This window comes from Pseudomonas sp. B33.4 (genome assembly GCF_034555375.1).
Taxonomy (GTDB): domain Bacteria; phylum Pseudomonadota; class Gammaproteobacteria; order Pseudomonadales; family Pseudomonadaceae; genus Aquipseudomonas.
Genome location: NZ_CP140706.1, coordinates 5669018 through 5725382, shown reverse-complemented (window position 1 = coordinate 5725382; position 56365 = coordinate 5669018). Strand labels below are relative to the sequence as shown.

General features: G+C 59.7%; 55 protein-coding genes (1 of these 55 only partly in view). 28 read left to right on the top strand and 27 right to left on the bottom strand.

Going from position 1 to position 56365, the window contains the following annotated elements:
- On the top strand, window positions 1-256 hold the end of the coding sequence (locus tag U6037_RS25320) for a pseudouridine synthase (protein ID WP_322844911.1). The gene continues 380 nt to the left of window position 1, outside the view; 256 of the gene's 636 nt are visible here — the last part of the coding sequence; its start codon lies beyond the left edge, outside the window; the stop codon is at window positions 254-256.
- Here the strand turns inward: U6037_RS25320 and U6037_RS25315 are convergent.
- Both U6037_RS25315 and U6037_RS25310 read right to left on the bottom strand, forming a co-directional pair.
- Entirely contained in the window at window positions 251-460 is a 210-nt protein-coding gene (locus tag U6037_RS25315) for a DUF2788 domain-containing protein (RefSeq protein ID WP_007909655.1), read from the bottom strand. The genes U6037_RS25320 and U6037_RS25315 overlap by 6 nt on opposite strands.
- 279 nt (window positions 461-739) lie before the next feature.
- The gene (locus U6037_RS25310; protein ID WP_008081091.1) at window positions 740-1219 is read right to left on the bottom strand and encodes an Lrp/AsnC family transcriptional regulator; all 480 of its coding nucleotides are present in this window, start codon (window positions 1217-1219) and stop codon (window positions 740-742) included.
- A 446-nt stretch (window positions 1220-1665) separates the two neighbouring features.
- Here U6037_RS25310 and U6037_RS25305 point away from each other — a divergent pair, with 446 nt between their 5' ends.
- Complete coding sequence (locus tag U6037_RS25305) at window positions 1666-2742, top strand: DUF6515 family protein (protein ID WP_322844910.1); 1077 nt, start codon at window positions 1666-1668, stop codon at window positions 2740-2742.
- Between the two features lie 27 nt (window positions 2743-2769).
- On the opposite strand, the gene U6037_RS25300 is transcribed toward U6037_RS25305, so the two are convergent.
- Entirely contained in the window at window positions 2770-3678 is a 909-nt protein-coding gene (locus U6037_RS25300) for a cation diffusion facilitator family transporter (protein WP_322844909.1), read from the bottom strand.
- A 12-nt stretch (window positions 3679-3690) separates the two neighbouring features.
- On the bottom strand, window positions 3691-4110 hold the full coding sequence (locus tag U6037_RS25295) for a hypothetical protein (RefSeq protein WP_034153788.1): 420 nt from the start codon (window positions 4108-4110) through the stop codon (window positions 3691-3693).
- A 362-nt stretch (window positions 4111-4472) separates the two neighbouring features.
- Between U6037_RS25295 and hrpB the strand changes: the two genes are divergently transcribed.
- Complete coding sequence (hrpB, locus tag U6037_RS25290) at window positions 4473-6992, top strand: ATP-dependent helicase HrpB (RefSeq protein WP_322844908.1); 2520 nt, start codon at window positions 4473-4475, stop codon at window positions 6990-6992.
- On the opposite strand, the gene U6037_RS25285 is transcribed toward hrpB, so the two are convergent.
- Window positions 6961-7863: an EamA family transporter gene (locus tag U6037_RS25285; protein ID WP_322844907.1), complete on the bottom strand. Its 903-nt coding sequence runs from the start codon at window positions 7861-7863 to the stop codon at window positions 6961-6963. The genes hrpB and U6037_RS25285 overlap by 32 nt on opposite strands.
- Before the next feature lie 94 nt (window positions 7864-7957).
- On the bottom strand, window positions 7958-9220 hold the full coding sequence (locus U6037_RS25280; RefSeq protein WP_322844906.1) for an MFS transporter: 1263 nt from the start codon (window positions 9218-9220) through the stop codon (window positions 7958-7960).
- A 149-nt stretch (window positions 9221-9369) separates the two neighbouring features.
- On the opposite strand from U6037_RS25280, the gene U6037_RS25275 reads away from it, so the two are divergent.
- Window positions 9370-9825, top strand: coding sequence for a winged helix-turn-helix transcriptional regulator (locus tag U6037_RS25275; RefSeq protein ID WP_194934886.1), 456 nt, complete (start codon window positions 9370-9372; stop codon window positions 9823-9825).
- 21 nt (window positions 9826-9846) lie between these two features.
- Here U6037_RS25275 and U6037_RS25270 read toward each other — a convergent pair whose 3' ends face one another.
- Window positions 9847-10761, bottom strand: a complete 915-nt coding sequence (locus tag U6037_RS25270) for a LysR family transcriptional regulator (protein WP_194934885.1) — start codon at window positions 10759-10761, stop codon at window positions 9847-9849.
- Between the two features lie 221 nt (window positions 10762-10982).
- On the opposite strand from U6037_RS25270, the gene U6037_RS25265 reads away from it, so the two are divergent.
- The 4 genes from U6037_RS25265 to U6037_RS25250 all read left to right on the top strand — a co-directional run bounded on the left by U6037_RS25265 (window position 10983) and on the right by U6037_RS25250 (window position 15600).
- Complete coding sequence (locus U6037_RS25265) at window positions 10983-12473, top strand: aldehyde dehydrogenase (protein WP_322844905.1); 1491 nt, start codon at window positions 10983-10985, stop codon at window positions 12471-12473.
- Between the two features lie 502 nt (window positions 12474-12975).
- Window positions 12976-13962, top strand: a complete 987-nt coding sequence (locus tag U6037_RS25260) for an ABC transporter substrate-binding protein (RefSeq protein ID WP_322844904.1) — start codon at window positions 12976-12978, stop codon at window positions 13960-13962.
- 10 nt (window positions 13963-13972) lie between these two features.
- Complete coding sequence (locus U6037_RS25255; protein WP_103303657.1) at window positions 13973-14776, top strand: ABC transporter permease; 804 nt, start codon at window positions 13973-13975, stop codon at window positions 14774-14776.
- Window positions 14764-15600 (top strand): ABC transporter ATP-binding protein, encoded by an 837-nt coding sequence (locus U6037_RS25250; RefSeq protein ID WP_034153794.1) that lies wholly within the window; start codon window positions 14764-14766, stop codon window positions 15598-15600. The genes U6037_RS25255 and U6037_RS25250 overlap by 13 nt, the downstream gene beginning before the upstream one ends.
- A gap of 148 nt (window positions 15601-15748) precedes the next feature.
- Here the strand turns inward: U6037_RS25250 and U6037_RS25245 are convergent, their stop codons facing one another.
- From U6037_RS25245 to U6037_RS25235, 3 genes are all read right to left on the bottom strand, one after another.
- A complete protein-coding gene (locus tag U6037_RS25245) occupies window positions 15749-16669 on the bottom strand; it encodes a hypothetical protein (protein WP_322844903.1) in 921 nt (306 codons plus the stop codon).
- Between the two features lie 51 nt (window positions 16670-16720).
- Window positions 16721-17800, bottom strand: a complete 1080-nt coding sequence (locus tag U6037_RS25240; RefSeq protein WP_322844902.1) for an endonuclease/exonuclease/phosphatase family protein — start codon at window positions 17798-17800, stop codon at window positions 16721-16723.
- 75 nt (window positions 17801-17875) lie between these two features.
- Window positions 17876-18550, bottom strand: coding sequence for a YciC family protein (locus U6037_RS25235; RefSeq protein WP_034153797.1), 675 nt, complete (start codon window positions 18548-18550; stop codon window positions 17876-17878).
- A gap of 178 nt (window positions 18551-18728) precedes the next feature.
- Here U6037_RS25235 and U6037_RS25230 point away from each other — a divergent pair, with 178 nt between their 5' ends.
- The 3 genes from U6037_RS25230 (at window position 18729) to U6037_RS25220 (ending at window position 20730) form a co-directional block, all read left to right on the top strand.
- The gene (locus tag U6037_RS25230; RefSeq protein WP_322847364.1) at window positions 18729-19484 is read left to right on the top strand and encodes a DUF2076 domain-containing protein; all 756 of its coding nucleotides are present in this window, start codon (window positions 18729-18731) and stop codon (window positions 19482-19484) included.
- A 138-nt stretch (window positions 19485-19622) separates the two neighbouring features.
- The gene (locus tag U6037_RS25225) at window positions 19623-20102 is read left to right on the top strand and encodes an NYN domain-containing protein (protein WP_007949802.1); all 480 of its coding nucleotides are present in this window, start codon (window positions 19623-19625) and stop codon (window positions 20100-20102) included.
- Window positions 20103-20124: 22 nt separating this feature from the next.
- A complete protein-coding gene (locus U6037_RS25220; protein WP_322844901.1) occupies window positions 20125-20730 on the top strand; it encodes a 3'-5' exonuclease in 606 nt (201 codons plus the stop codon).
- 135 nt (window positions 20731-20865) lie between these two features.
- Here the strand turns inward: U6037_RS25220 and U6037_RS25215 are convergent, their stop codons facing one another.
- Window positions 20866-21318 (bottom strand): Lrp/AsnC family transcriptional regulator, encoded by a 453-nt coding sequence (locus tag U6037_RS25215; RefSeq protein ID WP_038361832.1) that lies wholly within the window; start codon window positions 21316-21318, stop codon window positions 20866-20868.
- Between the two features lie 162 nt (window positions 21319-21480).
- Between U6037_RS25215 and yedA the strand changes: the two genes are divergently transcribed.
- Window positions 21481-22416, top strand: a complete 936-nt coding sequence (yedA, locus tag U6037_RS25210) for a drug/metabolite exporter YedA (protein ID WP_322844900.1) — start codon at window positions 21481-21483, stop codon at window positions 22414-22416.
- A 52-nt stretch (window positions 22417-22468) separates the two neighbouring features.
- A complete protein-coding gene (locus U6037_RS25205) occupies window positions 22469-23806 on the top strand; it encodes a DEAD/DEAH box helicase (protein WP_322844899.1) in 1338 nt (445 codons plus the stop codon).
- Between the two features lie 235 nt (window positions 23807-24041).
- Here U6037_RS25205 and U6037_RS25200 read toward each other — a convergent pair whose 3' ends face one another.
- Together U6037_RS25200 and U6037_RS25195 are read right to left on the bottom strand one after the other, a co-directional pair.
- The gene (locus U6037_RS25200) at window positions 24042-25289 is read right to left on the bottom strand and encodes a TIGR03862 family flavoprotein (protein WP_322844898.1); all 1248 of its coding nucleotides are present in this window, start codon (window positions 25287-25289) and stop codon (window positions 24042-24044) included.
- Window positions 25290-25569: 280 nt separating this feature from the next.
- Window positions 25570-26490 (bottom strand): histone deacetylase, encoded by a 921-nt coding sequence (locus U6037_RS25195; protein ID WP_322844897.1) that lies wholly within the window; start codon window positions 26488-26490, stop codon window positions 25570-25572.
- Between the two features lie 82 nt (window positions 26491-26572).
- Between U6037_RS25195 and U6037_RS25190 the strand changes: the two genes are divergently transcribed.
- From U6037_RS25190 to U6037_RS25180, 3 genes are all read left to right on the top strand, one after another.
- Window positions 26573-27142, top strand: coding sequence for a GNAT family N-acetyltransferase (locus tag U6037_RS25190; protein ID WP_322844896.1), 570 nt, complete (start codon window positions 26573-26575; stop codon window positions 27140-27142).
- Between the two features lie 111 nt (window positions 27143-27253).
- Window positions 27254-28123: an acyl-CoA thioesterase II gene (gene tesB, locus U6037_RS25185; protein ID WP_003228466.1), complete on the top strand. Its 870-nt coding sequence runs from the start codon at window positions 27254-27256 to the stop codon at window positions 28121-28123.
- The gene (locus U6037_RS25180) at window positions 28120-28713 is read left to right on the top strand and encodes an HAD family hydrolase (protein WP_322844895.1); all 594 of its coding nucleotides are present in this window, start codon (window positions 28120-28122) and stop codon (window positions 28711-28713) included. Before tesB ends, U6037_RS25180 begins: the two co-directional genes overlap by 4 nt.
- An 81-nt stretch (window positions 28714-28794) precedes the next feature.
- On the opposite strand, the gene U6037_RS25175 is transcribed toward U6037_RS25180, so the two are convergent.
- The 5 genes from U6037_RS25175 to U6037_RS25155 form a co-directional block, all read right to left on the bottom strand.
- Window positions 28795-29745, bottom strand: a complete 951-nt coding sequence (locus U6037_RS25175) for an alpha/beta hydrolase (RefSeq protein ID WP_322844894.1) — start codon at window positions 29743-29745, stop codon at window positions 28795-28797.
- Complete coding sequence (locus U6037_RS25170; protein WP_322844893.1) at window positions 29746-30633, bottom strand: neutral zinc metallopeptidase; 888 nt, start codon at window positions 30631-30633, stop codon at window positions 29746-29748. It abuts the gene before it with no gap.
- A 148-nt stretch (window positions 30634-30781) separates the two neighbouring features.
- On the bottom strand, window positions 30782-31654 hold the full coding sequence (locus U6037_RS25165; RefSeq protein WP_322844892.1) for a neutral zinc metallopeptidase: 873 nt from the start codon (window positions 31652-31654) through the stop codon (window positions 30782-30784).
- 139 nt (window positions 31655-31793) lie between these two features.
- Entirely contained in the window at window positions 31794-32627 is an 834-nt protein-coding gene (locus U6037_RS25160; protein ID WP_322844891.1) for an aldo/keto reductase, read from the bottom strand.
- Window positions 32611-34350, bottom strand: a complete 1740-nt coding sequence (locus U6037_RS25155; protein ID WP_322844890.1) for an FAD-dependent oxidoreductase — start codon at window positions 34348-34350, stop codon at window positions 32611-32613. Before U6037_RS25155 ends, U6037_RS25160 begins: the two co-directional genes overlap by 17 nt.
- 176 nt (window positions 34351-34526) lie before the next feature.
- Between U6037_RS25155 and U6037_RS25150 the strand changes: the two genes are divergently transcribed.
- From U6037_RS25150 to U6037_RS25135, 4 genes are all read left to right on the top strand, one after another.
- Complete coding sequence (locus tag U6037_RS25150) at window positions 34527-35303, top strand: IclR family transcriptional regulator (RefSeq protein WP_322844889.1); 777 nt, start codon at window positions 34527-34529, stop codon at window positions 35301-35303.
- 241 nt (window positions 35304-35544) lie between these two features.
- A complete protein-coding gene (locus U6037_RS25145) occupies window positions 35545-36606 on the top strand; it encodes a Gfo/Idh/MocA family oxidoreductase (RefSeq protein WP_322844888.1) in 1062 nt (353 codons plus the stop codon).
- Between the two features lie 2 nt (window positions 36607-36608).
- The gene (locus U6037_RS25140; protein WP_322844887.1) at window positions 36609-37424 is read left to right on the top strand and encodes a sugar phosphate isomerase/epimerase; all 816 of its coding nucleotides are present in this window, start codon (window positions 36609-36611) and stop codon (window positions 37422-37424) included.
- Between the two features lie 67 nt (window positions 37425-37491).
- Complete coding sequence (locus tag U6037_RS25135) at window positions 37492-38370, top strand: DMT family transporter (protein WP_007909717.1); 879 nt, start codon at window positions 37492-37494, stop codon at window positions 38368-38370.
- A 116-nt stretch (window positions 38371-38486) separates the two neighbouring features.
- Here U6037_RS25135 and U6037_RS25130 read toward each other — a convergent pair whose 3' ends face one another.
- Entirely contained in the window at window positions 38487-39824 is a 1338-nt protein-coding gene (locus tag U6037_RS25130) for an MFS transporter (RefSeq protein WP_064118770.1), read from the bottom strand.
- A gap of 360 nt (window positions 39825-40184) precedes the next feature.
- Between U6037_RS25130 and quiC the strand changes: the two genes are divergently transcribed.
- Window positions 40185-42086 carry a 3-dehydroshikimate dehydratase QuiC gene (gene quiC, locus U6037_RS25125; protein ID WP_322844886.1) on the top strand — a complete coding sequence of 634 codons (1902 nt, stop codon included), beginning with the start codon at window positions 40185-40187 and terminating at the stop codon, window positions 42084-42086.
- A gap of 101 nt (window positions 42087-42187) precedes the next feature.
- Complete coding sequence (locus tag U6037_RS25120) at window positions 42188-42865, top strand: TetR family transcriptional regulator (protein ID WP_322844885.1); 678 nt, start codon at window positions 42188-42190, stop codon at window positions 42863-42865.
- A 104-nt stretch (window positions 42866-42969) separates the two neighbouring features.
- Here U6037_RS25120 and U6037_RS25115 read toward each other — a convergent pair whose 3' ends face one another.
- The 4 genes from U6037_RS25115 to U6037_RS25100 all read right to left on the bottom strand — a co-directional run bounded on the left by U6037_RS25115 (window position 42970) and on the right by U6037_RS25100 (window position 46837).
- A complete protein-coding gene (locus tag U6037_RS25115; RefSeq protein ID WP_322844884.1) occupies window positions 42970-43824 on the bottom strand; it encodes a shikimate dehydrogenase in 855 nt (284 codons plus the stop codon).
- Window positions 43825-43829: 5 nt separating this feature from the next.
- Window positions 43830-44270, bottom strand: coding sequence for a type II 3-dehydroquinate dehydratase (gene aroQ, locus U6037_RS25110; RefSeq protein ID WP_102899935.1), 441 nt, complete (start codon window positions 44268-44270; stop codon window positions 43830-43832).
- Between the two features lie 195 nt (window positions 44271-44465).
- On the bottom strand, window positions 44466-45545 hold the full coding sequence (gene trmA, locus U6037_RS25105; RefSeq protein WP_322844883.1) for a tRNA (uridine(54)-C5)-methyltransferase TrmA: 1080 nt from the start codon (window positions 45543-45545) through the stop codon (window positions 44466-44468).
- Entirely contained in the window at window positions 45542-46837 is a 1296-nt protein-coding gene (locus tag U6037_RS25100; RefSeq protein WP_316917144.1) for an NCS2 family permease, read from the bottom strand. The genes trmA and U6037_RS25100 overlap by 4 nt, the downstream gene beginning before the upstream one ends.
- Before the next feature lie 222 nt (window positions 46838-47059).
- Between U6037_RS25100 and U6037_RS25095 the strand changes: the two genes are divergently transcribed.
- Window positions 47060-47509: a DUF4879 domain-containing protein gene (locus U6037_RS25095; RefSeq protein WP_322844882.1), complete on the top strand. Its 450-nt coding sequence runs from the start codon at window positions 47060-47062 to the stop codon at window positions 47507-47509.
- Window positions 47510-47575: 66 nt separating this feature from the next.
- On the top strand, window positions 47576-48121 hold the full coding sequence (locus U6037_RS25090) for a DJ-1 family glyoxalase III (RefSeq protein ID WP_322844881.1): 546 nt from the start codon (window positions 47576-47578) through the stop codon (window positions 48119-48121).
- Window positions 48122-48133: 12 nt separating this feature from the next.
- On the opposite strand, the gene U6037_RS25085 is transcribed toward U6037_RS25090, so the two are convergent.
- Window positions 48134-49372: an MFS transporter gene (locus tag U6037_RS25085; protein WP_150775713.1), complete on the bottom strand. Its 1239-nt coding sequence runs from the start codon at window positions 49370-49372 to the stop codon at window positions 48134-48136.
- 459 nt (window positions 49373-49831) lie between these two features.
- Between U6037_RS25085 and U6037_RS25080 the strand changes: the two genes are divergently transcribed.
- The 3 genes from U6037_RS25080 to U6037_RS25070 all read left to right on the top strand — a co-directional run bounded on the left by U6037_RS25080 (window position 49832) and on the right by U6037_RS25070 (window position 52526).
- Window positions 49832-51277 (top strand): cytochrome ubiquinol oxidase subunit I, encoded by a 1446-nt coding sequence (locus U6037_RS25080; RefSeq protein ID WP_322844880.1) that lies wholly within the window; start codon window positions 49832-49834, stop codon window positions 51275-51277.
- Window positions 51278-51280: 3 nt separating this feature from the next.
- Window positions 51281-52288, top strand: coding sequence for a cytochrome d ubiquinol oxidase subunit II (gene cydB, locus U6037_RS25075; protein WP_093434736.1), 1008 nt, complete (start codon window positions 51281-51283; stop codon window positions 52286-52288).
- Between the two features lie 70 nt (window positions 52289-52358).
- The gene (locus U6037_RS25070) at window positions 52359-52526 is read left to right on the top strand and encodes a DUF2474 domain-containing protein (protein ID WP_016773090.1); all 168 of its coding nucleotides are present in this window, start codon (window positions 52359-52361) and stop codon (window positions 52524-52526) included.
- Window positions 52527-52597: 71 nt separating this feature from the next.
- Here U6037_RS25070 and U6037_RS25065 read toward each other — a convergent pair whose 3' ends face one another.
- Together U6037_RS25065 and U6037_RS25060 are read right to left on the bottom strand one after the other, a co-directional pair.
- Entirely contained in the window at window positions 52598-53722 is a 1125-nt protein-coding gene (locus U6037_RS25065) for a class I SAM-dependent methyltransferase (RefSeq protein WP_322844879.1), read from the bottom strand.
- A gap of 176 nt (window positions 53723-53898) precedes the next feature.
- On the bottom strand, window positions 53899-54612 hold the full coding sequence (locus U6037_RS25060; RefSeq protein ID WP_322844878.1) for an autoinducer binding domain-containing protein: 714 nt from the start codon (window positions 54610-54612) through the stop codon (window positions 53899-53901).
- Window positions 54613-54931: 319 nt separating this feature from the next.
- Here U6037_RS25060 and U6037_RS25055 point away from each other — a divergent pair, with 319 nt between their 5' ends.
- Entirely contained in the window at window positions 54932-55708 is a 777-nt protein-coding gene (locus tag U6037_RS25055) for a ferredoxin--NADP reductase (RefSeq protein WP_322844877.1), read from the top strand.
- Between the two features lie 44 nt (window positions 55709-55752).
- Here the strand turns inward: U6037_RS25055 and mscL are convergent, their stop codons facing one another.
- Window positions 55753-56166: a large-conductance mechanosensitive channel protein MscL gene (gene mscL, locus U6037_RS25050; RefSeq protein WP_038361758.1), complete on the bottom strand. Its 414-nt coding sequence runs from the start codon at window positions 56164-56166 to the stop codon at window positions 55753-55755.
- Window positions 56167-56365 lie beyond the last annotated feature (199 nt).

Here is a 56365-nt window from a genome sequence, read left to right as displayed (position 1 = left end):
CATGACTTTGCCTGCCGAAGCGCGGCAGTTGGACGAGCCTGAGTTGTGGCCGCGCAATCCGCCGGTGCGCTTTCGCGTGACCGTGCCAACCTCGTGGCTGGAGCTGGTGATTCGCGAAGGGCGCAACCGTCAGGTACGGCGCATGACCGCAGCGGTCGGGCTGCCGACGCTGCGGCTGGTGCGGGTGAGGATTGGTGACTGGACGATCGAAGGGCTTGATCAGGGCCAGTGGAAGGAAGTGCCGGCGCGCTTATAGAGCGCCGGATTCGATCAGGCCGATCACCACACTCTTGATGATGAACGCGGCCACGCCCAGGCCCAGCACGAAAAACAGAATGAACGAGCCAAAGCGCCCGGCCTTGGACTTCTTCGCCAGATCCCAGACGATGAAACCCATGAAAATGATCAGGATGCTGACCAGGCCGGTCATCATCCACTCTTCTAATAATGCTGGATCCATTGGGGTTCTCCGGCGCGCACGGGAAAAAAGGGCGCGGCGAGTATACGTCAAGGTGTGTGGGGTGGCGTTGATCTGGGTCTGATCCGGAACTGTTGCCCTCACCCTAACCCTCTCCCGGAGGGAGAGGGGACTGACCGAGGTGTCTGGCGTCATACATCGACCTGAAAGATCGAGTCGATTATGGATTCACAGCAGAACGCTCAGGTCGGCGTACTTCTTCAGCATCTCACGGTCGGCCCCCTCTCCCTCCGGGAGAGGGCTGGGGTGGGGGGCTTTTGATCAGTTGCGCAGGTGGGTCAAGGGCAGTTCAGTGCTGTTGAGCACCTGATTCAGCACAAAACTCGACCGCACACTGGTCACCCCTTCAATCCGGGTGAGGTGGCCCAGCAACAGTTTCTGATAGTGATCCATATCCGGCACCACCACTTTCAACTGGTAATCCGCATCCACGCCCGTCACCAGACTGCACTCAAGCACCTGCGGCAGCGTACGAATCGCCGCTTCGAAATTCTCGAAACGCTCCGGCGTGTGCCGGTCCATGCCGATCAGCACATAAGCCGTCAGGCTCAGCCCGAGCATCTTGCGATCGAGCAATGCCACCTGACGCGAAATATAGCCATCGTCTTCCAGCTGCTTGACCCGGCGCGAGCAAGGGGAGGGCGACAGACCGATGCGCTCGGCCAGCTCCTGGTTGGAGATGCGGGCGTCGCGCTGCAATTCCGCCAAAATGCTCAGGTCGTAACGGTCGAGTTTGCTCATCAATCTGTCCTTGGTTGTAACTATTGCGGCGGATTATCTATCCAGGGTTAAAAATTGCGCAAGTGGTGTTTATTTCAGCAATCTTCGCAATCCTCTGTCGCGGCCTCAGGCCTATTCTTATCACCAGAATCACTGCTCGGTAACACAGTCCACGCGGCCCGCCCTATCCGGCCTGCCGCGGCCGCCACCCCCACCGGGGTTGTGCCGGCCCCCGAGCTGCACACTGTCCAGAAGACGGCGTGAGGTGAGCCGACGTCAAAAGCGTCGAGCCAGGACGAAGTTCTCTAAAGGGAGGCCGACGGGTCTCCCTTTTTTCTTGCCTGCGATTTCATGTCGGGCGCTCAATAAATAAGTTGCGCGACTGATAACCTGTTGCAGAACCGGATGTTCCCGACCCGGTCTTAGTTACAGGCCGCCCTTAATTACAGGCCTCAGTGAGGAAAAGCATGAATTCGCGCATCTGGCGTCTGGCCAGTGTTGGTTTGCTCTGTGTGAGTGTCAGTGTGCAAACGCTCGCCGACGAGCCGCAGAATCGTGGGCCGGATGGCGGTGGTCACGGTCAGGATCATCAAGGTAACAATCAGGGCCATGGCGGCAACAATCAGCCGCGTCCGCAGAACAATCCATCGCAGAATCAGCCGCAACAGAATCAGCAGCGCCTGCAGAACAACGAGATCATTCGTGGCGACAACAGCCGCCAGTTCGAGCATAACGGCCAGCCGCACAACAATAATGGCCAGTGGCAAAACCACGACCAGAACCGACCGGCGTACAACCCCAACCCGGTGCGTCAGCCGCCACCGCCGCCACAAATGCCGGCCAACAGCCTGCCAATCCAGCCACGGCCCGATACCGTGCGCCAGACCCAGGAACCGCGTCAGGGCTACTACCGCGACGAGCGTCCGCAAAACGGCTACAACAACCAGCATTGGCAGACCAACAACCGGCCCAATGACAATCGCTGGCCGGGCCGTCCCGACGGGCATGGCAACGGTTGGGGCCCGGGCCCGCAATACCGGCCGGGGCATGTGATCGACCGCTTCCCGGATCGCGATTATCGCGTGCCGTATCGTGGCCAGGATTACTTCTTCTCCGGCGGCTACTGGTATCGCCCGCAAGGCCCGCGCTACATCGTCGTGCAGCCGCCGCGCGGGATCCGCATTCAGTATTTGCCGGATTACGCCCGTGAAGTGTGGATCGGTGGTTCGCTGCTGTTCCTCGCCGCCGGTTCTTACTACGCGTATCAGGAAGCGACTCAGGATTACGTAGTCGTCGAGCCGCCCGCGCAACAACAGTCACAGCCACAACCGCAATCCCAGGGCTATGACGTCGAAGCCTATCCGGCCAACGGCCAGTCGCCGGAGCAAGTGCAGCAGGACGGTTACCAGTGTTATCAGTACGCCGTGCAGCAAAGCGGTTTCGACCCGCGCACCGCGACTTATCAACCGGCGCCCGAAGTGGTTCAGGCGTACCGTCAGGCTCAGGGCAATTGCCTGAGCAGTCGCGGTTATCAGGTCAGATAGAAGCAGCTGCGAGCTGCAAGTTTCGAGCTACAAGCTTGAAGCTTGCGGCTCGCGACTTGTAGCTGCTTTTATCGGGTCGGCGTGCACCAGCACTTCGGCTCGCGGGTAGGCTTTGTGGATGGCATCGGCGGCTTGATCGCTGATGCCGTGCGCCACTGACAAGGTCAATTCTCCCGGCAATTCCAGGTGCAACTGCACGAACCAGTGGTTGCCGGAAATCCGCGTGCGCAAGTCATGCGCGCCCAACACCCCCGGCACACTGCAGGCCAGTTCGAGCATGTGCTGACTGACGTCCGTCGGCAGTTCTTCATCCATCAACACCGAAAAACTTTCCCGGGCGATCTGGATTGCGCTCCACAGAATGTACGCGGCGATCCCCAGACCGAACCACGCATCGAGTTGGTCAAAGCCGAATCCGGCGAGGATCAGCGCAATCAGAATGCTGCCGTTGAGCAACATGTCCGAGCGATAGTGCAGCGAGTCCGCGCGCACGGCGTTGGAGCCGGTCTGCTTGATCACCCGATGCTGCAACACCAGCAGCGCCGCCGTCAGCAGCAGCGAAAACACGATCACGCCGATGCTCAGCCACGGCGCCCCGAGCGGCTGCGGATCGTGCAATCGCTCGTACGCCTGAAACGCGATCAACAGCGCACTGCCACCAATGAACAACGCCTGCGCCATGCCCGCCAGCGATTCCGCCTTGCCGTGGCCATAACGGTGATCGTCATCCGCCGGGCGCAGCGCGTAATGCACCGCCAGCAGATTGAGCATCGAGGTGATGCCATCCAGCGCCGAGTCTGTCAGGCCGGCGAGCATGCTCACCGAACCGCTCAGCCACCAGGCGATGGCTTTGGCAACGATCAGCGTGCAGGCGACCGCCACCGAGGCGCGGGTCGCCAGCCTTAGCAGGCGAGCGTGTTCGGGGCTGGAGGTCATTTAACTTCCTTTTTAAGCGGCGGGTTGCAGGCCGAACATGGCCAGTTGTTGCGTGCTGCCCTTGTGTTGAATCAGGCGTGGATCATCCAATGGGAAGTCCCGGCCCAGTTCGCTCTCGAGAATAGCCTGCAACTTGTGATTATCGACCTGACCGTCCGGGCCGATGGCTTGCTTGAGTTTGGCCGGGTCGATCTGCGCGGTGTGGCCCGGTTCGAAATAGATCGCACCGGTGGCGAAGTCGACGGCAAACGCGATCAGCCCGGGGATGATGTAGAACAGCAGGCCCACGGCGTCGAGCACGGCAATCGCCGGGTCGACCTTGCCGTCGATCTGACCGCGACGATCCGGGTAGAAAATCGAACCGCACGCGGTGATTTGCGTGAGCAGGGTGGCGACCAGTACACCGCCGATCAGGCGAAAAGGTAAGCGCATGGGAAATCTCCTGAGTCATTTGAAAACGAAGCGTAGTCGTCTGGAATTAAGACCCTGACGAACGCCCGGCAGTTCGCCGTTATACTCGCCGCTGGCAGGGCGTGCCCACAGTAAATTGCGGCCTCGTCTCACCCCTACCGAAATATGTGAGGATTGAAGTTGTTTTCTCCAGATCGACACCGCGTGAAGGCTAATGAATCCTGTCGGGGGTCGGCCCTCCGGGCTAAAGCTGTGAGCGCACCATGCTGCGTTGCGGGACTTGACAAGGAAACGACCCTTACCTGCGTCCCGCGCCTTGCCTGGCACGCTCACAGCTTTAACGCGACTCGCAATTTACTGTGGGCACGCCCTGGGGAGCCAGCATGAATTCTTTGCCGATCGATGAAGTTTTACCCGCCCTGCGTGAAGCCTTGGCGACTCGCCACGAAGCCGTGCTCGAAGCACCGCCCGGCGCCGGTAAAACCACTCGCGTGCCGTTGGCGTTGCTCAATGAAGCGTGGCTGGCCGGGCAGACCATTCTGATGCTCGAACCGCGCCGTCTCGCCGCGCGTGCAGCCGCAGAACGGCTGGCCAGCGAGTTGGGGGAGAAGGTCGGTGAAACCGTTGGTTATCGCATTCGTCTCGACAGCAAGGTCGGCCCCAATACGCGTATCGAAGTGGTCACCGAAGGCATTCTCACCCGGCGTTTGCAGGACGACCCGGCGCTGGAAGGCGTGGGTCTGCTGATCTTCGACGAATTCCACGAACGCAGCCTCGACGCGGATCTGGCGTTGGCCCTAAGTCTGAATGGTCGCGAGCTGTTTCGAGCTGAACAGCCGCTGAAGATTTTGCTGATGTCGGCGACGCTAGAAGGTGAACGTCTGGCCGGGTTACTCGACGACGCGCCGATCCTGCGCAGCGAAGGCCGCATGTATCCGGTGACGATGCGCTGGGGCCGGCCGTTTCAGCCCGGCGAATACATCGATCAGCGTGTCACGCAAACCGTGCTCGAAGCGCTGCACGATGAAACCGGCAGTGTCTTGGTCTTTCTGCCGGGGCAGGCGGAAATCCGTCGTGTGCATCAACAACTGGTCGACGCCATTGGTGAGCGCAGCGACGTGTTGCTGTGCCCGTTGCACGGTGAACTCGATCTCAATGCCCAGCGTGCTGCAATTGATCCGGCGCCGCCCGGCCAGCGCAAAGTGGTGCTGGCGACCAACATCGCCGAAACCAGTCTGACCATCAACGGCGTGCGCGTGGTGATCGATGCCGGGCTGGCGCGGGTGCCGCGATTCGATCCCGGCAGCGGCATGACGCGCCTCGATACCCAGCGCATTTCCAAGGCCAGCGCCACTCAGCGCGCGGGCCGCGCCGGGCGACTGGAACCGGGTGTTTGTTATCGCTTGTGGTCGCAGGATCAACACGAACAGCTCGCGGCTTACGGCAGTGCGGAAATTCTCTCGGCGGATCTCGCCAGCCTCGCTCTGCAATTGGGGCGCTGGGGCGTGACGCCGGGCGAACTGGTTTGGCTCGATGTTCCGCCGGCGGCGGCTTATGCCCAGGCGCAGGACTTGTTGCAGCGACTTGGCGCGCTGGAAGGCGAAGCGCTGACGACTCACGGTCAGGCCATGGCCGAGTTACCGGCGCATCCACGCATCGGCCATTTGCTGTTGCGCGGGCAGGCGTTGGGGCTGGCGAACATGGCGTGCGACGTTGCCGCGTTGCTCGGCGAGCGCGATATCTTGCGCGGCGCCGGCGCGGATTTGCACAGTCGGCTGGTGCTGCTGTCCGGCGAAGAGCGCGCCGCCCGTGGTGCGCAGGGCGGTGTGCAGCGCGCTAAGCAACTGGCTCGGCAATATCGCGGTTATCTGCGCGGCAAGGCCAGCGCGCCGGTCAGCGATCCCGATCATCCGCGCTGGCTCGGTGCCTTGCTGGCGCTGGCGTATCCCGATCGCGTTGCGCAACAGCGGCGAGTCGGTGGCGCTGAATATCGTCTGGCCAACGGTCGCGCGGCGCTGTTCGCCGAAGCCGACAGCCTGATGAAAGAGCCGTGGATCGTCATCGCCGACCTCGGCAGCCGTCAGGGCCAGCGCGAAGAACGGATTTATCTGGCGGCGGATTTCGATCCGGCGCTGTTCGATTCGGTGCTCGCCGAACAGGTGCGCAATGTCGATCAACTCGATTGGGATGAACGCGAAGGTGTGCTCCGCGCCGAGCGTCAGCGCAAGGTTGGCGAGCTGATTCTCAGCCGTGAACCGCTGACCGGTCTTGATGAAAATGCGCGCAGTCAGGCGCTGGTCAATCTGGTGCGGCGCAAAGGTCTGGAGCTGCTGCCGTGGACGCCGGAATTGCGTCAGTGGCAGGCGCGGGTGGCGTTATTGCGGCAGTTGGAATTGAACACTCAGGATGACAGTCAGTGGCCGGATGTCAGTGACGTGACGTTACTGAGCACTCTCGAAGATTGGCTGATGCCGTATCTGGGCAAGGTTTCAAGACTCAGTCATTTTGCCAATCTCGATCTGTCGAGCATCGTGCGTAACTTGCTGCCATGGCCATTGCCGCAAAAGCTCGATGAGCTGGCGCCACATCATCTGATCGTGCCGTCGGGGTCATCGATTCGTCTGGACTACAGCGAGTTTCCACCGATTCTCGCGGTGCGTTTGCAGGAGCTGTTCGGGTTGGCCGATACGCCACGGATCGCCGGCGGCCGGCAGGTGGTCAAGTTGCATCTGCTGTCGCCGGCGCGGCGCCCGGTGCAGGTGACGCAGGATCTGGCCAACTTCTGGCGCAGCACCTATGCCGAGGTGAAGAAGGATTTAAAGGGGCGGTACCCGAAGCATTACTGGCCGGATGATCCGTTGGTGGCTGAGGCTACTGCGCGGGCGAAGCCGCGCGGCACTTAGTCCGTATGGCATTGAAAATACGCTGCCCATAAAGGCCAACGGCCAGGCCCAGCACGATCAGGACCACTGCGAAAACTTTGCTCGCCGGCACGCTTTCGTGAAAGATCACCACCGAACCCAGCATGCCGAAGATCGGTACCAGCAACGACAGCGGCGCGACGGTCGACACCGGATAAGTCTTGAGCAACGAGTTCCAGATCCAGTAGGCGAAGAGTGTATTGGGGTAAACCTGAAACAGGATCGACAGCACGGCGGTCCTATCAACCTGATTGACGAACGTGGCGTAGCCGGCGCTGCCGTTAACCGCATAGTCGATGGCGAACAGCGGGATGGGTGCGAATGCGCTCGACCAGACGAGGAAAGCAAAAACCTCCTGGGTGCGGGCCTTTTTGTTGATGATGTTGGCGATGCTCCACGACGCTGCACCTGACAGCACCAGCAGCACGCCGGACAGACTCACCGAGCCGTCGCTGATCAGGATGATGCACAGCAAACCGCCCAGGGCGATCAGCATGCCCAACACCTGAAAACGCGTCAGCGCTTCCTTGAACACCCAACCACCTAGAAGGAGGGTGAAGAAGGCGCTGAATTGCAGAACCAGCGAAGCAATCCCCGCCGACAGTCCGGCCTTGATGCCGAGGTTGACGATGCCCCACAGACCGATGCCGAACACCAGCCCGTAACCGATGATGTAGCGCCAAGGCACATTCGGTTTACGGATGAAGAAGATTGCCGGTAACGCACACAGACTGAAGCGAATCCCTGCGAGGATGAACGGATCTACGGTGGTCAGTCCCAGCTTGATCACCGAGAAATTGACGCCCCAGATTGCCGTAATCAGTACAGCCAATATGACGTGCAGTGGTCTCATGAATGATTTGCCTTGATAGCGGTGGGTGAACAGCGGGCCAGCAGATCTGGCGATGTCGGCTGATGGCCAACTCTTGCTGGTGACGATGGAATAGTTATCGAGCGCTCAGCGTCAGGTACATCCAGTAGAGCAGCGCAATGCCACTGAAGGCTGCACCCAATATGCAAACGGCCACCCAGCCCCAGTGCGCATAGGTGTAAGTCGCTGCAATTGCACCAGCGCCACTGCCCACCGAGTAGAAACACATATAGGCGCCCACCAGTCGGCTTTGCGCATCGGGTCGCGCGGCAAAAATCAGGCTCTGGTTGGTCACGTGTACCGCTTGCACGGCGAAGTCCAGCAGCACCACCCCGACCACCATGGCGAGCAACGAGCTTTCAACAAATGCAGTCGGCAACCAGGACAGGGTCAACAGTGCCAGGGCAATGCCGGTGGTGCGATTGCCCAGCCCCTGATCGGCCAGTCGTCCGGCGCGTGCCGCCGCCAGTGCACCCGCCACGCCGGCCAGACCGAACAGACCGATCTGCGTGTGTGACAGGGACAAGGGCGGCGCACTGAGTGGCAACACCATGGCGGTCCATAACACGCTGAAGGCGGCGAAAATCAGCAGAGCAAACGTGCCGCGGACGCGCAGCGTGGGTTCGCTGAGATATAACTCGAACACCGAGCCGAGCAGGCGCCAGTAACTGCCTTTGGTGGGCGGCGGGGTCGAGGCCGGCATGGTGCGATACAGCACCAGCGCCATGCCGACCATCAAGGCCGCTGACACGAAGTAGACGCCGCGCCAGCCCGCGAGGTCTGCCACTGCCCCAGAAACGAAGCGCGCGAGCAGAATGCCCAGCACCACACCGCTGGTCACGGTGCCGATGGCCTGACCTCGCTGATCCGGACTGGCGAGGGTAGCGGTGTAGGCGACCACCACTTGCACCACAACCGCCATCAAACCGACCAGCACCATCGCGCCGAGCAGCATGCCCCAGTCCTGAGCCAGCCCGACCGCACACAGCGCCACGGCACTCAGCAACATCTGCGTGAGGATCAAACCTTTTCGGTTGAGCAAGTCGCCCAGCGGCACGATAAACAGCAGACCTACTGCGTAACCCGCCTGAGTCGCTGTGACGACGATACCAATCGTGCTTGGAGCGACCGACAGACTGGCGGCCATCGACTCCAGCAGCGGTTGGGCGAAGTAGACATTGGCCACGGCCATGGCGCAGGTAATGGCAAAGAGAAATGTCTGGTAACGACTTAAACCGCCACGGTCTGGCCTCTGTAAGGGAGCGCGTGCAGCGGCTCCGGCGCCCGTGTTTTCTGCATCGACGTCCATCTTCGAAGGCTTTTGAGGGTTCAGCGACATCATTCCATCCTTGGGAATAGCTGGTTTCTATTGAAAACCGATTCGTTGATTTTTAACAAGGCTGGTTTTAATCTACAACTAGTTTTTCAAAATACTTTTGTCTGACGTTAGAACTCTTTTCCAACGCACTTCCCTCAAATTGGAGAAACATGGCCAGACAGCAGCTACTCGCACAAAGCGAATGTCCTGTGGCCCGCACGCTTGAGGCTATTGGCGATCGCTGGGTGTTGATGATCATCCGGGACGCGTTTGATGATGTGCGTCGCTTCAGTGAATTCCAGAAGCGTCTGGGCCTGGCGAAGAACATCCTCACGGTGAAACTCAAGAGGCTGGTCGAGCTGGGTGTATTCGATCTCCAGCCAGCGTCCGACGGCACGGCCTACAAGGAATACGTGCTGACCGAGATGGGGCGTGCGGTCTTTCCCATCGTGATCAGCATGCGCCAGTGGGGGGAGCGTTACCTGTTCAGCAAGGGCGAGAGCTATTCAGTGCTTCTGGACAATGAGCACGCGGAGCCGGTTGAGACCATTGCTGTGCGTTCCGGCGCGGGTAAGGTGCTGAGCCCGGCGGATTGCCACCGTCGCGTCGTCAAGCGCCGCAGTTGAAGTCTGTCCGGGCTTGTGGCTTCAGTCAGCGGTTTTGGCTGTCAGGTATTCGCGGCAATAATCGGCGAACAACTGCGCCGGTTTGGTCAGCTGCCCGCGCTTGAGCCACGCCGCCACCAGGCCTGAGCCGGTGACGTCCTCGACGATGTCCACGCAAACGACTTTCTTGCCGTCGTAAGTGCATTCCGAATGCGGCTTGGTCACCAGAATCGAGAAGCCGAAACCCTGGCCGACCATTCCGCGCACCATCTCGATCGACGGAGAGCTGAACTCGATGCGCGGGGTCAGCCCCAGTTCTTCAAACAGGCTGACGAAATATGTCCGGCTCGGCTGCACATCAAGCAAGATCATCGGGTCCAGACAGAGATCGCGCAGCGACACTTGCTTGTACTGGGCAAAGCGATGATCCGCCGGCAACAACGCATATGGCCGTTGCGCGGGCATCAGCGGTTCGGTCTGAATGGTCGCGTCGAGTTCGTGTTCGTAAAGAATCACCAGATCGAACGCACCCGACGTCAGGCCCTGCACCAGCTCCTGTTGTTCTCCGTCGCGGATGCGGATTTTCACTCCCGGATACAACGCAGAGAATCCGGCAATCAATTGCGGCAGATACAACGGAGCGACGGTTTCAAAGCAGCCGATGTCGATCTGTCCTGAAACCACATCGTTGTCGGCCAGAGCGTTCTGCTCGAACTCCTTGGCCATGCGCAATAGTTCTTGAGCCTTGCGAAAGAACCGCGCACCGCTTGGGGTCAGCGACACACCTTGGGCGTGGTGACGGATCAGCAGTTGCACGCCGAAGCTGTCTTCCAAGCCTTTGATCGCGGTGGAAATCGCCGGCTGCGCGATGTACAGCTTGCGCGAGGCCTCGGCAACGCTGCCGCATTCGACGGTGGTGATGAAGTATTTCAGCTGACGCAAATTGTAGGCGGCCACGGCAAACCTCAGGACGAGCGGACTCGACTTCCAAGCAATTTGTGCGCCGCCACGTCCGTTGCGCGACGATGTTGTTATCCCTCAACCATAGCCACCTGCGCGGGGTTTGGGGAAAGTCGTTGCCCAGTGTTTTTATTGCCTGCGAAGACATTTTTACTATTTTTAGCCCGTGCGGGCCTGAGCGACCATCGAGGCACAATAACGTCTCAGGAGCATCCGTCGTGTTCGAGCTTGCAGAGTGGCAGCGCCGCGCCGTTGCATTGAAGTTTCCCGATCAGGCCGTGATCGACGGCAAGCATTGCGCGGCGATATCGGGGCAGACTTTTGCCGCGATCAACCCGGCGACCGGGCAATGTCTGGCCAACGTCGCTGCGTGCGGCGAGGCTGATGTCGACGCGGCGGTGCGCAATGCACGACAGGTTTTTGAGGCCGGTACGTGGTCGCAACGTGCTCCGGCCGAGCGCAAACAGGTGCTGCTGCGACTGGCTGATCTACTGATGAGTCATCGCGAAGAACTGGCGTTGCTCGACTCGCTGAACATGGGCAAACCGGTGATGGACGCCTACAACATCGACGTGCCAGGAGCCGCCGGGGTGTTCCGTTGGTACGCCGAAGCCATCGACAAACTCTACGATCAGGTCGCCCCCAGTGCGCCGAATGTGCTGGCGACCATCACCCGCGAAGCGCTCGGCGTTGTCGCGGCGGTGGTGCCATGGAATTTCCCGTTGGACATGGCCGCGTGGAAACTCGCGCCGGCGTTGGCGGCGGGTAATTCAGTGATTCTCAAACCGGCCGAGCAGTCACCGTTTTCGGCGTTGCGTCTGGCCGAGCTGGCGCTGGAAGCGGGGCTGCCGCCGGGTGTGCTGAACGTCTTGCCGGGGCTTGGCGAGCAGACTGGCAAGGCGTTGGGGGTGCACGCGGATGTCGATTGTCTGGTGTTCACCGGCTCGACTCAGGTCGGCAAATATTTCATGCAGTATTCCGCGCAATCGAACCTCAAACAGGTGTGGCTGGAGTGCGGCGGCAAGAGCGCCAATCTGGTGTTCGCCGATTGTCAGGATCTCGATCTGGCGGCGGAAAAAGCCGCGTTCGGGATCTTCTTCAATCAGGGCGAGGTCTGCTCGGCCAACTCGCGCTTGCTGGTGGAGCGCTCGATTCATGATGCGTTTGTCGAACGCTTGAAAGCACAGGCAGAGCGTTGGTTGCCGGGGGATCCGCTGGATCCGCAGAGCAGCGCCGGGGCGATTGTCGATGACAAGCAGACGGCGGGCATCATGCGCTTCATTCGTCATGCCGAGCAGTCGGGAGCGACCCGGGTTTGTGGAGGGCAGCAGCGGCGTTTCAACGGGTCGGATAATTTTATTGAACCGACGATTTTTACCGGTGTGACCGCTGACATGCCGCTGTTTCGCGAAGAGGTATTTGGGCCCGTGCTGGCGGTCGTGCCATTCGACAGTGAAGAGGAAGCGGTGCGGTTGGCAAACGACAGTGTCTACGGGCTGGCGGCGTCGCTGTGGACTGATGACCTGAACCGCGCCCATCGCGTGGCGCGTCGTTTGCGCGCGGGCACGGTGTCGGTCAACACGGTGGATGCGCTGGATGTGACGGTGCCGTTTGGCGGCGGCAAGCAGTCCGGTTTTGGCCGTGATCTGTCGCTGCATTCGTTCGATAAATACACCCAGCTGAAAACCACCTGGTTCCAGTTGCGCTGAGACCGACTCGCCCCCTTCGCGAGCAGGCTCGCTCCCACACTGGATCTATGTCACACCGAAGATCCCCTGTAGGAGTGAGCCTGCTCGCGATAGCCGTCTGTCAGTTAATACATCTGTGTCTGACACACCGCCATCGCGAGCAGGCTCACTCCTACAGTTTTCAGCGGTGTTCACAAAATCCAGGGTTCGCTCGAGATCCCTGTGGGAGCTGGCTTGCCAGCGATGGCATTCTCCCAGCCACAGAAAATCCCCGATCTGCACCCACCTCGCGCACCCCTGCAATCCTCGCCCTTTAGCAGTGCGCACTAGCCAGTTTTTTCATCATTTGCAGCCAACAATTTCCTGATTTTCCTCACCGCGCACATGGGCCACCATCGATCTTGCCCGCCAGCCGAATGTTGTCCGCCCAAGCGTCCGCGAGAGACCAACGGCAGCAACTGCACAACGGCCGGCGACCGTACTGCCCATGACAAAACTAAATCAACAGCGTCGGGAGTGCTCCATGATCAAATCCTTGTGTATTCGTCTCACTCAGCCTCTGGCCATCACTGCGCTGGCTGCCGCGGTCGCGACCAGCGCTCAGGCCGGCACCCTGTCCATCGGCCACACCACGTGGGTCGGCTATGGCACCCTCTATCTGGCTCAGGATCTGGGCTACTTCAAGGAAAACGGCCTGACCGTCGAATTGCCGGTGGTCGAAGAAGCCTCGATGTACATGGCCGCTCAAGCATCGGGGCAATTGTCCGGCTCGGCCTCGACCATCGATGAAGTGCTCAAGTACCGTCCGCAGTTCTGCTTCAAAGCGGTCGCGGCGCTGGACGACAGCCATGGCGGCGACGGCGTGCTGGTCGGCAAGGATGTGAAGAGCTTGCAGGAGCTCAAGGGCAAATCCGTGGCGGTCAACGAGGGTTCGACTTCACAGTTCTGGCTCTCGTACCTGCTGAAAAAGAACGGTATGAAGATGAGCGACATCACCGTGCAGAACATGACCGCTGACGATGCCGCGACCGCGTTCATCGCCGGTCGCGTGCCCGCCGCCGTGACCTGGGAACCGCATCTGTCGATGGTCCGCGACAAGCAGCAAGGCAAAGTGTTGATCGACAGCAGCAGCACCCCTGGGGTGATCGTCGATGTGGTCGCGCTCAATTGCAGCGTCATCGAGAAGCAGCCGGAAGACGTCAAGGCGCTGGTCGCCGGTTTGTACAAAGCCGTGCAGTACACCAAGGATCATCCGGAAGACGCTTACAAAATCATGGCCAAAGGCGTCGGCGGTTACCTGTCCGATCCGAAGGAGCTGGCTGCCGCCGCACAAGGCGTGCGTTTCTATGATCAGGCCATGAGCGAGAAACTTTTGGGTTCGCCGGGCAAACCGGGCGACAGCGCGCCGCTGATCAAACTGGCCAACGAAACCGCCAGCGAATTGCAGGGCAAACCGTACAACGTCAGCAACGACGAGCTGGTCGACAACCGTTTCGTCAGCCCGCTCTAGGAGGTCTGCAATGTTCAAGCGCAATTCGTGGCTGAGCCGCAGCCTCACGCCGAAAACCGCTTTGCCAGTACCAGTGGTGTGGAGCGCCAGCGGTCTGGCCTGGGTATTGTTGGTCGGCCTGTGGGCTGGCTTGTCTTACGGCGGCATCGTGCCGGGCATGTTCCTGCCGACACCGGGCGCGGTGGTTGAAGCTGCCGTGCGCCTGAGCCGCGACGGCACCCTCGGCACGCATGTCTGGGCGAGTGTCGAAGTGGTGATGGTCGGCTTTATTGTGTCGTCGCTGGTGGCGGTGCCGTTGGGGTTGCTGATGGGCAGCTTCCGCATCGTTCAGGCGTTCCTTGAACCGCTGGTGAATTTCATTCGTTATCTGCCGGTGACCTCGTTTGTGCCGCTGTTCATCCTGTGGATCGGTATCGGTCTGGAGCAGCGCGTGTCGGTGATTATCTTCGGCGTGTTCTTTCAGCAACTGGTGATGATCGCCGACGTGTCGAAAGGCATCTCCAAGGATCTGATCAACGCCTCTTACACCTTGGGGTCCAATCGCCGCGATGCGGTGTTGCACGTGATCGCGCCGGCTTCGGTGCCGGGCGTGCTCGACACCTTGCGCGTGACCATGGGCTGGGCCTGGACCTATCTGGTGGTGGCCGAACTGGTCGCCGCGTCCAGCGGTTTGGGTTACCTGAGCCTGAAGGCCATGCGTGGTTTTCAGGTCGACGTGATTTTCCTCGCCATCGCGATCATCGGCCTGTTGGGCCTGGTCACCGATCAACTGTTCCGCTTTCTTCGCTTGAGGGTTGCCGCATGGGCTCAGTGACTGCTGCCAATCATCGATTCATCGAACCTGTTGCGACCCCGGCGCAAGCGGCTCCACGCTTGCAGGTGGACAAGGTCAGCCTGCGTTACAAGAAGCCCGACGGCGGCACGTTTACCGCGCTGGAGGAGGTGTCGTTCGAGGTGCCGGATCAACAGTTTGCCGTGCTGGTCGGACCTTCGGGTTGCGGCAAGTCGAGTTTGCTGTATCTGACTGCGGGGCTGGCTGAGCCGACATCCGGCGAAATTTATGTCGGCGGCCAGCAAGTGCAAGGGCCTGGCGCGGATCGCGGTATGGTCTTTCAGAGCTACACATTATTCCCGTGGCTGACGGTACGCCAGAACGTCGAGTTCGGTCTCAAGCGCCGTGGCATGCCGGCGGCGCGGCGCAAGGAAATCGTCGATTATTACGTCAACGAAGTCGGCCTCGCCGGGTTCGCCGACAACTACGCCAAGCAGCTGTCGGGCGGGATGATGCAGCGCGTGGCAATTGCCCGGGCACTGGCCAATGATCCACAGATTCTGCTGATGGACGAACCGTTCGGCGCGCTCGACAGCCAGACACGGCTGCAGATGCAACAGTTGTTGCTGCGGGTCTGGGGCAACAGCAAGAAGACTGTGTTGTTCGTCACCCATGACATCGACGAAGCGATTCTGCTCGGCGACCGGGTTTATGTGATGGGCGCCAAACCGGGACGGATCAAGCAGATTCTCGACGTGCCGATCGAACGCCCGCGTTCACTGGACATGGTCATGGAGCGCTCGTTCATCGACATGAAACGGCAGATCTTCGGGCTGTTGCATGACGACCTGGAAGAGGTGCATTGATCCAACTGTCGCAAGACCTAGCCATTGTGGGAGCGAGCCTGCTCGCGAAGACGTAGTGTCAGTCGATAAACAAGGTGCCTGACACACCGCTTTCGCGAGCAGGCTCGCTCCCACAGGGGCCTATGGTGCAGGGGATGGCGAGGTCAGCTCACGGCCGGGCAAACACGGTTTTGACCCATCCCTGCAGGGTGTATTTCTGGTAGATGTGTTCAGGCACATCGACATACGGATCAGTCATGAACCGTTCAGGAATCAGCGGATTGGCCTCATCAATGACCAAAATGTTCGCCGGGTTGTAAAAGTCATAGTCGACCACGCTCCTGTTGGTGGTGATGACTTTTTTCCGTGAGGCCATGGCTTCGAAGAACCGGAAGCTCAACCCGGCCTGACCAGGCTTGGAAATATCCAGAATGATTCGCGAGCGCTTTACCAGTTCGCCGACGGATTCCAGCGACATTCTCTGCTCGAAGAACGTGATACCCGGATGCGCGTTCGGGATCGGTTTGCACTGAACCAGAAATTTGTAATCGGTCACCCCGAGACGATCGAATGCCTGCGCGAGGCCTTCAAGTGCCGGCACCCGATCCTTGCCCGCCATCACCACAAACGCCGAGTACTCACCGGGCTCGTCGTCGGCGCTGTAGTCGTCGTAGATGAAGTTGTAGAGTTTTTTCAGACCGTAGCTTTCGGCATTCTCCGGATCAAAGGAAAACACCTCGTCATAACCGGCAAGGGCTTCGCGAGTCATCGGCCAGCGACTGAAACTGTCGTAGAGGTAGGCGATCTTGTGGTCGGAGACCTTGAGTGCGGCGGCCAACTGGTTTGCATCGATCTGGGCCGGGTTGATGATGAGTGCCACATCGAAACGTCCATGCGCAGCGATGGCTTTGTTGAACTGGCGTATCTGCGCCCAGCGCTTCAGCGGGCGACGCAGGATTTTCGGCGCTCGATCAAAGCTGTTCTGCATCGATGACGTATCGATAAAACACACGTCGTTGTCGATCATCAGATAGTCCGCCAGTTTGCGCGCGTAACCACCAATGTCCTTGCACACCAATAAGATTTTCATGAGATTCCATATCGTGAATTCGGGCGACGGGTCGATGTTCCTCGGCCCTGCCTAGGGCGCCGCCGGCAGCAGGAAGCGCGCAATCACCGGCAAGTGATCGGAAATGCGCAAGGTGTCGTCCTGGCGCACCATCGCTTCCACCCGTTTGATCTTCGGGCTGTAAAACAGGTAGTCGACCGTGCGATCCGGGCCGTTCAGACCGGGATCGTTGGGGTAGTGGGTCAGCCATTGCGCGCGATCGATGCCGCTGGCTTCGTTGTTGGTCGGGATCATCGGGTACTTGTCCCACAGCAGGTGCAGCTCGCTGTCGGCGGAGTAGGGCGTGCGTTGTTCGGCAGGCAAGCGGCGGTACTGGCCGAGCGGCAACAGATTGAAATCACCACCGATCAACCACGGCAGGCCCTGGCTTTCGTACTTGTCGAGCACTTTGGCCACCGCTGTCACTTGCGCTTGCAAGGTGTCGTCCGGTTGGCTGGCACGCTCCAGATGCGTGTTGAATACGGTCAGTTGCCCGCCATCGCTCAGGGGCAGCTTGGTCGCGAGCAGGGCGTCTTTCGGCTGGAACTGGCGGCTGATGAGGTTGGCGGCAGCGACCGGCAATTGCAGGCGTTCGGCGTGCTCGATGCGATAGCGGCTCAGGGTCGCCAACTGGCGGCCAACGCTGCCAAAGATGTGTCGATCAGGGACGAACTCGGCTTTCCAGTCAAACGCACTGGCGTTGCACGGGTAGAGGTCGGCAACGCGTTCCTGCAACAACTTGAGCTGATCCTGATAATCACTGGCCTTGGCGCCGTCATCGAGTTCCTGCAACAGCACCACGTCGGGCTGTTCGTCGCGGATCACCCGCGCCACTTCATCAAGGCTGAAGGCCATGTCTTCCAGCGTCGGCGTTTCATCGTCGCCCTGAGCCAGGTCATTCCAGAACACATAGCGCTTGCCCGCGAGAAACTGCACGTTCCAGGTCATGACTTTCAGCGCCTGGCCCGGCACCAGTGTCGGTGGCGTTCCAGTACAACTGAATGGCAGGGTTTCGCGGGCGTCGGGGCGCCAGGTCAGGCTGAACAGCAGCCCGCCGATCAGGGCGATGGCGAGCACGACAAGCAACAGGGTGTAGCGCAGTAGACGGGTCATGGCTCGGCTTATAGCGTTACAGAAAGTGGCCCCGAGCATACCTGACGGCCGTCTCGAAGCCCAAGCGCAGTGCGGTCAGATGACTCTGTCGCGTTTGTCAGGCAATTCGCTGATCAGCATGAACAGGCGAAACAGCACCACGCTGGTGAACAGTTGCAGGAAGCTGTGAGCACTGTCGATCAATATCGCGATCACAGGATTCTGCGGCTCGGGGTACACCGCCAGTGTCGCGCCTTTGAGCAACCACAGCGGCGTCATCACGCAGAGAATGCACAGCAGGATCCGCCAGAAATGGCCACGGGTCAGGCGAAGGCTTTCTTTCATCGCCTGCAGGGGGCCCATGCCGCGCAGTACCAGCAGGTACTCGCCGAACGCGAGCATCACCATCAACATCAGGCCCGGCAGGAAGTACAGCGACAGACCCAGCAAAATCAACAAAGTGTTCAACGCCGTGAGTAACGCAAAGCGTGGCCACAGGGTAGCGGCCATCGCCAGCAGGTCACGGTTGCGCGGTGCCTCGCCACGGCTGCGCGCATCGAGGAACAGGATCAGCGCGGCGGTGTACAGCGGATACACCAGCAGACCGACGACGATACTGATCGCCGAGATGTTTTCCGGCCCGCTGGCGTGATCGACCACTTGTTGCAGAAACGCTTCGAAAATCACCAGCGGCAGGCACAACCGCACGATGCTGCCCAAATGGCGTTTGAAAAAATACAAAGAGTCGCGCAGCACTTCGAGGGCATTCATCAGTCGGTATCGCAGGTCGAAAACAGTGGCTCACTTTAACCGATGATGGCTGGCGCGACACAAACGTAAACATTCGGTAAAGGTCATTGAAACGTTTTGTCACCGTCTCCATTACAGGAGAGCACCTCGGCCAACGTGGACGAGGGCAATGTTATCCCCGGCAATCTACGAGGTCGCCATGAACAGCGAAGAGCAAACCCTGATCGATGGACTGTTTTCCCGGCTGCAACAGGCCGAAACGGAGGCAGCCCCGCGCGACGCCCAGGCTGAAACGCGGATCAAGGAACACCTGACCCGCCAGCCGGCGGCAGGTTATTTCATGACCCAGGCGATTCTGGTGCAAGAGGCGGCGCTCAAGAGCCTCGACGAGCAGAACAAGCAGCTGACGCAACAAGTCCAGCAGTTGCAGGCCGAACTGCAATCGGCCAAGGCGCAGAGTGCCGCACCGGCGCCGAGCGGCGGTGGCGGTTTCCTGTCGAGCATTTTTGGTGGCAGCCAGCGTCCGGCGCCGACCCAGAGCGCGCCAGCCTCGACTGGCGGCTGGCGCGAACCGGCACCGCAGCAGAATTACGCGGCCCCGGCGCCACAACAGAACTTCGGCGCGCCACCACCTAACTACGCGCAACAAGCTGCTCCGGCGGCCGGCAGCAGCTTCCTCGGAGGCGCCTTGAAAACCGCCGCGGGTGTGGCCGGTGGCGTGATGCTGGCGCAGGGCATCAGCAGCCTGTTCCATCACAACCAGCAGCCGGAAGAAATCGTTGAAGTGATCAAGGAAGAGCCGGCGCAGGTCGCTGACCAGAGCAACAACGGTTGGGGCGATGATCAGCGTGTGGCCGATAACGGCTTCTCTGGCAATGATCAGGGCGGGTTCACCGACACCGACTACAGCGACGACAACTCATCGTTCTTCGATGACGACGATTCCTTCGTCTGACTCACCATTCGTCCGGAGCCCCTTGGGGCTTCGGGCCGATTATTCGCGGAACCTTCCTTCGGACTGGCATACTGAGCGCCTTTTTCGGGCCTGGCGCCCGATCCCGCTTCGTGCGCTTGCGCGCCCACAGGAACTCCGGTGAAAAAAATCGCAGTGTTCGCCGACGTGCAGAACCTCTACTACACCGTGCGTCAGGCTTATGGTTGTCACTTCAACTACGCCGCATTGTGGGCCGACATCAGCAAGGACGGGCAGATCGTCGAGGCCTACGCCTACGCGATCGATCGTGGCGACAGCAAGCAGCAGCAGTTCCAGCAGATCCTGCGCAACCTCGGCTTCACCGTGAAGCTCAAACCCTACATCCAGCGCAGCGACGGCTCGGCCAAGGGCGACTGGGACGTCGGCATCACCCTCGACATCATGGACGCCGCCGACCACGTCGACGAAATCGTCCTGGCCTCCGGTGACGGTGATTTCGACATGCTGCTCGAACGCATCATCAGCAAACACGGCGTGCAGGCAGTCGCCTATGGCGTGCCGGGCCTCACCGCCAACTCGCTGATCCGCGCCGCCAGCCGTTACGTGCCGATCGAAGGCGCACTGTTGCTCAAGAATTGATTTGAACGGAGTTGAACCCGGTTTGGAACGCATTGCAGTCATCGACTTTGAAACCACCGGCCTGTCGCCGAACAGCAACTGCCGCGCCACGGAAATCGCCGTGGTCATGCTGGAAAACGGCCGCATCGTCGAGCGTTACCAGAGCCTGATGAACGCCGGCGTGCGCGTCCCCGCGTTCATCGAACAACTGACCGGCATCAGCAACGCCATGCTGCGCACCGCGCCGCCGGCCGAGCAGGTGATGAACGAGGTCAACGAATTTGTCGGCTGCACGCCGCTGGTGGCGCACAACGCATCCTTCGACCAGAAATTCTGGGACTTTGAACTGGGGCGGATCAAGCGTACGCGGTTGCAGAATTTTGCCTGTTCGTTGCTGCTGGCGCGACGCTTGATGCCGGCGGCGCCGAATCACAAGCTCGGTACGCTCACCACTTTTGCGCGTTTGCCGCACACGGGGCAGGCTCACCGGGCGATGGCGGATGCGGAGATGGCGGCCAATCTGATGGCGCATCTGGCGGAGGAGTTGCGGCACAAGCACGGCGTCAGCGAGCTATCGCATGACCTGCTGTGCAAGTTGCAGAAAGTCCCGGCCGCGAAAGTCAGCGAACACTTGCTACGCTATCGCTGATCCCCAATCCAGTACAAAAACCCCTGTAGGAGTGAGCCTGCTCGCGATGACGGTGTGTCAGTCAATATTTGTATCGACTGATGCTCCGCTATCGCGAGCAGGCTCACTCCTACATTGGATTTGTGGTGATCCGAACTATTTGCCGTTGCTTTCGATATGGCCTAACGGCACGCGCTTCTCGATGGCGCTCGACAACACAATCGAGGTCTTGCTGAAGCCAAACTTCGCCACCCGATTGATCAACTCCTCCAGCTCCGTCATCGATCCCACAGCGGCCTTCATCATCACGCACGGATCGCCCGTGACTCGAAAGCACTCGGTCAGTTGCGGGATTTTCACCAGTTCGTCGTAGACCTTCTGGCTGCCGTTCTGGTGCAGCCGCAGTTCGATCATGCACTGGATCGGCAGACCGATTTTCGACAGGTCGATTTTCGCCTCATACCCGGTAATCACCCCGGATGCCTCTAGCTTGGCTACGCGCTCGGCGACGGCTGGGGCGGAAAGGTTCACTTTGCGTGCGAGGTCGGCGTAGGACGCACGGCCATTTTCGAGCAGGGCGCTGAGCAGCATGCGGTCGTATTTATCCAAGGCCGGACTCCTGAAAATGCCAGACTTTCGAAATCGTGGTTTATCCCTTCGATCTCCGTTATTTCAAAAGTGTACTGCCCTGATAAACAGGTTTTGTAACTTATTTTTGCTCTCTGGCCTTTCTAGAATAAGCAGTCCCCGAATCTGACTGTCGAGCTGCCCATGTCTGCCGTGCGCCGTTTTTCCTTGCCGCTGATCGCCGCGTTTTTTGCGCTGTACGTGATTTGGGGATCGACCTATCTGGTGATCCGCATCGGTGTCGAGTACTGGCCGCCGCTGATGCTCGGCGGGGTGCGCTTCGTGATCGCCGGCACGTTGATGTACGCCTTCCTGCGCTGGCGCGGGGCACCGGCGCCGACCTGGGCGCAGTGGAAAGCGGCGGGGATCATCGGCATTTTGCTGCTCAGTTTCGGTAACGGCGCGGTCAGTGTGGCTGAACACACGGGCGTGGCTTCCGGTGTTGCTGCGTTGGCGGTGGCGACGGTGCCGCTGTTTACTCTGCTGTTTGGTTATTTCTGGGGGGCGCGTAATACCCGTCTGGAGTGGGCCGGGGTGGCGTTGGGGATTGTCGGTATTGCCATGCTCAACATGGGTTCCAATCTGCAATCGAGTCCGCTGGGCGCGGTGCTGCTGATTTTCGCGGCGGCGACCTGGGCGTTCGGTTCGGTATGGAGCAAACATCTGCCGTTGCCGCAGGGCGCGATGGCCAGTGCTGTGGAAATGCTGATCGGCGGTGTGGTGTTGCTGATCGGCAGCGCTGTCAGCGGCGAGCATCTGCAAGCCATGCCACCGGTTGAAGGCTGGCTGGCGCTGGCCTATCTGATCTTCTTCGGCTCGATCATCGCGTTCAATTCGTATATGTATCTGCTCAAGCACGTGCGTCCGGCGGCGGCGACCAGTTATGCCTACGTCAACCCGGCGGTTGCGGTGTTGCTGGGGATTGTGTTTGTCGGCGAGACCATCGGCATCGAAGAAGCGCTGGCGATGCTGGTGATCATCAGCGCGGTGGTGTTGATTGGCTTGCCGCAGTGGCGTCGGCCGGCACAGCCGCCAGTCGTGGCGCCGACAGCCGTTCCCACAGAAACGCGTACGAATTAGGGTAAACTGCGCGGCATTGCATGCCTGCGTTATTTTTTCCTACGGTACTCCCATGACTTTCGCCACCCTTGGCCTGATCGAACCCTTGCTGCGCTCTCTCGAGACGCTCGGCTACCAGACCCCGACGCCGGTTCAGGCGCAAGCCATTCCGGCCGTGCTGGCCGGTCGTGACCTGATGGCTGCCGCCCAGACCGGCACCGGCAAGACCGCCGGTTTCGCCTTGCCGCTGCTGCAGTTGCTGGCCATGGAAGGGCCGAAAGTCGCCGCCAACTCGGTGCGTGCCCTGATTCTGGTGCCGACCCGCGAGCTGGCCGAGCAGGTGCACGAAGCCGTGCGTCAGTACGCCGAGAACCTGCCGTTGCGCACGTACGCGGTGTACGGCGGCGTCAGCATCAACCCGCAAATGATGAAACTGCGCGGCGGTGTCGATCTGTTGGTGGCGACCCCGGGCCGTCTGCTCGACCTGTTCCGCCAGAAGGCGCTGAAATTCAATCAGCTGCAAACCCTGGTCCTCGACGAAGCCGATCGCATGCTCGATCTGGGCTTCTCCGAAGAACTGTCGAATATTTACCGCGCACTGCCGAAGAAACGCCAGACGCTGCTGTTCTCCGCAACGTTCTCCGATGACATCCGCCTGCTGGCCGGGCAGATGCTCAACGATCCGCTGACCGTCGAAGTCAGCCCGCGCAACGTCGCCGCCAATACGGTCAAGCAGTGGATCGTCACGGTGGACAAGAAGCGCAAGGCCGAACTGTTCGTGCACCTGATGCGCAAGAACAAGTGGAAGCAGGTGCTGGTGTTCGCCAAGACCCGCAACGGCGTTGATGCGCTGGTGGAAAAACTTCAGGGCCTGGGCGTGAATGCCGACGGTATCCACGGCGATAAGCCGCAGGCCACCCGTCAGCGTGCGCTGGATCGTTTCAAGCTCAGTGAAGTGCAGATTCTAGTGGCAACTGACGTGGCTGCCCGTGGTCTGGATATCGAAGATCTGCCGCTGGTGATCAACTTCGATCTGCCGATCGTGGCTGAGGATTACATTCACCGGATCGGCCGTACTGGCCGTGCTGGCGCGACCGGTGAAGCAATTTCGTTGGTGTGCGCGGATGAAGTGAACATGTTGTCGGCGATCGAGATGCTGACGCGTCAGACCTTGAAGCGTCAGAACGAGCCGGATTTCGAACCGGAGCATCGCGTGCCGGATACCGATGCCAGCGGCCAGGTGATCAAAAAGCCGAAGAAACCGAAGAAGCCGAAAGCTTCCGGTGGTGGCGGCAAGCGCAATCTGGGCAAGTGGGTCGACAGCGGCGAGACGCAGGCGCCGGAGCCTTCGGTCAAGCCTGTGCGCAAGGTGCCGGTGTTTAATACCGGGCCGCGTAAGCGTAAGCCTTAAAGTCAAAAGCCCCTCACCCTAACCCTCTCCCGGAGGGAGAGGGGACTGATTGGGGGATGCACGCGAAGTACGTCGACCTGATACTTCTGTTGTGAATCCACAATCGACAGAGTTTTCGCCAGACACCTCGGTCGGCTGGCCGAAGCCATAATCGACTCGTTGTTTCAGGTCGACGGATGACGTCAGACACCTCGGTCGGCCCCCTCTCCCTCTGGGAGAGGGCTGGGGTGAGGGCTCAGGCAGACGCCTCGGACTTAAGCCACTGCACGACCCCCAGCCCCGCCGCCCGCCCGCTGGCAAAACACCCCGTCAGCAAATACCCGCCCGTCGGCGCTTCCCAATCGAGCATCTCGCCCGCACAGAACACCCCCGGCAACGCCTTGAGCATCAAACGCTCATCCATCGCCTCGAACGTCACGCCCCCGGCACTGCTGATCGCCTCGTCCAATGGCCGCGTTTTCACCAACGTCAGCGGCAGTGCCTTGATCGCCCGCGCCAATAACGCCGGATCGGCGAAGGTCGCCGCGTCGCTCAGTTCACGCAACAACGCCGCTTTCACCCCATCAATGCCGACCTGACTGTGCAGATGCTTGGCCATCGAGCGCGATCCGCGTGGCTTGCTCAATGCCGCCTGCAATTTATCCACAGGCCGGCCGGGCAACAGATCAATGTGAATAACCGCCGCGCCATGCTGATTGATCGCCTCTCTAATCGGCGCCGACAGCGCATAAATCAGACTGCCTTCAATCCCGGTCGCGGTAATCACGCATTCGCCCAAGCGCGGAATGTCATCGTTCAAACCGACGGCGATATTTTTCAGCGGCGCGCCGGCGAATTTGCTGACCATCAATTCGCTCCAGGCCTGCACCTCGAAGCCGCAGTTACTTGGCTGCAACGGCGCTAGTCCTACGCCGCGTTGCTCCAGCGGCAGCATCCACGCACCGTCGGAACCGAGGCGCGACCAACTGCCACCGCCGAGGGCGAGCAGAGTGGCGTCGGGTTTGACGGTGATTTCACCTACCGGGCTGTCGACGCGCAGTGAGCCATGTTCGTTCCAGCCGAGCCAGCGGTGGCGAGTGTGGATAACTACACCGCTGTCACGCAGGCGCTTGAGCCAGGCGCGCAACAGTGGCGCGGCTTTCATGTCCGTAGGAAAAACCCGGCCGGAGCTGCCGATGAAGGTTTCGATGCCCAGATCATGAATCCATTTACACAGCGCATCGGCGTCGAAGCCGCGCAGCAGCGGAGCGATTTGCGGCGCGCGCTCGGCGTAGCGCGAGAGGAATGCCGGGTAGGCTTCGGAATGGGTGATGTTCATGCCGCCGACTCCGGCGAGCAGGAATTTGCGGCCCACCGAGGGCATGCCGTCGTAGAGATCGACGCGGATTCCGGCCTGGCTCAGCACTTCAGCGGCCATCAGGCCGGCGGGGCCACCGCCGAAGATGGCGACGTGAGCGGGGGAGGAGGCGGAATTCTGGGTCATGGGGATGCGCTGCGGTATGGCGGGATAAGGCGCGCATTCTAACAGCGCAGATCTTTTGTAGGAGTGAGCCTGCTCGCGATAGCGGTGTGTCAGCCAAGTTAATGTTGAAGGTGCTGACGCTATCGCGAGCAGGCTCACTCCTACAGGATTTGTGTTGGCTCAGAACGTTGGTTGAAAAATGATCAGTGTTCTGCGGGCCATGAGCGGTATGGGCTGCAGGCCCTTTCACTCAGGTTATCCACAGGCAGTTCCACAGCGATTGTGGGTAACGCAGCACAGCTCAATGACAACCGTGTGACTGCCAGACCCGTTGCGCACTGTGATGCAGGATGCCATGGCGGCGGGCGAGGGCGTGGCGATCCTTGCTGTAGCCGCCGCCGATCACGCCCATCACCGGAATATCGCGGCCTAGACAATGGCGCATCACGCTTTCATCGCGGGCGGCGACACCTTCGTCGGTCAGTTGCAGATAACCGAGGGCGTCGTCCTTGTGCACATCGACACCAGCGTCGTACAGCACCAGGTCCGGTTGATACAGCGGCAGCAGGTAATTGAGCGTGTCGTCGACCACTTTCAAATAGTCGGCATCACCCATGCCTTTGGGCAGCGGAATATCCCAGTCACTTTCGGCTTTGCGTGCAGGAAAATTCTTCTCGCAGTGCAGGGAAACGGTAATCGCCTCCGGCGTGTCATGGAGAATCCGTGCGGTGCCATCGCCCTGATGCACATCGCAATCGAAGATCAGCACGCGATTCACCCGGCCGCTTTGCAGCAGGTAATGGCTGATGATCGCCAGGTCATTGAAGATGCAGAAGCCCGCCGGGTAGTCGTAGTGCGCATGATGAGTGCCGCCGGCCAAATGGCAGGCCAGACCATGCTCCAGGGCTTGTTCCGCCGCCAGGATCGAACCGCCAACCGCGCGCACCGTACGCCGCGCCAGTGCCTCATTCCAAGGCAGGCCAAGGCGCCGCTGGTCTTCGCGGGACAACTCGCCGCTCATGTAGCGTTCGATATACGCACGGTCATGGGCCAGGGCGAGGATGTCGTTGGGGCATATCTCCGGGCGCAGCAGGTCGACATCGCGGGTCAGACCGCTATCGACCAGGTGATCGCGCAGCAACCGGAACTTGTCCATCGGGAAGCGGTGATCCGCCGGAAACTCGGGGCTGTAGTCTTCGTGGTAGATCAGCGGCAATGGCATGGCGATTTCGTGCAGGAACGTAGGAATGAGTGAAGGATCCTACCAGCGATGTAGACTTGCGGCATGGAAACGGAGGGGCACGATGGAGCCGATACTGGAACTGCAAAGCGCGCGGCTGGTGATGCGTCAGTGGCAGGACGAGGATTTGCCGGCATTTGCGGCGATGTGCGCCGATCCTCAGGTCATGCGTTATTTTCCGGCACCTTTGAGCCGACTCGAAAGCGCTTCGCTGATCGGTCGGATTCGCGGGCATTTTGCCGAGCACGGTTTTGGCCTGTGGGCGCTTGAGCGCAAGGACAGCGGTGAATTCATCGGTTTTACCGGGCTCGGTGTGGTCGGTTTCGATGCGCCGTTCACGCCAGCAGTAGAAATCGGCTGGCGCCTGGCCAAAGAACACTGGGGCCTGGGTTATGCCAGTGAAGCGGCGTGGACTGCTCTGCGCTGCGGCTTTGATCGGTTGGCGCTGAAGGAAATCGTCTCCTTCACCGCGCAATCCAATCTGCCTTCGGAGAAGGTCATGCAGGCGATCGGCATGCATCACGCCCCGGACGATGATTTCGATCACCCGAAGCTGGCCGTCGATCATCCGTTACGCCGGCATGTGCTGTACCGCATCACTCGGGAACAATGGCTGCAAACCTTGCATGGATAAGCCGACACGGACGTTTACAATGGCCGCCATATCATTGGCCCGCGCCAGAATCTGAATCGGCCGCCGCAGCCAAGACTGCGCGGCATAGTGCTTTGTGTGAGGAGAGTCTGAATGAGCCAAGTGTTGGAAGATCTGGTCGACCTGCTGACCCTGGAACCGATCGAAGAAAACCTGTTCCGTGGTCGTAGCCAGGACCTGGGTTTTCGTCAGTTGTTCGGCGGTCAGGTGCTCGGCCAGTCACTGTCGGCGGCCAGTCAGACGGTTGAAGAGGCGCGTCATGTGCATTCGATGCACGGTTATTTCCTGCGCCCAGGCGACGCCAAGTTGCCGGTGGTCTATTCGGTTGACCGCGTGCGCGATGGCGGCAGCTTCAGCACTCGCCGCGTCACGGCGATCCAGAAGGGCCATCCGATTTTTACCTGCAGCGCTTCGTTCCAGTACGACGAAGCGGGTTTCGAGCACCAGAGCCAGATGCCGGTGGTGGTCGGTCCGGAAAACCTGCCGTCGGAGCTGGAACTGACCCAGCAACGCGCGCACCTGATCCCTGAGCACATGCGTGAAAAGCTGCTGTGCCCGAAGCCTATCGAAGTGCGCCCGGTCACTGAAAAAGACCCGTACAACCCGCAGCCGGCCGATCCGGTGAAGTACGTGTGGTTCCGTGCCGACGGCGCTTTGGCCGACATCCCGGCGCTGCACAAATACCTGCTGGCCTACGCTTCGGACTTCGGTTTGCTGACGACCTCGATGCTGCCCCACGGCAAATCGGTCTGGCAGAAAGACATGCAGGTCGCCAGCCTCGATCACGCGCTGTGGTTCCACAACGATCTGCGTGCCGATGACTGGTTGCTCTACGCGATGGACAGTCCGTGGGCCGGTAATTCCCGTGGTTTCTCCCGTGGCAGCGTGTACAACCGCGCCGGCCAACTGGTCGCGTCGGTGACGCAGGAAGGCCTGATCCGCCATCGCAAGGATTGGGCATGAGCCTGAAAGAGGTAAAGCACTGGGTGTTCGACATGGACGGCACGCTGACCGTCGCCGTGCATGATTTTACGGCGATTCGCGTGGCGCTGGCGATTCCGCCGCAGGACGACATTCTTACTCATCTCGCTGCGTTGCCGGCGGATGAGGCAGCGGCGAAACATGCATGGTTGCTGGAACATGAGCGCGATCTGGCACTGGGTTCGACTCCGGCCACCGGCGCCGTGGAGCTTGTGCGCGATCTGCATTCACGCGGTTATCGACTGGGCATACTGACCCGCAATGCGCGGGAACTGGCGCATGTGACACTTGAGGCCATTGGTTTGGCTGACTGTTTTGCGGTGGACGATGTGCTGGGTCGCGACGAAGCGCCGCCGAAGCCGCATCCGGGTGGCTTGCTGAAACTGGCAGAGGCCTGGGAAGTGCCGGCCAGCGCGATGGTGATGGTCGGTGATTACCGCTTTGATCTGGATTGCGGGCGAGCGGCGGGCGCGCGGACGGTGTTGGTGAATTTGCCGGATAACCCGTGGCCCGAGTTGACCGATTGGCATGCGCGCGATTGTGTCGAGTTGCGGCGGATGTTGCTGGATTAAGATCAAAAGATCGCAGCCTGCGGCAGCTCCTACACAGGACAAATGTAGGAGCTGCCGCAGGCTGCGATCTTTTGCTTCCAGCTATTCAAACAAGGCCTTCTGCCCCTCAGGCGAGGTCAGCATGCCATCGCCGTTATGCCCGACCCCGGGCACTTCGATCAGTCGCTGATTCACCCCTTCCGGATGCCGACGCAGCAAATAGCCGAAGTACAACTTCCCACGCTCAAGGCGATACGCGCCTTGCGCCTCGGCTTCACAACGCTTGTCCAGCGCCGGGTGATCGGGATCGATGTCCTGCTGCCCCAGCAGATAAATCACCTCGCGTTTGACGTAACTGCTCTCAAGCTGCAACGGCGTTTGCCCACCGGCATACACCGGCATGTCTGCCAGACCATACTTCCAGCGATTGAAGCCGGCGCACTTGGCGTGATCGAACGCCACTGGCCGCTGCTCATTGAAATACGCATAGGAAGAAGGGTTGGCCACCACATAGCGCAGACGAATGCCGTTGGCCTTCAGCGCCGGTTGATCCTTGGCCAGCAAGGCATAACGCTGCACCACCTGGCCGCCGCCGGAGTGACCGAAGATTACGATCTGCTTCACGTCCGGGAACTGTTTGCGATCGCTGATCCGCCCGACGATCTCATCGAGCGCCGCATAGGAACTCAACGGATTCGGCCCTGTGGATAACCCGCCGCCCATCCATTCGTTGCCCTGCCAGCGCAGGACGGTGGCGGGTAACGAATAAAGGGCAACGTCACTTTCATTGAGAAACTGCGGGGCGATCACCAGGGTGTGCGCGGTTTGTCCCGCCAGCTCGGCCGCACTCTCGGCGCTTTTGCGATAGGTTTCGGCGTTGCGCAACCGGCCATGAATGACGATCAGCACACGTTCGATCTTCTCCGGCGCAGGCCCGATGCCCACCGCCATTTCCCCGGCCTTGAGTTGCAAACGTCCGGGGCTGATCGCATCGACACCGGCGGCTTGCGCAGTGCTGCCAACAATCAGTAATGCCAAAAGCCATTTATGCATTTACAGGTTTTTCGCCGCGAAGGTGTCGCACTGGCCGACCTGGCCCTGCGCGAATCCGGTTTTGAACCAGCGCACCCTTTGCGCCGACGTACCGTGAGTAAACGAGTCCGGCACCACACGGCCCTGACCCTGTTGTTGCAGGCGATCATCACCGATGGCGTTGGCCGCATTCAAGGCTTCTTCGATGTCGCCCGGTTCCAGCCAGTTCAAGCGCTTCTGTGCGCTGTAGGCCCAGACACCCGCGAGGCAGTCGGCCTGCAGTTCCTGACGCACCAGCAAGCCGCCATCGCCTTCCATTTGCCGGCCTTGCTGGCGGGCTGTCTGAATTTTCGCCGAGACACCGAGAAGCGTCTGCACATGGTGTCCGACTTCATGCGCGATCACATAGGCCTGAGCGAAGTCGCCGGCCGCTTTGAAGCGTTGCGACATTTCCTGGAAGAACGCCATGTCCAGATAGACCTTCTGGTCGGCCGGGCAATAGAACGGGCCGGTCGCCGAGGTTGCAAGACCGCAGGCCGAGTTGACCCGATTGCTGAACAGCACCAGCGTCGGATCTTTATATTGCCGCCCGGCCTGTTGGAAAATCGCGCCCCAGGTGTCTTCGGTATCGCCAAGGATCGAGCGGACGAATTCGGCCTGTTCATCATTGGCTGGCGGCGCCTGACGGGTTTGCGAAGTCGGTGCCGCTTGCTGGCCCGATTGCCCGGCGAGCTGGCCGAGAATCTGCAGCGGATCCTGCCCGGTGATCCAGCCAATGCCGACGATCAGCAGGATCGCGCCCAGGCTCAGGCCTTTGCCACCGCCGAAACGCATGCCGCCACCGCCACCGGCATCATCACCACGGGCATCGACGACGTTGTCACTGCGTCGGCCTTTTTTCCATAGCATGTGGGAATCCTCTTCTTTTCCGGTGGAGAGTAACGTGGTGATGAGTGTTGCTGCTGTGCGAGTGTGGCGCCAGTCCGGTCGTCAGACATTAGGATTGGACTGACAGTTCGATCACGGGTGTGGCATTGATTCACGCTGTTGTCACGGACTATAACTGCGCGCCGTCAAAGGTCCTGCAGTCGCCCTCAGCGTCATTGAATCCGGTATTGAACCATTTGATGCGTTGCTCGGAGGTGCCGTGAGCGAACTCCTTCGGGTTGACGGTGTTATTCGCCTTGCGCATCAAGTAGTCATCACCGACCATGGAGGCGGCCGTCAGCGCTTCATCAATATCTCCGGGTTCCAGCCATTTGAAGCGCTCTTGCGCGTGGTGCGCCCAGACGCCTGCCAGACAATCGGCTTGCAACTCCAGACGAACACTCAGCCCGTCCGCCCCTGGATATTTTTGACCCTGTGCCTGGGCTTGCTCAAGGCGTGTGAGCACCCCGGTTTCGTTCTGAATATGGTGTCCGACCTCGTGAATGATCGCATAGGCCTGAGCAAAGTCGCTGACGCTTGAGGACTGGACGGCCACTTCTCCCAGTGTTTCGAGATTGATGTAGATCGTTTTGTCCTCAGGGCAGTAAAACAAGCCCATTTCATTCGGGCGCTGTGGCCCGCAGCCCGTCGCGACTTTTTCATCAAACAGAACCAGTGCTGGCGGCTGATACTGTTGGCCCAGTTGCGCAAACAGTTCAGTCCAGACTTCTTCGCTGCTTCCCAGGATGGACTCGACGAAGACGCGATGCGGGTCATCATGGATCTGAAGCTGGAGCTGGATGGTCGCCTCCGTTTGTACCTTGGCGGCTACTGCGGCTTCCGGGCCGAATGCTTTTTCAATGTCGGCCCAGAATGTTGCCGAAAAGCCCAGCACGGAGGCAACCAGGCCGGCGGCAAGGATTTTCCCTGTCGGGCTACGGACATCCTTGTCCTTTCGTTGGTCGTTTACGTTTTCGCTGCGTTTTGCCTTGTTCCATAACATGATCGATTTCTCTCATAGGTTGATTGGGCGTTTATCGCCGGCCCTATGAATAACCGCAGCGGAAAAAGCGTGCAGGACAGATCTGTAAGAGCACGTAAGACGTTTGCCCGGAAATGAGAGAAGTCGACCATTTTCCTCATCAGTTATCGAATTCATCCCACACGGGGGCAAACGCCGGATTGACCTGGCGTTCGCGTTTCGACAAACCGGCGATAAGCGCCCGGTCTGCCGGGTCGAGGTCGACATTCAGCGCCTGTAGGTTGGCCAGTTGATTGGCCCGACTGCTGGCCTTGGGAATCGCTGCGACGTTGGCCTGCTCGAGCAGCCACTTGAGTGCGACTTGCGTTGGTAACACGTTATGTTTTTTGGCGATCTGTTGGATCTGCGGGATGTCCGACACCTTATTACGCGCCAACGGGGTGTAGGCCGTCAGCGCCATATCGTGTTGCCGGGCGTAGTCGAGCAGGGCGTTTTGGCCGAGCAGGACGTGGTACTCGACCTGAATCGCTGACAGACCGATGCCGTACTCCTCGACGACTTTGCGCAGCAGGGGCAGCGGAAAATTCGCCACGCCGATGTTGCGGGCCAGGCCTTGCTGCTTGAACGAGGCTAACGTGGCAAGGGTACGCGGCAGATCCCAGTCGGTGGTCGGCCAGTGGATCATGAACAGATCGACGTAGTCGCTACGCAGGGCTGTGAGGCTGCGATCCAGGGAGTGGCGCATTGCGTCGGGTTGCAACTGATCCCACCAGACTTTGCTGGTGACATGAATCTGCTCGCGGGGTGTCGGCGTGTTCGCCAGCGCTTGTCCGACGGCGTCTTCGTTGTTGTAGGCCGCTGCGGTGTCGATGTGTCGATAACCGAGCTCCAGCGCTTGCTCGACGGCGCGGGTGCATTCGTCACCGAGCATCGGCCAGGTGCCGAGGCCGAGTTTCGGCATGTTCAAACCTTGGGCATTAACGATGTGCTGCATGGTCGATCTCCTGTTCGAAAGCAGTCATGCCGGCAATGTGCCGGGCGGCGATGTAACCGAAAGTCAGCGCCGGACCGAGGTTGATCCCGCCCGCCGGATAGTGGCCGCCCATGATGCTGGCCATGTCGCCACCCGCAGCGTAGAGGCCGGTGATGGGTTGTTCGTTGGCATCCAGCACCTGCGCGTGTGGGTTGACCTTGAGGCCGGCAAACGTACCGAAGCAGCCCGGTTGGACTTTTACGGCGTAGAACGGGCCGGTGTTTATTGGGGCGACGCAGGGGTTGGGAAGGTTCGCCGGATCACCCTGTTTGCGGTTGTAGGGTGTGGCGCCGCGCCCGAACAACGGGTCTGCGCCGTCGCGGGCATGGAGGTTGTAGTCGTCGAGGGTCTGGCGCAAAGCGCTCGGGTCAATGCCGCAAGCAGTGGCCAATTCTTCAACGGTGTTACCGGTTTTCAGATAGCCGCTGCGGATAAATGCTGACACTGGCAGCGGAAATGGCCGCGATATGCCCAATCCATAACGCCGTTGAAAGGCGTGGGTGCAGATCAGCCATGAGGCGACCTCTTCGCCTTCCGGCGCGGCGGCGACCATCGCGCTGACGTAGTCGTAGTAACCATTGGCTTCGTTGACGAAGCGCTGGCCGTTGCGCAGAACCCCGATGATCCCGGGTTTTCCGCGTTCGATGATGTGTGGGAAATGGCCAACGCTGCCGTCGGCATGCGGCACTTGCGATACCGGTGCCCACGCCACGGGCGAAGCCACATCGGTATTGACCCGTGCACCGACGCTTTCGCCCAGGCGCAAGCCATCGCCGTTGACGGCCAGTGGCGGCAGCGCCCAATGTTCGTGGCCGGTCGGTGTGCGCGGGAACAAGGCTTTGCGCCGCTCGATGTCATTGGCAAAACCACCGGCGGCAAGCACCACGGCCTTGCGGGCATGAATGCGGATCGGGCCCTTGCGGGTGTTGACCACCGCGCCCGAGACGAGCGAGCCATCACGCAGTAGTTCCGTTACGGGCGCCGATTCCCAGAGCAGAACGCCAAGGTCTTCGGCGGACTTCGCCAGCCTTGCCACCAGCGCCACGCCGTTGACCAGTTGCATCGCCCGGCCATGCACCGCGAGGTCGAACAAGTGCCGAGTGAAACGTTGGGTTACATGCCATGCGGCTTTCATTGAGCGCGTCAGATTGAGAAACGCCGACAGATCCGCCCCGGCCATGATCGGCATGCCCATGAAGGACGTTTCGCGCATCGTTGTACGAAGACGCTTGAGCAGGCGTCCGACTTTGCGTGCGTCATAGGGCGCAGCGATGACCGAGCGGCCACCAGTGCCAGCGCCCGGCGTGTCACCATGAATGTCGGCAATGGCATTGCCATCGGCAAATTGCAGTGCGGTGTGCTGCTCGAAAAACGCGACCATGCGAGGCCCCGCTTCAAGGAAGGCGTCGATCATCGCCGAATCAAAATGCTCGCCCAATTCATGGCGCAAATAGGTGCGCGGTTGTTCGATGTCTTCGACGATGCCGGCCCGACGCGCCAGTGGATTGCACGGCACCCACGCCCAGCCACCGGACCAGGCGGTGGCGCCACCGAATACCGGATCTTTCTCGACAACGATGACTTTCAAGCCATGCCACGCGGCCGTCACGGCGGCCGACAACCCGGCAGCGCCGGATCCGACGACCAATACGTCACAGTCGATTTCCGGGAGTTCGGCAGACATCAAACAACACTCCAGCGATGAATTGTTTTTGGAATTTGATTCCAGAAAATAACCAGTGCTGGAGCGGCTCGACAAGCGTTGATTCAACAAAGCGGGCGGTTATCGAACAAGTGGTTCCAGATTTCGCTTTGCCGCCAATGTCTTCTAGAATCGGCAAAATTTCTTTGGATGTCCCCATGGCCGGCAGTCAAATCGAACGGGTTTTCAGCGTGCTCGAAAGCCTCACCAGTGATCCGCGCGGGCTGCCGATGCAGACGTTGGCCGAGCAACTGGATATCCCCAAAAGCGCGACGCACCGCTTGCTCGCCGAGCTGATCCGCCTGGGCTACGTGCGCCAGAACGCGGAAACATTGCGCTATCACCTGTCGACCAAACTAGTAGCGATGGGCTTCCAGTATCTATCGAGCAGCGGTGCCGACATCGTCCAGCCGGTGCTTGATCGACTGGCGCAGGAAACCGGCGAACTTGTGCGGCTGGGGGTAATCGACGGCGAGCGCCAGACCTGGATTGCCAAGGCCCAGGGTGCGCGCACCGGTCTGCGTTATGACCCGGACATGGGCCGCGATGCGCCGCTGTTCTACACCGCCTCCGGGCATGCGTGGCTGGCGTGTATGAGTGATGCCGAGGCGTTGTCACTGGTCGAGCGGCAGGCGGCGGAAGTGCCGGTGGGGATCGGGCCGAATGCGCCGCGCTCGAACATCGAATTGCTGGAACGGCTGCGTCTGGCGCGCGAGCAGGGTTATGCCTGTGTCGAAGAAAGTTCGGCAGTGGGGACTTCGGCGATTGCGGCGGTGGTGAGGCATCCAACAGATGGTCGGGTGATTGGTGTACTGAGTATCGCCGGACCGAGTGCGCGGATGCCGGGGGCGCGCTTGCATGAGCTGGCGCCGTTGTTGCTGACCTTCACCGAAGAATTATCAGCAGCAAGCCTGGCCTCAGAACTGTTTATCTGATCCGAATTCACGCAGTGCCCTTGTAGGAGTGAGCCTGCTCGCGATCGCGGTGTATCAGCCAATATTAATGCCAACTGATACACCGAGATCGCGAGCAGGCTCACTCCTACAGGGAATTTGTTGTTCACGAAGTTGTGCGGTGTTCGCACGGATTTGAAAGCGATGGGTTTTTGATTCTGGAACTCGGTTCTAAATTGTTGCTTGAGTGATATTCCAACAACAATCACAAAAGGACCGCACCTTGAATCCGCCCCTTCGAATCGCCTTGATCGGCGCCGGCAACATGGGCCAGCAACATTATCGGCATCTGCAAACCCTCACCGAAGCGACGCTGTGCGCAGTGGCGGATCCCGGGCCGCTAGCCGCAGCTTTGGCGGCTGAGTGGGGTGTAAGGCATTTCGCCGATCACCGTCAGATGCTCGAGTACATCAGGCCAGACGCGGTGATCGTCGCCAATCCGAACAATCAACACGTCAGCACGGCGCTCGATTGCCTGGCGGCGGACATACCGGTGTTGCTGGAAAAACCGGTTGGTGTGCATCTGGACGAAGTGCGTGAGCTGGTCGCGGCGGTCAAAAGCAGCGGCGTTCCGGTACTGGTCGGCCACCACCGACGCCACAATCCGCTGATCGTTCGCGCTCATGAGTTGGTGCAGAGCGGGGCGCTCGGGCGTCTGACCACCGTTACCGCGTTGTTCCAGTTGCGCAAGCCGGACAGTTATTTCGAGATCCCTTGGCGTCGCGAACCCGGGGCAGGGATGTTGCTGACCAATCTGATTCACGACCTCGATTTGCTCCGGCATCTGTGCGGCGAGGTGCGCTCGGTACAAGCGATTACCGACAACGCCGTGCGCGGTTTCGCCAACGAAGACAACGCGGCGGTGCTGCTGCAATTCGAGGGCGGCACATTGGGCACGTTGAGCGGATCCGATGCGGTCGCCGCGCCCTGGAGTTGGGAGCTGGATTCCGGCGAGAACCCGGTGTATCCGCGCCAGGCCGATCAGCCGTGCTACTTGCTGGCCGGGACTGCCGGCGCCTTAAGCATTCCGCAGCTCAAGCGTTGGCATTACGCCGCTGATCAGGTCGACGCCGGTTGGCATGAGCCCTTGTTGATGGTCGAAGAGTCCTACAGCGGTGACGACGCTTTACGCTTGCAGTTACAGCATTTTGTACGTGTGGCGCGGCGTGAAGTCGAGCCGCTGGTAAGTGCGGCCGACGCTGCGCGCACTTTGGCGCTGATCGAAGCCATACGCGAGGCCGCCGCTACCGGCCGTGCTTGCGCCCCTGCACTGATCGAGGTTTGAACATGAGCGAACGAATCCTGTCATTGGCCAGCCTCACCGTGCTGGAGTTGTCACCGCCACAAATGGTCGAGGTCGCTGCGCGCGCCGGTTACAGCCATGTCGGCCTGCGTCTGGAGCCGGCGACGCCTGAGGAATTTCATTTCCCGTTAGTAGCCGACGGTGATTTGCGGCGTCAGACGTTGCAGCGCCTGCGCGATACCGGCATTCGCGTGCTCGACGTGGAAATCCTGCGTTTGAAGCCGCAAACCGTTGTCACCGAATTCGAGAAGCTTCTTACGGTCGGTGCGGAATTTGGCGCTACTGAATTGCTGGTCGCCGGTAACGATCCTGACGAGCAACGCCTCACCGATAACTTCGCGGCCCTTTGCGATCTGGCTGCGCCTTACGGGTTGCACCCACATCTGGAGTTCATGCCCTGGACCGATGCGCGCAATCTTGAGCAAGCGTTGCGCATTGTCGAGAACGCGGGTCGGGAAAACGCTGCGGTGCTGGTCGATGCGTTCCACTTTGATCGTTCGGCGTCACGCTTGGCGGATCTGGCTGATGTACCCGCGTCGCGTCTGCGTTATGCGCAATTATGTGATGTCGCGGAGCCAAGACCGTCAGACATGGCCGAGATCTTGCGTCAGGCGCGCAACGAGCGGCGGTTTCCCGGCGAGGGTGATTTCGATCTGCTCGGGTTGCTGAAAGCACTGCCGACTAATATTCCACTGAGTCTGGAAATTCCCACGGTGAAACTGCTGGAGCTGGGCGTGAGCGGATTGCAGCGGGCGCAGATGGCGATCGAAAAAACGCGGGAATTGTTGGCGCGGCTGTAAGTCAGTTTTTTGTGGCGAGGGCACAAACGCCCTCGCCACAGTATTGTTTTTCAATCAGAGATAACCAATGACCGTCAGCACCCCGCTCTCCGGTGTCAACCAACCCTTCAAGGGGATCTTGCTGATTGTCGTGGCAACTTTCCTGTTCTCCAGTCACGACGCGTTGTCGAAATACCTTTCGGGTTTCTATCCGATCGTGATGGTGGTCTGGGCGCGCTATCTGGTGCACACCTTGCTGATGGCTGGGATTTTTCTGCCGCAATCCGGGTTGCGCGTCCTGCGTACCAAGAAGCCTTTATGGCAGTTGACCCGAGCACTTTGCCTGCTCGGCACCAGCCTGTTTTTCACCACAGCCCTGCTGTATATCCCGCTGGCGGAAGCCACGGCGGTGAACTTTCTTGCGCCGGTTTTGGTGACGGCGTTGTCGGTGCCGCTGCTCAAGGAACGGGTGACACGCGGTCAATGGATCGCGGTGATCTGCGGCTTTATCGGCGTTTTGATCATCGTCCACCCGGGCGGTGAATTGTTCACCCCGGCGGTGTTGCTGCCGTTCTGCTCGGCGCTGTTTTTCTGTTTCTATCAACTGCTGACCCGCAAGCTCGCCGAGGTCGACAGCCCGACCACCAGCAACTTTTTCGCCGGGCTGTGCAACACGCTGGTGATGAGTGCGCTGGTGCCGTTCTTCTGGCAGGTGCCGACCTTGACCCATGCCGGGCTGATGCTGGCGCTGGGCAGTTGCGGGATGACCGCGCATTTGTTTCTGACCCAGGCATTCCGTCATGCCGCTCCGGCGCTGCTGGCGCCGTTCGGTTATTGCCAGATCGTGTTTGCGGGGTTGTTGGGCTGGTTGCTGTTCAATCACACGCCGAGTCTGTTGACGATCATCGGCATCGCAGTGATCTGTTGCAGCGGACTGGCGGCAGCGTGGCAGCAGAGCCGCCGTTGAAGAAACCGCGAAACCCTGTGTAGGAGCTGCGGCACGCTGCGATCTTTTGATCTTCAAAATCAAGATCAAAAGATCGCAGCGTGCCGCAGCTCCTACAAGGGGATGGTGTAGGCTGATTACTCGGTGATGGTCGGAATCTTGCGCGGTGCCATGAAGTACATCCACGTCAGCGCAATGAAATACATCGCCGGAATCAGGGTGAACAACACGGTGTAGTTGTTGTTGGTGACGGTGAGAATATGGCCGACGATCTGGGTCATGAACATCCCGCCGATCGCCGCGCACATGCCGCCGAAACCGAAGACCGTGCTCATCATGTGTTTGGGCGTGTAGTCCATCACCAGGCTCCAGATGTTTGCGGTCCAGGCCTGGTGTGCGCCGATAGCCAGAGAGATCGCAGCTACTGCAACCCACAGATTGGCAGAGCCAGCGGCCATGACCACGCCGATGATGCAGCAGGCAAACAGGAACATCGACAGCAGCCGCGCCTTGATCGAGTTCATCCCGCGACCGATCAGGAACGAAGACAAGATGCCGCCGCCGACGCTACCGAAGTCAGCCGTGACGTAAATGATGATCAGCGGAATACCCATCTGGGTGACGTTGATGCCCAGGTTGTATTGCTGATTCAGAAACGGCGGAAGCCAGTACAGGTAGAACCAGAACACCGGTGCGGTCAGCGAGTAGGCGAGGGCGAAGGCCCAGGTGCCGCGCATACGGAGAATTTTCGAGAACGGCACGCGGGCCTGTTCCGGTTCGACTTCTTGCTGGATGTAGTCCAGTTCGGACTGTTTAACGCTTGGGTGATCCTCCGGGTTGAAATACTTCAAACCCCAGAACAGCAACCAGATCCCGCCGAGTGCCGACATGCACAGGAACGCCGCTTGCCAGCCCCAGACGTGGAGAACCAGTGGCAGCAGCATCGGCGTGAACATCGCGCCGACGTTGGTGCCGGCGTTGAAGATGCCGGTGGCGACTGCACGTTCGCCGGCGGGGAACCACAGGCGCGTGGTTTTCACGCAGGCCGGGTAGTTCGCCGCTTCGGTGAGGCCGAGGATAAACCGGCAGACCATGAAACCGACGGCCGATGTCGCCAGACCGTGGGCGCCGGTGGCCAGGCTCCACAGCAGCACGGCGCAGAAGAACACGCGTTTGACGCCGACCCGGTCGATCAGTCGACCTTGCAGGACGAAACCGATCGCGTAGCCGACCTGAAACCAGAAATTGATGTTGGCGTAATCCATCGCCGTCCAGCTCATTTCCTTGGCGAGGATTGGCTGCATGACGCCGAGGGCGGCGCGGTCGATGTAGTTCAGGGTGGTAGCGAAAAACACCAGCGCCAGCATGCCCCAACGGGTCTTGCCGACGGCCATGGCGCCGCGGATCTTGTCGCCAATGCCACCCGTGGCAGTGCTCATGGCCGGGGCCATGCGGGAAGTCTGTGAAGGAATCATGTGTTCCACCCGTTTTTGGATTTGTTATTTGGTGTGCTGTGTTACTTGCACGCTGCGACCGGTGGTTCATATCCGGACTCAATGTGCAGCCGATGTTGGGCAGTGGACGAAAAATCGTCAATTCGCCAAACCGCCATTGTGTTCGATAATCGCACGCAAAACTAACCGGGTAGTACACTTTAAATTGCTGCCACGTTCGATGCAGCCAATAATTTCCCTACTATAAAAAACCCATCCCATGTAGGAGCTGCCAAAGGCTGCGAACTCTTGATTTTGCTCTCCACGAATAAAGATCAAACGATCGCAGCCTTCGGCAGCTCCTACAGTAAAGATAAAGCGGCGCAGTCCGGGAGTTGAAACATGCAGCGTTCCATTGCCACCGTTTCCTTGAGCGGCACCCTGCCGGAAAAACTCGAAGCCATCGCCGCCGCCGGGTTCGACGGGGTGGAGATTTTCGAAAACGACCTCCTGTACTACGACGGCAGTCCGCGGGAAATTAAACAGATGTGCGCCGATCTCGGCATCGCCATCACTCTGTTTCAGCCGTTCCGCGATTTCGAAGGCTGCCGCCGCGATCGCCTGGCGCGCAATCTTGAGCGCGCCGAACGCAAGTTCGACCTGATGCAGGAGCTGGGCACCGACCTGGTGCTGGTCTGCAGCAACGCCTCGGCCGACAGCGTCGGCGATCAACAAATTCTAGTCGATGACCTGCGTTTGTTGGCCGAGCACGCCGGCGCGCGCGGCTTGCGCATTGGTTACGAAGCGCTGGCGTGGGGCCGTCACGTCAACACGTATCAACAGGTCTGGGACATCGTGCGTCAGGCCGATCACCCGAGCCTCGGCGTATTGCTCGACAGCTTTCATACCTTGTCGCTGAAGGGCGATCCCCGCGCCATCGCCGATATTCCCGGCGAGAAGATCTTCTTCGTGCAAATGGCCGATGCACCGATTCTGCAAATGGATGTGCTGGAATGGAGCCGACATTTCCGCTGCTTCCCGGGGCAGGGCGAATTCGATCTGCCGGGGTTCCTCGCGCCGATTATTCAAAGCGGTTACACCGGGCCGCTGTCGCTGGAAATCTTCAACGACGGCTTCCGCGCCGCGCCACCACGAGCCAATGCTGCCGACGGTTTGCGTTCGCTGCTGTATCTGGAAGAGAAAACCCGCCAGCGTCTGGAGCAGGAAACCAAACCTGTGGCCAACCGCGAAATTCTCTTCGAAACGCCGAAGGCCAGCGAGTACAACGGCATCGAGTTTCTTGAGTTTGCCGTTGATGAAAGCCTCGGCGCCAAGCTGTCGAACTGGCTGGAGCGCTTGGGTTTCGTCAAGGCCGGGCAACACCGCTCCAAGAGCGTGAGCTTGCTGCGCCAAGGCGATATCAACCTGATCCTCAACTCTGAGCCGTACTCGTTCGCTCACAGCTTTTTCGAGGCCCACGGCCCGTCGTTGTGCGCCACCGCCGTGCGGGTCAAGGACAGCGCCAGTGCCTTGGCGCGCGCCGTGGCTTACAAAGGTCAGCCCTACCGTGGACTGGTCGGCCCTAACGAATTGGAACTGGCGGCAGTGCGTGCCCCGGACGGCAGCCTGATTTATCTGGTGGATGAAGAGGCGGATGTCTACGGCACTGATTTCAATCTGCTGGCAGATGCGCCGGCCCGTGGCGGCCTCAAGCGTATCGACCACATGGCCATGGCGCTGCCGGCCGACAGCCTCGACAGTTGGGTGTTGTTCTATAAGAGCTTGCTGGATTTCGAGGCGGACGATGAAGTGGTGCTGCCCGATCCTTACGGTCTGGTGAAGAGCCGTGCCTTGCGTAGCCGTGACAGCTCGATCCGTTTGCCGCTGAACATTTCCGAGAACCGCAACACCGCCATCTCCCACGCGCTGTCGAGTTATCGCGGTTCGGGTGTGCATCACATCGCCTTCGATTGTGACGACATCTTCGCCGAAGTCAGTCGCGCCAAAGAAGCGGGTGTGCCGCTGCTGGATATCCCGCTCAATTATTACGACGACCTTGCCGCGCGCTTCGATTTCGACGATGAATTCCTCAGCGAACTGGCGTATTACAACGTTCTGTATGACCGTGATGCGCAGGGCGGTGAACTGTTCCACGTCTACACCGAACCGTTCGAAGGGCGCTTCTTCTTTGAGATCATCCAGCGCAAGAGCGGCTATGCCGGCTACGGCGCAGCGAACGTCGCGGTGCGTCTGGCGGCCATGGCCAAATCACGCAGTGGTGCGGTGCGCCAGGCGAAGTTGTAGGAAATTCGTAAACGCGGGATTAAACACGGGTCGCGCGGCTTCCTTCACTGTGCTGCGCGGCCCATAATCGCCGCCTGTGCAGTGATGGCCGTGAGCCCGCAATGACGATGAATACAGAACTTTCCGCAGCTGCTGCCGTATCCGCCGTAGAGCCGCGCAAGAGTCGCAAGAACAACCCGGAAAAAACCCGCGAGAACATCCTGCAGGAGGCGATCGTCGAGTTCGTCCAGCAAGGTTTGTCGGGCGCTCGCGTCGATGCGATCGCCGAACGCATACACACCTCCAAACGCATGATCTATTACTACTTCGGCAGTAAGGAGCAGCTGTACGTCGAGGTGCTGGAGAAGCTTTACGGTGACATCCGCAGCACCGAGAACCGTCTGCACCTGGCGGAATTGGCGCCGGTGGAGGCAATTCGGCGTCTGGTCGAGTTCACTTTCGATCACCACGACCGCAACGTCGATTTCGTGCGCATCGTCAGCATCGAAAATATCCACAACGCTGAATTCGTGAAGCGCTCCGATGCGATCAAGGCGATGAACAACACCATCCTCGATTCACTCGGCGAAATTTTGCGTCGAGGTGCTGCAGAGGGTGTGTTCCGTGCGGGGCTGGATGCGCTGGATGTGCATTTGCTGATCAGTTCGTTCTGCTTCTATCGCGTATCGAACCGGCACACCTTTGGCGAGATTTTCCAGATTGATCTGCCGGATGAAGGCATCAAGCAGCGGCATCGCGAGATGATTTGCGAATCGGTTCTGCGCTACCTGCAAGCCTGACACAGAACCCCTGTAGGAGTGAGCCTGCTCGCGATGGCGTCCTGTCAGCCAACACATTAGTTGCCTGACACACCGCTATCGCGAGCAGGCTCACTCCTACAGTGTTAGCCGTTCATGCTTTGAAAGTGCGCCAGCATTCGCTGCGCATCCGGCACCACGCCACTGAACAATTCAAACGCCTTCACCGCCTGAAACACTGCCATGTTGCCGCCATCCAGCGTCCGGCAACCCAGCGCGCGGGCGTTGCGCAGCAGTTCGGTTTCCAGCGGGAAATACACAATCTCCGCCACCCACAAATCCTTACGCAGGAGTTCGACCGGCACCGGCATGCCCGGCAGTTTGGCCATGCCCATCGGCGTGGTGTTGACCAGGCCATCGGCCTGACCCAGCGTACTCGGCAGATCATGCCCGGCCAGCGCTCGACCAAAGCCGAAATGCTCATTGAGATTGTTCGCCAGACTCTCGGCGCGCTCAGTGTCGACATCGAAAATAGTCAGTTGCTGTATGCCTTCGCTCAACAACGCGTGGGCCACTGCCGCGCCCGCACCGCCGGCGCCCATCTGGACCACGCGTTCACGGGCAGTGTCCTGCAGACCTCGGCGAAAACCCTCAGCGAAACCGAGACAGTCGGTGTTATGGCCAACACGTTTGCCGTCCTTCAGCACCACCGTGTTCACCGCGCCGATGCCTTTGGCTTCCGGCGACAATTCATCGAGCAGCGGGATGATCGCCTGCTTGCACGGAAAGGTAATGTTCAATCCGGTGTAATTCATCTGCTCGGCCGCCAGCAGCAGGTCGGGCAGGGCGGTAATGTCCATTTTCAGTTGATCGAGATCGATCAATCGATACAGATAGCGCAGGCCTTGGGCATCACCTTCGTGCTCATGCAGCGCCGGCGTGCGCGAAGCCTGAATGCCGGCGCCGATCAGCCCGGCGAGTATTACGTTGGAGCGAGACATACGAGTTACCCCTTCAGCCGCTGGCTGAAATGTTCCAGCGCCAAGCGATAGCCATGGCTGCCAAAGCCGCACATCACCGCCGTGGCAATGGCCGAGACGAACGAGTGATGACGAAACGGCTCGCGGGCATGGACGTTGGACAGGTGCACTTCGATCACCGGCAGTTCACTGGCCACCAGCGCATCGCGAATCGCTACGGAGGTGTGCGTCCACGCCGCCGGATTGATCACGATCCCGGCGCAACGGCCGCGGGCAGCGTGAATCCAGTCGAGCAGTTCGCCTTCGTGATTGGTCTGGCGAAACTCCACGGCCAAGCCGAACTCTTCGGCAGCGCGACCGCACAAGGCCGAGATGTCCGCCAGGGTTTCGTGACCGTAAGTCGCCGGCTCGCGGGTGCCGAGCAGGTTCAGGTTCGGGCCGTTGAGCACCAGAACGATAGGGGGCATGAGGGGTAACTCCACTTATTGTTTTTGGCTTTGGCCGAAGATTTCAGCCTGTGGAGATAAAATGTACTAGATGGTTACCGTGGTCAATTGAACAAAAATGGCCTGGCCGATTTATGTTCGGTGATCGCACAAACAAATGAGCGCGCACAAAAAAGCCGTCAATCACGACGGCTTTTTCGCATCTGCTCCCCGCACTCAGCGCCGGGTCAGCAACACACCCGATTCCATGTGATGCGTCCACGGGAACTGGTCAAACATCGCGCACTGGGTAATGCGGTGCGTGTCGTGCAACTGGGCGATATTGGCCGCCAGGGTTTCCGGGTTGCAGGAGATGTACAGGATGTTGTCGAAGCGCCGGGTCAGCTCGCAGGTGTCCGGGTCCATGCCGGCGCGCGGCGGGTCGACGAAGACGCTGCCGAACTCGTAGCTCTTCAGGTCGATGCCTTGCAGGCGCCGGAACGGCCGCACTTCGTTGAGCGCTTCGGTCAGCTCTTCGGCGGACAAACGCACCAAAGTGACGTTATCCACAGCGTTTTCGCTGAGGTTGCTCAATGCAGCGTTGACCGAGGTCTTGCTGATTTCGGTGGCCAGCACTTTGCGCACGCGGGTCGCGAGCGGCAGGGTGAAGTTGCCGTTGCCGCAGTACAGCTCCAGCAAGTCATCGGTACGATCACCCAATGCTTCGTACGCCCAGTTCAGCATCTTCTGGTTCACCGTGCCATTAGGCTGGGTGAACGCGCCTTCCGGCTGGCGATAGCTGAAGGTGCGGCCGCCGACGTCAAGTTTCTCGACCACGTAATCGAGGCCGAGCACTTCGCGTTTGCCCTTAGAGCGGCCGATGATGCTGACGCCGAGATCCGCCGCCAGTTTGGTCGCCGCTGTGTGCCAGTGCTCGTCCAGCGGACGGTGATAACACAGGGTGATCATTGCATCGCCGGACAGCGTGGTCAGGAACTCGACCTGAAACAGCTTGTGGCTCAGCGCCGAGCTGGCCTGCCACGCCGCTTTCAACTGCGGCATCAACTGATTGATGCGCAGGCTGGCAATCGGGAACTCTTCGATCAGGATCGGCGTGCGTTTGTCGTCTTGAGCGAACATCGCGTAATGCCGATCGCCGCCCTCGCGCCACAGGCGGAATTCGGCGCGCAGACGGAAGTTCTGCAGCGGCGAGTCGAACACCGTCGGCTCGGGTGCATCGAATGGCGCCAGCAGGTCCCGCAAGCGCGTGACCTTGGCTGCAAGTTGCTCGGCGTAAGCCTGGGAATCGAAAGTCATGCGTTGAACCAACCCAACTTGATCACGAACAGAATCGACAAAATCACCAGCGCCGGGTTCAGCTCACGGGCACGACCGGACAGCAGCTTGATCACGGTCCAGGAGATGAAACCGAACGCGATGCCGTTGGCAATCGAGTAAGTGAACGGCATGGCCAGCGCGGTCACCACGACCGGTGCGGCGACGGTGATGTCGTCCCAGTCTATTTCCGCCAGGCCCGAAGTCATCAACACGGCGACGAACAGCAGCGCCGGCGCGGTGGCGAACGCCGGAACGCTGGCCGCCAGTGGCGAAAAGAACAGTGCCAGCAGGAACAGAATCGCCACAACGATGGCCGTCAGACCGGTACGGCCGCCCGCACTCACGCCGGCAGCGGATTCGATGTAACTGGTGGTGGTCGAAGTACCCAGCAACGAACCGGCCATGGCCGCGGTGCTGTCAGCGATCAGTGCACGCCCCATTTTCGGCATGTGGCCGTCCTTGCCCATCAGGCCGGCGCGCTTGGCGACGCCGATAAGGGTGCCGGAGTTGTCGAACAGGTCGACGAACAGGAAGGCAAAAATCACGCTGACCAGACCGATGTCCAGTGCACCTTTGATGTCCAGTTGCAGGAAAGTCGGAGCCAGCGAAGGTGGCATCGAGGTAACGCCACCAAACGGGGTGAAGCCCATCACGATCGAAATGATGGTCACCGCCAGAATGCCGATCAGCACGGCGCCGCGCACTTTCAGCGCTTCGAGGGCAACGATCAGGGCAAAACCCAGGGTGGCGAGAATCGGTGCCGGCGCTTTCAGGTCACCAAGGCCGACCATGGTCGCTGGATTGCTGACGACGATACCGGCGTTATGCAGTGCGATCAGCGCCAGGAACAGACCGATACCGGCAGCAATCGCCGAGCGCAGTGGTAGCGGGATGCTGTTGATGATCCATTCACGGATGCGGAAGATCGACAGCAGGAAGAACAGCACTGCCGAAATGAACACCGCACCCAGCGCCACTTGCCAAGTGTGGCCCATGTGCAAGACCACGGTGTAGGTGAAGAAAGCGTTCAGGCCCATGCCCGGAGCGAGGGCAATCGGGTAGTTGGCGATCAGACCCATCACTGTCGAGCCGATGGCGGCCGCCAGACAGGTGGCGACAAACACCGCGCCTTTGTCCATGCCGGTCTCGCCGAGAATGCTCGGGTTGACGAACAGAATGTAGGCCATGGCCAAGAAAGTCGTGATGCCCGCCAGAATCTCGGTGCGCACGTTGGTGTTGTGTGCCTTGAGTTGAAACAGCCTTTCCAGCATGTCTGCTCCCCGTGGCGCGCGTGGCGCCGTGAATGTATCGACCTCAACAGCAAAGCACAGACCGTCGCAAGCGCCTGAAAAATTGTGGTGGGCCGGAAAAAGCCGCGCATCATACCAGCAGCGTGAGGAATATGGCGGTTGTTGGTGTCGATCGTCGGCGAAGTTTTACGTTGAAGCCAACTGCGCCATACTGCGCGCTGATTTTTTCGGGGTGGGGAACGCATGAGCAAGCGCTGGATGAACGCTTTCGGGTTAATCGCAACGCTGACGGCCGGGATGTCGCCGGCCTGGGCGGCATCGGCACCGCCGTTGACGCAAGTGAAAGTCATCAAGGTGCAATCGCCTGCCTGCGGCCTCGAAGACATCGGCGATGGGCAGACGCAGACCCAATGCAATCACAGCGGACCGAATATCAAGGTCTACGTGCTCGAAGTCGGCTACGGCAAGAGCCAGCCTCATGTCGCACTGGACGGTTTTGAAGTGAACGGCACACGTGCCCCGGTGTGTGCTTTTGATAACGGCAACCTGACCGAATGCACTCCCGGTAATAAGACCGTCGGTTCTCTTTATACCTTCGATCTGGCGGGCAAGCAGGAAGGTACCTTCAGCTTCAGCAACACTTCCATCAACGCGCCACGCAACACGATGTCGACCCAGCTTTACATCAAGTAACGGCTGTTGCAGCGCGATCCGGGTGAAGCTGACTACGCTTCAAGTATCACCCAGCGGATAACGCCCATGACCTTTAGAGCCCTGATTACCCTCGCCGAGGGCATCGATGATCTGCAAAGCGTGACCCTGATCGATGTGTTGCGCCGCGCCGGCATCGAAGTGGTCGCCGCCAGTATTGAAGGACGACGCATGCTGACCTGCGCTCGCGGCACGCGCCTGACCGCCGACGGCATGCTGGTCGACGTGCTGGCGCAGACTTTCGATCTGATCGTCCTGCCCGGCGGCGCCGTCGGTGCGCAGCATCTGGCGGCGCATCAACCGCTGCAACAACTGCTCAAGGATCAATCCAGCGCCGGACGCCTGTTCGCCGCCATCGCCGAATCCCCGGCCGTCGCCCTGCAAAGCTTCGGCGTGCTGCGCCAGCGGCGCATGACCTGCCTGCCCAGCGCCAGCCATCAACTCTCGAGTTGTACGTTTGTTGATCAACCGGTGGTAGTCGATGGCAACTGCGTCACTGCCCAAGGCTCCAGCGCTGCGCTGGAATTTGCCCTGACGCTGGTCGAGCAACTGGGCGGCAAGGCCTTGCGGGGGAAAGTGGCGGGGGAGTTGTAGGTCTGGATCGCTTCAGACCTTCACCTCTTCCACCGGCACATGCATCCGATCGCGGTTAGCCAATGTCGGGAACAACTTGATCCACGTCCCCGTCACCACCAGTGTGCCGATCCCGCCCATGACCACCGCCGGCACGGTGCCGAACCAGTGGGCGGTGACGCCGGATTCGAATTCGCCCAGCTGATTTGAAGCACCGATAAACAGCCCGTTCACCGCGCTGACCCGGCCGCGCATTTCGTCCGGGGTTTCCAGTTGCACGAAAGACGCGCGGATGACCATGCTGATCATGTCCGCCGCACCGAGTACCACCAGCACTGCCAGCGAGAACCAGAACGAGGTCGACAGACCGAAGGCGATGGTCGCGACGCCGAAGATGCCGACCGCGGTGAACATCACCCGGCCGACATTGCGCTCTACGGCAAATCGCGCGAGGAACAGCGACATCCCCAGTGCGCCGACCGCAGGTGCCGAACGCAGCAGGCCGAGGCCCCACGGCCCGGTCAGCAGAATGTCTTTGGCGAACACCGGCAGCAACGCCGTGGCACCGCCGAGCAACACCGCAAACAGATCCAGCGAGATCGCCCCGAGAATGTCCGGGCGGCTGCGAATGAAGCGAATCCCGGCCAATAACGAGTCCAGCGTGGCTTTGCCTTTGTTCAGAGGCGTTTGCCGCGCGGGCAGGTTGAGCATCAAGGTGCAGGCAATGACGTAGAGCAGCACGGTCGGGCCATAGACCCAGACGCTGCCGAATGCATAGAGCAAACCACCCAGGGCCGGGGCGACGATGGTTGCTGACTGCTGCGCCGACTGGGCCGCTGCCACTGCCCGGGGAAATAGCGCGCTGGGCACGATGCTCGGCAGCAGAGCTTGAGTGGTCGGCATCTCGAACGAACGCGCCGCGCCGAGCAGGAAGGCGAGGATGAAGATCATCTCGCGGGTCACGTGATCGGTGGCGCTACCAATGGCCAGCGCCAAGGCGATCAATGCCTGCAGCGACTGACAGATAGCCGCGACTTTGCGTCGGTCATAGCGATCGGCGACATGTCCGGTGTGCAGCATGAACAGCACGCGCGGAGCAAATTCGACCAGCCCGACCAGACCCAGATCAAGGACGTTGCCGGTCAGTTGATAGAGGTTCCAGCCGATCGCCACGGTGAGCATCTGAAAACCGCTGGCGGTGAAGATCCGCGCGAACCAGAAAGCGAGAAATGGTCGGTGATGACGTAACAGCAGGGGCGCTTGGCTGGGCATCTGAAGGCAGGTCTGGCTCGAGGGGAATCGCGAGGTTATCACCAGTCTGTAACAGGAAGTTGCTATGACAAAAAATTTAGTTAGGAGGACATCGATTTTTTTGCGGAGCAGATTGATTCTGCTGTTCGGGGACTAGCGCCGTCCTCGAGATCTGTACTGTTTTTCTCGCTGCCAATGCTCCGGGGATTTGTTGCAGGGCTTTGCCACGGTTATGAGGCAACTTGTCACGCGGCAAACGACCACGCCGTTCAACGGCAAAAATGGGACTACTCTTTCAACGTTGCTTGATCCAGATCAAGACCCAAAAGGAATTGATCCGGTGGCCAGTTGGCCAGACTCCCTGCGTTGCGATGGTTGTTTAAAAAGAACGAATCAGAATTCGCCGCACTCCATATCCGTGGGGGCAGTGGGTGCAGGCCTCCAGGTCCGCAGCCGGTACTACCTGACAGAGGAAGCCATATGTTCGGTTTAGAGGCACTAGATCTCGCCCGAATTCAGTTCGCGTTCACCATCTCGTTCCACATCCTGTTCCCGGCCATCACCATTGGCTTGGCGAGTTACCTTGCGGTGCTTGAAGGCCTGTGGCTGAAAACCCGTAACGACACTTACCGTGACCTCTACCATTTCTGGTCGAAGATCTTCGCCGTCAACTTCGGTATGGGCGTGGTCTCCGGGTTGGTCATGGCCTACCAGTTCGGCACCAACTGGAGCCGCTTCTCGGACTTCGCCGGCGCCGTCACCGGGCCGTTGTTGACCTATGAAGTGCTCACGGCATTCTTCCTCGAGGCCGGTTTCCTCGGGGTCATGCTGTTCGGCTGGAACAAGGTCGGGCGCGGATTGCACTTTTTCTCCACGGTGATGGTGGCCATCGGCACGCTGATTTCGACCTTCTGGATTCTCGCCTCCAACAGCTGGATGCAAACGCCGCAGGGCTTTGAAATCATCAACGGTCAGGTAATTCCGACCGATTGGCTAGCGATTATTTTTAACCCGTCGTTCCCCTATCGCTTGATGCACATGGCGACCGCAGCGTTTGTGGCCACAGCGTTCTTCGTCGGTTCCTCAGCGGCCTGGCACCTGCTGCGCGGCAAGGACAACCCGGCGATCCGCACCATGCTGTCGATGGCGATGTGGATGGCGTTGATCGTCGCGCCGATCCAGGCCGTCATCGGCGACTTCCATGGCCTCAACACCCTCGAGCATCAGCCGGCGAAAATCGCTGCGATCGAGGGACACTGGGAAAACAAAGGCGACGAAGCCACGCCGCTGATCCTGTTCGGCTGGCCGGACATGAAAGAAGAGAAAACCAAATTCGCCGTGGAGATCCCGTACCTCGGCAGCTTGATTCTCACCCACTCGCTGGATAAACAGGTGCCGGCACTCAAGGAATTCCCGCCAGAAGACCGGCCGAATTCGACCATCGTGTTCTGGTCGTTCCGTGTCATGGTCGGCCTCGGTTTCCTGATGATCTTCACCGGTCTGTGGAGTCTGTGGCTGCGTAAACGCGACACGCTCTACACTTCGCGGCCGTTCCTCTATCTGGCGTTGTGGATGGGGCCGTCCGGCCTGATCGCGATTCTCGCTGGCTGGTTCACTACGGAAATCGGTCGTCAGCCGTGGGTGGTCTACGGGCTGATGCGCACGGCGGACGCGTCCTCCAACCACAGCTTCATGCAGATGAGCATCACCCTGATCATGTTTGTGGTGGTGTATTTCGCGCTGTTTGGTGCGGGGCTCGGCTACATGATGCGTCTGGTGCGCAAAGGGCCGAAGATCAGCGAGGGCGCGGAAACGCCGGACGGTGGTCCGGGCAAACAGCGTACACCGGCGCGTCCGTTGTCTGCCGCCGACGATTCGGTCGATGCCGATCACGACGACACCCCCAGCCTGACCAAGGAGATTTGAGCCATGGGTATTGATCTTCCGCTGATCTGGGCCGTGATCATCATCTTCGGCATCATGATGTACGTGGTCATGGACGGCTTCGATCTGGGCATCGGGATTCTCTTCCCGTTCATCCCCGGCAAGGTCGACCGTGACGTGATGATGAACACCGTCGCCCCGGTCTGGGACGGCAACGAAACCTGGCTGGTGTTGGGTGGTGCGGCGCTGTTCGGCGCGTTCCCGCTGGCGTATTCGGTGGTGTTGTCGGCGCTGTACCTGCCGCTGATCTTTATGTTGATCGGCCTGATCTTCCGTGGCGTGGCGTTCGAGTTCCGCTTCAAGGCCAAGGATGACAAACGTCATCTATGGGACAAGGCCTTCATCGGTGGTTCGGTCGCGGCAACGTTCTTCCAGGGCGTGGCGCTGGGTGCATTCATCGACGGTTTGCCAGTGGTCAATCGGCAGTTCGCCGGCGGATCACTCGACTGGCTGACGCCGTTTACGCTGTTCTGCGGCGCCGCACTGGTGGTGGCGTACGCCTTGCTTGGCTGCACCTGGTTGATCATGAAGACCGAAGGCAAGCTGCAAGAGCAGATGCACAATCTGGCCCGGCCTCTGGCCTTCGTGCTGCTCGCGGTGATCGGTGTCGTCAGCCTGTGGACGCCGCTGGCTCACCCGGAAATCGCCTCACGCTGGTTCAGCATGCCTAACCTGTTCTGGTTCATGCCGGTACCGATTCTGGTGCTGGTGACGATGTACGGGCTGATCCGCGCCGTGGCGCGCAATGCCAACTACATGCCGTTCCTGCTGACCCTGGTGCTGATCTTTCTTGGCTACAGCGGCCTGGGCATCAGCCTGTGGCCGAACATCGTGCCGCCGTCGATCTCGATCTGGGACGCCGCCGCGCCGCCGCAAAGTCAGGGCTTCATGCTGGTGGGCACGCTGTTCATCATCCCGTTCATCCTGGGTTACACCTTCTGGAGCTACTACGTGTTCCGCGGCAAGGTTACCCATGAAGACGGCTATCACTAAACCTGTGGGAGCGGGCCTGCCCGCGATGGCGTCGGTAGTGGCGCCATCGATCTGACTGAGGATCGAAGCAATGACCGGCAAACATTCCCTGCACGACATTGAAGAAGCCGAAAAAAAACCGCTGTGGCAGCGGCTCGGCTGGTTGGCCCTGATCTGGGTCGGCAGTGTTGGCGTGCTGTTTATCGCCGCTAGCCTGATGCGCATGTTCATGAATGCCGCAGGTCTGACGACACACTGAATCATCCCGTCCCGGCGCCTTCGGGTACGGCTTTGCAACCCTCCTCGCGGAGGGTTTTTTTTGCCTCGGGATTACTTGCGGGCCTTGAGAATCACGAATTTCGGCGTGGCCGCTACTTGTTCGACGCCGCGGAACAACCGCGCCAGTTTGCTGTGGTAACCCAAATGGCGGTTGCCGACGATGTACAGCGCGCCGCCCACCACCAACGCTTCACGCGCCTGCTGGAACATGCGCCAGGCGAGGAAGTCGCCAACCACCTGTTGCTGATGGAATGGCGGATTGCACAGCACCACATCCAATGATTGCGGCTCCTGTCCGGCCAGGCCATCGCCAGCCCGCACGATCACCTCGCGATCGCCCAGCGCTGCGCGCCAGTTCTCGGCAGCTGATTGCACCGCCATGAACGACTCGTCGACCAACGTGTAATGTGCATCGGGGTTTTGCAGCGCACTCGCGATGGCCAGAACCCCGTTGCCACAGCCCAGATCGGCGACTCGGGCGCTGCCAAGATTTTTCGGCAGATGCGGGAGGAAGGCGCGTGTGCCGATGTCCAGCCCTTCGCGGCAGAACACGTTGGCGTGGTTGAGCAACTCGATCGAAGGCTCGTCGAGGCGATACCGCGAAGGGTAGGGCGAGACTGCGGGTGCTTTTGCTTCAGGTGTGGCAATCAACAGCCGCGCTTTCTTCACTGCCAGAGAGGCTTGTACCGGGCCGATGTAGCGCTCAAGCAAGTCACCGGCAGCGCGTGGCAGGTGTTTGACCATGGCTGCAGCGACCACTTCGGCACCGGGTGCGAGCTGCCCTTGCAAGCGGATCAACTGTTCTTCCAGCAACGCGAGGGTTTTCGGTACACGAATCAGCACCCGGTCGAACGGTCCGACCAATGGCTCGCTGGCAGGGATCCCGCGAACGGCGTCGAACGCCTGGCCATTGCGCAGCAGGTTTTTTTCCAGCCCCTGAAACCCCAGGAAGGAGTCGCCGCTGCTGCTGACCTTGACCTTGCCGAACAGGCTGGCAGCCAGCGCACCGAAGCTGTCGTTGAGCACCAGTACCCGTGTTTCCACCGTCGGTTGCTGTGCCGCCAGATGGTTGAGCAGATATTCGTCGGCCGCATCGAAGGCTTGCAACGGTTCGTTCTGCTGTTCAGGCTGGCGGATCAGGTCGAGTTGGGCGAAGGGTGTTTCAAGCAAAGGCATCGGGCGGGAACTCAGGGTAATCAACGGGGTGTTCCGCAGCCTGACAGTGTGCGGCGGAACCTACTGAGTGGAATGCAACGCAGAACGTTCGCGTCATCACTCAAGAGGCTCACAAATGGTACGTTTTTTTCGTCGTTATTACCTGCATGTTTTCAAACGAGGCAAGGCTGGATCGACTAGATGAGTCGCATTTTGGCGGCCTTTATGACTGCGGAAATCTTGTTGCAGACGTTGAGCTTCTCGATCACGTTTTGCACGTGGTAGTTCACCGTGCGCTCACTCAGGCTAAGGATCTTCGAGATCTCATAGGCCGTTTTACCGCCGGCAGATAACTGCAGAACCTCCAGCTCCCTTGGCGAAAGGTGCGGATGGCTGGGCTTGAGAGAATGAGCCGGCAGCGTCCGGGCAAACATTTCACTCAAGTGACTGGCGGCATAGAACATGTAACCGAAATGCTCATACAGCTCCAGAGGGCTGATCGAGCAATGTCGTCGCGCCAGGCTGACAATACTGCACAAACCACTCTGCTCGTGATGGAACGACTGCGACCAGCCATTTTGCAGTCCATATTGCTGTAATCCCTGCCATATCGGCTGGGTCTCGGCAAATACCGATTCGCACCAGACAATGGGCGTCATTGAATGATTGTAGTGTGATATCAGTGGATCGACTTTACTGTAATGGTTTTCTTCATATTGTGAGTTCCATTCCTTGGGGTAGTTATTGATTTGCAAGGTGTTAAGAGGCAGGTCCCGATGAAGTGAAACAACCGAAATTGCACAAAAGTTGAATCCGAGGTTTTCGGCGAATCGCAGCAGAATCGGATAAGCAGCATCTACTCCCTTGGCAAACGTCAGTTGTTTCAATTGTGATTCCTTCCATGTTTCCATTTCTGAACACTCCAGCGACGTTGCGGGGGGGGCGCGGAATGGATCCAAAAGATCCGGCACGCAACGAAGTGTAGGACGTTTCCTAAGTCTGGCTTTAAATTATTTCGGTATTGCACATTGATGATCTATGCATAAAGATTTCTTCGCGCTCAGATACTTTACATTTAACCCTTCATATAAAGTTGTTGCTCTAATTCTGACTTTTTCGATAGTCAGGTTTTGACAGTTTCGGGCGCTTGTTGAATACCATTATCAGTCGTCGGTGTTTCGCAAGCTCGATTTGCGCGACACTGGCAGTCACCGATCTATGGAGTGACCCATGACCGCCAGTGCCGAGAAATACACCACTCAGACCTTGCTCGATGTGCAAACCTTGACGCCGAGCCTGTTTACCTTGCGCACCACCCGTGATGCGGGGTTTCGTTTCCGCGCCGGGCAGTTCGCCCGGCTCGGGGTGACCAAGGCCGATGGCAGTACCGTGTGGCGCGCTTATTCGATGGTATCGTCGCCATTTGACGAGTTTCTCGAGTTCTTTTCCATCGTGGTGCCGGGCGGTGAGTTCACCAGTGAGCTGAGCCGGTTACAGGTTGGCGACACTTTGCTGGTGGAGCGCCAGGCATTCGGGTATCTGACCCTTGATCGCTTCGTCGACGGGCGTGATCTCTGGCTGTTGTCCACGGGCACGGGTGTGGCGCCATTCCTGTCGATCTTGCAGGACTTCGAAGTCTGGGAAAAATTCGAGCGCATCATTCTGGTGTACAGCGTGCGCGAAGCGCGGGAGCTGGCCTATCAGGATCTGATTGCCGGGCTTAAGCAGCGTGAGTACCTGCGCGAGCATGCCCACAAATTGCAGTTCATCGCGACGGTAACGCGCGAAGCTCATCCGGGTGCACTGCACGGGCGCATTACCACGCTGATCGACAGCGGTGAACTGGAGCGTGCGGCAGGCGTTGAGCTATCGGCGGAGCACTCGCGGGTGATGCTGTGCGGCAACCCGCAGATGATCGATGACACTCGTGCGTTGCTGAAAAAGCGCCATATGAGCCTCAGCCTGACACGTCGGCCCGGCCAGGTGGCCGTGGAAAACTACTGGTAAACAAACGGCGCCTCGCGGGCGCCGTTGTTTATCGTGCAAAAGGTTCAGGGCCGGGTGTTCTGGGCCTTGAGCAAGTCGCGGATCTCGCCCAGCAGCTCTTCTTCCTTGGTCGGTACCGGCGGCAGGGTAGGGGCCACGGCTTCTTCGCGCTTGAGGCGGTTGATGGCTTTTACGCCCATGAAAATCGCGAAAGCGACGATCACGAAGTCCAGAATGGTCTGGAGGAATTTGCCGTAGGCCATCACCACCGCAGGCGCAGCGCCATCGGCGGCTTTGAGCGTGATGGCTAAATCACTGAAGTCCACCCCACCGATCAACAGGCCGATTGGCGGCATGATCACGTCGCCGACAAAAGACGAAACAATCTTGCCGAACGCGGCACCGATGATGATACCGACGGCCATGTCGACCACATTGCCTTTGACCGCGAAGGCCTTGAACTCACTTAGCACGCCCATAGTTATTTCCTTGTTACAGATGAGTTTGGTGTACGCAGTGTAAATCAGCAAAACGCGTCCTGCGCGAAACACCTTCTTACAATGCCCGTTTTTATCGACACATCAATCGACGATTAGTTTGCAAAGTGCCATCAATCGCGCGCGAAATATACGGTAACTCGCTGATCGAAAAGCCAATTTTCTCAATCATGGCGTTACG

Excerpts from the sequence above, each read along its gene's own strand:
- U6037_RS25255 (WP_103303657.1), top strand. The coding sequence starts at position 13,973 with ATGTTCAAGCGCAATTCGTGGCTGAGCCGCAGCCTCACGCCGAAAACC.
- U6037_RS25170 (WP_322844893.1), bottom strand. The coding sequence starts at position 30,633 with ATGCTATGGAAAAAAGGCCGACGCAGTGACAACGTCGTCGATGCCCGT.
- U6037_RS25150 (WP_322844889.1), top strand. The coding sequence starts at position 34,527 with ATGGCCGGCAGTCAAATCGAACGGGTTTTCAGCGTGCTCGAAAGCCTC.
- U6037_RS25195 (WP_322844897.1), bottom strand. The coding sequence starts at position 26,490 with ATGCCATTGCCGCTGATCTACCACGAAGACTACAGCCCCGAGTTTCCG.
- U6037_RS25230 (WP_322847364.1), top strand. The coding sequence starts at position 18,729 with ATGAACAGCGAAGAGCAAACCCTGATCGATGGACTGTTTTCCCGGCTG.
- aroQ (WP_102899935.1), bottom strand. The coding sequence starts at position 44,270 with ATGCCCCCTATCGTTCTGGTGCTCAACGGCCCGAACCTGAACCTGCTC.
- U6037_RS25315 (WP_007909655.1), bottom strand. The coding sequence starts at position 460 with ATGGATCCAGCATTATTAGAAGAGTGGATGATGACCGGCCTGGTCAGC.
- U6037_RS25130 (WP_064118770.1), bottom strand. The coding sequence starts at position 39,824 with ATGATTCCTTCACAGACTTCCCGCATGGCCCCGGCCATGAGCACTGCC.
- U6037_RS25070 (WP_016773090.1), top strand. The coding sequence starts at position 52,359 with ATGACCGGCAAACATTCCCTGCACGACATTGAAGAAGCCGAAAAAAAA.
- trmA (WP_322844883.1), bottom strand. The coding sequence starts at position 45,545 with ATGACTTTCGATTCCCAGGCTTACGCCGAGCAACTTGCAGCCAAGGTC.
- U6037_RS25065 (WP_322844879.1), bottom strand. The coding sequence starts at position 53,722 with ATGCCTTTGCTTGAAACACCCTTCGCCCAACTCGACCTGATCCGCCAG.
- tesB (WP_003228466.1), top strand. The coding sequence starts at position 27,254 with ATGAGCCAAGTGTTGGAAGATCTGGTCGACCTGCTGACCCTGGAACCG.
- U6037_RS25250 (WP_034153794.1), top strand. The coding sequence starts at position 14,764 with ATGGGCTCAGTGACTGCTGCCAATCATCGATTCATCGAACCTGTTGCG.
- quiC (WP_322844886.1), top strand. The coding sequence starts at position 40,185 with ATGCAGCGTTCCATTGCCACCGTTTCCTTGAGCGGCACCCTGCCGGAA.
- U6037_RS25295 (WP_034153788.1), bottom strand. The coding sequence starts at position 4,110 with ATGCGCTTACCTTTTCGCCTGATCGGCGGTGTACTGGTCGCCACCCTG.
- U6037_RS25165 (WP_322844892.1), bottom strand. The coding sequence starts at position 31,654 with ATGTTATGGAACAAGGCAAAACGCAGCGAAAACGTAAACGACCAACGA.
- U6037_RS25095 (WP_322844882.1), top strand. The coding sequence starts at position 47,060 with ATGAGCAAGCGCTGGATGAACGCTTTCGGGTTAATCGCAACGCTGACG.
- U6037_RS25260 (WP_322844904.1), top strand. The coding sequence starts at position 12,976 with ATGATCAAATCCTTGTGTATTCGTCTCACTCAGCCTCTGGCCATCACT.
- cydB (WP_093434736.1), top strand. The coding sequence starts at position 51,281 with ATGGGTATTGATCTTCCGCTGATCTGGGCCGTGATCATCATCTTCGGC.
- U6037_RS25080 (WP_322844880.1), top strand. The coding sequence starts at position 49,832 with ATGTTCGGTTTAGAGGCACTAGATCTCGCCCGAATTCAGTTCGCGTTC.
- U6037_RS25280 (WP_322844906.1), bottom strand. The coding sequence starts at position 9,220 with ATGTCGCTGAACCCTCAAAAGCCTTCGAAGATGGACGTCGATGCAGAA.
- U6037_RS25180 (WP_322844895.1), top strand. The coding sequence starts at position 28,120 with ATGAGCCTGAAAGAGGTAAAGCACTGGGTGTTCGACATGGACGGCACG.
- U6037_RS25205 (WP_322844899.1), top strand. The coding sequence starts at position 22,469 with ATGACTTTCGCCACCCTTGGCCTGATCGAACCCTTGCTGCGCTCTCTC.
- hrpB (WP_322844908.1), top strand. The coding sequence starts at position 4,473 with ATGAATTCTTTGCCGATCGATGAAGTTTTACCCGCCCTGCGTGAAGCC.
- U6037_RS25160 (WP_322844891.1), bottom strand. The coding sequence starts at position 32,627 with ATGCAGCACATCGTTAATGCCCAAGGTTTGAACATGCCGAAACTCGGC.
- U6037_RS25285 (WP_322844907.1), bottom strand. The coding sequence starts at position 7,863 with ATGAGACCACTGCACGTCATATTGGCTGTACTGATTACGGCAATCTGG.
- U6037_RS25300 (WP_322844909.1), bottom strand. The coding sequence starts at position 3,678 with ATGACCTCCAGCCCCGAACACGCTCGCCTGCTAAGGCTGGCGACCCGC.
- U6037_RS25190 (WP_322844896.1), top strand. The coding sequence starts at position 26,573 with ATGGAGCCGATACTGGAACTGCAAAGCGCGCGGCTGGTGATGCGTCAG.
- U6037_RS25100 (WP_316917144.1), bottom strand. The coding sequence starts at position 46,837 with ATGCTGGAAAGGCTGTTTCAACTCAAGGCACACAACACCAACGTGCGC.
- U6037_RS25235 (WP_034153797.1), bottom strand. The coding sequence starts at position 18,550 with ATGAATGCCCTCGAAGTGCTGCGCGACTCTTTGTATTTTTTCAAACGC.
- U6037_RS25115 (WP_322844884.1), bottom strand. The coding sequence starts at position 43,824 with ATGTCTCGCTCCAACGTAATACTCGCCGGGCTGATCGGCGCCGGCATT.
- U6037_RS25090 (WP_322844881.1), top strand. The coding sequence starts at position 47,576 with ATGACCTTTAGAGCCCTGATTACCCTCGCCGAGGGCATCGATGATCTG.
- U6037_RS25275 (WP_194934886.1), top strand. The coding sequence starts at position 9,370 with ATGGCCAGACAGCAGCTACTCGCACAAAGCGAATGTCCTGTGGCCCGC.
- U6037_RS25305 (WP_322844910.1), top strand. The coding sequence starts at position 1,666 with ATGAATTCGCGCATCTGGCGTCTGGCCAGTGTTGGTTTGCTCTGTGTG.
- U6037_RS25310 (WP_008081091.1), bottom strand. The coding sequence starts at position 1,219 with ATGAGCAAACTCGACCGTTACGACCTGAGCATTTTGGCGGAATTGCAG.
- U6037_RS25085 (WP_150775713.1), bottom strand. The coding sequence starts at position 49,372 with ATGCCCAGCCAAGCGCCCCTGCTGTTACGTCATCACCGACCATTTCTC.
- U6037_RS25135 (WP_007909717.1), top strand. The coding sequence starts at position 37,492 with ATGACCGTCAGCACCCCGCTCTCCGGTGTCAACCAACCCTTCAAGGGG.
- U6037_RS25200 (WP_322844898.1), bottom strand. The coding sequence starts at position 25,289 with ATGACCCAGAATTCCGCCTCCTCCCCCGCTCACGTCGCCATCTTCGGC.
- U6037_RS25240 (WP_322844902.1), bottom strand. The coding sequence starts at position 17,800 with ATGACCCGTCTACTGCGCTACACCCTGTTGCTTGTCGTGCTCGCCATC.
- mscL (WP_038361758.1), bottom strand. The coding sequence starts at position 56,166 with ATGGGCGTGCTAAGTGAGTTCAAGGCCTTCGCGGTCAAAGGCAATGTG.
- U6037_RS25140 (WP_322844887.1), top strand. The coding sequence starts at position 36,609 with ATGAGCGAACGAATCCTGTCATTGGCCAGCCTCACCGTGCTGGAGTTG.
- U6037_RS25245 (WP_322844903.1), bottom strand. The coding sequence starts at position 16,669 with ATGAAAATCTTATTGGTGTGCAAGGACATTGGTGGTTACGCGCGCAAA.
- yedA (WP_322844900.1), top strand. The coding sequence starts at position 21,481 with ATGTCTGCCGTGCGCCGTTTTTCCTTGCCGCTGATCGCCGCGTTTTTT.
- U6037_RS25175 (WP_322844894.1), bottom strand. The coding sequence starts at position 29,745 with ATGCATAAATGGCTTTTGGCATTACTGATTGTTGGCAGCACTGCGCAA.
- U6037_RS25060 (WP_322844878.1), bottom strand. The coding sequence starts at position 54,612 with ATGGAAACATGGAAGGAATCACAATTGAAACAACTGACGTTTGCCAAG.
- U6037_RS25120 (WP_322844885.1), top strand. The coding sequence starts at position 42,188 with ATGACGATGAATACAGAACTTTCCGCAGCTGCTGCCGTATCCGCCGTA.
- U6037_RS25055 (WP_322844877.1), top strand. The coding sequence starts at position 54,932 with ATGACCGCCAGTGCCGAGAAATACACCACTCAGACCTTGCTCGATGTG.
- U6037_RS25155 (WP_322844890.1), bottom strand. The coding sequence starts at position 34,350 with ATGTCTGCCGAACTCCCGGAAATCGACTGTGACGTATTGGTCGTCGGA.